This window comes from Nostoc sp. (genome assembly GCF_036917415.1).
Taxonomy (GTDB): domain Bacteria; phylum Cyanobacteriota; class Cyanobacteriia; order Cyanobacteriales; family Nostocaceae; genus Nostoc.
Window position 1 is genome coordinate 1 of sequence record NZ_JBALDJ010000070.1, and the last position, 57,671, is coordinate 57,671.

Below are 57,671 nucleotides of genomic sequence, written 5' to 3' on the forward strand. Positions count from 1 at the left end.
CTGCTAGTTACGGTTCATCTAGTTCTGCTGCTGGCTAAATATGCCTTAGTTCTACAGTGTACTACAGTGCATTTTAGATAGAAAAATTGCTGAAACTTCCGACAACAAACAAGTTGACCTTACTAATTCTTAGGAAAGTAAAATCATGATTATCAACGATCTCTCTCATGTAGAAACCGTTCTTGAAAATGAGAATGTTCAAGGTGGAATAGCTTTTGCAGATGCTAATTCAACAGCATACGCTTTTGGTAAAAACATCGCTATTACCAGCATTGCCACTAGCACCGTTGCTGTTTCCAAGAAATACAGCCTATCTGCTAGTTACGGTTCATCTAGTTCTGCTGCTGGCTAAATATGCCTTAGTTCTACAGTGTACTACAGTGCATTTTAGATAGAAAAATTGCTGAAAGTTCTCAAAAACTTTCAGCAATACATTCGTTTTTCAAAGAGAGCTTTTTTATGGAACAATTAAGAATTTCCGATCTCAGTTTTTGTGAAGATGAAGTTTCTGATCTTAGTCAAGTACAAGGGGGAGTTGCATCTGCTTACGCACGTAGTTATTCTACTGCTAATAAGAGCAGTTATAAAGTAGGCAAATACACTATTGAAGCTACTCTTGAAGGCGCTCTTGCTGGTGCTCTTGCTGGCGTTATTACTGATGGTGATAAGGCTATTGCATCTGCCAACACATCGGCAACAGTTTCCTAAAGTCGGCATAACCAGATTGTAAGAAGTTTTTATGGAGATTTTCCATAAAAGCTTGTTAGAAATATTTATATACCTCTATCTTATACTACATATAACAGTATAAGACAGTAGGTAAAAGCGACACTTCGGCGTTGCTCAATGACTATGCTTGTTTTTGAGTTCAAAGCTTATGGAAGTTAGCCCAGATAGCAGCAGTAAGTGATGCAATTATAACTGCAAAATTGATTCGTAATAGCTGTATTTAACTATGGATGGATGTTAAAAATACAGCTAAAAACGATTTGCATGAATATTGAATTGATTATGCTGTATTTGCGGCTAAATTTCCTTTTGTTATGAACTTAACTCAATGGCAAGACTTACCAGTGGAAAACAAGCATGGTCTTCTATCTCTTGGTTTTTTGACAACTCAACTGTAAAAGGGGTACTCCGGGTTTAAAACGACATCCACAGTATCTTGGTATCAGTTCTGTACCTGATTTGAGTATTTTGGGAAAGTTTTTTGAAAGTCACGGTTGCGTTAAACCCGTAATATACAAGCCAGAAATGCTCATAGTTGCGGTGAAATTGTCAAGATTACACTATCCACTAGAATAGACGTTTGTAAGTGTGATTGTGTAATTGATAGAGACGAAAACGCAGCTAGAAAGTGCGATTCATTCAGTCGAAACCAAATAATCGGGTGATGACTGGCTTGTACAGGGTAATCGATGAGGATTAAGTTAGCACTTTAATCCCTTGGAGATGACAAATTCCTTTTTATAGCTATTTATTTGCATTTCTTTAATGCTTGTCTATCAGGGTGCAAAATCACAAAATAATTTGCATACCTAATGACTTGGGGTTTCCATAAATGCCATTTCCCCTTAATTTTTATTTTTCAGGGAAGACGCTTTTTATAGCGGTTCTCGTTTATGTGAGTTACACCCGTAGTGGCATGGCTTGCCATGCCCTTACACTTTGTGATATAAAGTTGTGTACCGCATCTGAATGGGAACCGCTATATTATGGTTTCTAGACCGTGCAGAGCAACATTAGCCAAAAGTACAGAGAATAGAGTAGTTTTGGTCTGGCTTATCAGTCTCTTTTACCCAGTTCACTTTTACGATGGATTAATGTGATTTTGCTTTCGCTATCCATCACCTGAACTTTCCTCAGTGCAAACATACTAAACAGACCTTAAATCCTTATTAACCAACAACGCAGCCGAAGAAGCTCTTTTACGCTTGCGCATCGAGGCAGCACCAAACACAGTGCAACTAAACAGCGAACCTAGAATTGTTGAGGGTTCTGGGACAGTATAGACGCTCACCTGATTAATTTTAGATTCTATTAAAGTTAAACGAGTTGACTTATCGAAAGTACGGGAATATTTACCCTTAAAGCTAGTCAAAGCATATTCCTGTGTTCCGCCAAAAGATTTATCAATAGAAGTCTGACTTGAATCAAAAGTTATGCTACTACTCGGTTCAAATACAAAAGCATCATTGTTACCTATAGTTGATAAATTTCCAGAAATCTTGAAAGAGTCCAAAAGCTCACGAGTCTCGCTGTCGTATAACTCATATAAGAACTCTCCACGAGCATTTGCACGTTCAGTGGATGCATCATCAATGGATGTTTTAAGGTTAAATAAGCCACTGAAATCAAAAGAAAACTCTTTGTCTACTATAAAATCATAACCAATAATCGCAGCCAAGCTTTCCGCCGACCCTGTATAGCCATCACCCTGACCTTGAGCTTGGCTGAAGGACAAATTGGAGGCAGAGTTGTTTGCATTGACATTAAATTTAGCTTCAGCATTAGCATCAGCAGTTACTTGACCACCTGTGCTAATTGTGTTAGTCAAAGTATCAGTCAAAGTCCTAACATCTAAAGGGCTGCTACTAAAGTTGTTGATGTTGAATTTTGACTCAGAATATGCAATGGTAGCAGCTTGGCTCGGTAAGGTTGCCAATATCGAAGTAGCGATCGCTGGAGCAGCTAGTGTCAAAAAACGCTTTACAACTTTGGTGTATTGTTTCATACGATTACTCATTTTTACTTTTATAATGCTAGGATTGTAAATTTTTCATGCTTACTGACTCCTTGCTAATGAGCAGGAGTAAAATATAAGCAAGCATGAGGGACAGCTTGGGAAATTCTCAAGCTAGTTTTGTCTTATACAGAAGAAATCTTCTATGATAAAAACGAATGTTTATTTACCGTTTCTGCACCGTTAATTCAGTAATAACCGCATCAGTAATTTAGTCATGAATTTTGGGCAGTCGATAATTAGTTACATACTTATACTAACTAGGATCTATTTGTTTCTTGTAAAGTTTGAGTGAAACGGAGAGTTTTTTTATTGGTATTTACGTAAGGATTCTGGTAGGGAGGAGTTGACATAAGTGACGTTGTTGCCAAAGCATCCTTTGATGAGCAAGGAAGTGACTGTAAAATCAAACAACGATCGCCTGTACCAATTGTCGAAGTGAAAATTGGTGGCAATAGGATTCGGTTAAGCGACCCTTAATTCACCGCGATTTTACGCAAAGCTGTACTAAGAATCATGAACAGCTAACGGCAACAACAAGCGACTGACTACCCGATTATCTGGTAACTGATAGAAATTCAACTCTCCTCCTAGTTCTTGCATGAGGTTTTGGCAGATCGCCAGATGTAAAGCTGGTGGTTGGTCGAGGTTGGAAGGAGTAAGCACGTCTTTAGGTGTATTTTGATGTAGTTCTGTTAATAACTGTGGTTCGATCGCACCGTTATATGTAATCGATAATTCTAGGGATGTCTGATGTTCAGCCCCTCCACTTGGAGAAGAATGCTTTGTATCTAAGGGTTTTGACGCATCTAAACGGCGACACCAAATATCAATTCTGCTACCGGTTTGAGAACGGTTACAGGCAGTAACCAATAATTCGTGGATAACTAATTCAATTTTGACAATATCACCAGCGATCGCCATTGCAGATTGAGCGCTAGAGGTAGGAACGCCTCTAACTAATGAAGAATTCTTGGGCGCTTCTTGCTCGTCAATTGGTTGTCCCAAACCATGTACCCCAATCCACAGCTTGTGTTGTTTAAGTAAATTTTCGATCCGTTCGAGCGATCGCTTTAGTAAACTGGCTATGGGCATAGTTTCCCAACTAATATGTAGCTGCCAGTGTTCAAGTTTTAGCATTCCACTCATGGAGGTGGCTGTATGGTCTAACTGTCGCAGCAATAGTTGGTAGCGCATCTGAGTCAATTCATTAGCAGGAATGCCCAAATCGTGTATTTGTTTAAGAGAGTGCGCCGTTATTCTTTGAATTTCCTCTAAACGACGATGTTTGTACCAGTTGAGTTGTCGTAATTCTTCGGTTGTGGATTCTAAAAGTCGGGTAATTTGCTTTTCACGACGCCACCAGGCTAATTGAGAAATCAGAGTTGCTGTTGCACTCAGGTTTTGTTCTGACCAGCGACGCTCTTGATAGTCTACAAGCAACACTACACCAGTGGTTTCATAATCAGCAGTTGTACGTAATGCCATTAGTAAAATTTGACTTTTGTCTGGAACATTCAACCATTTCCGGGTTTCTGGAGGTAAATTATCTACCTTCAAAGTCAGGTAACTCTCTGTAGCAAGTGCCCACTGAATTAAGGCTTCAGCCTGGATAGAAATAGATGCATCAGAAAAAATCCCAAATTGGCTATTATCAATCACTCCAGGGATAATTTTTGCCCAACTTTCACTAGGTGCCCAGGATAGCATTAGCGCTAAGGGACAACCCAAAATTGATGCTATTTGTTCGAGTGCTGTACCTTCTAAATGCTTTTTTTCGACCCCAATGCTGTTCTGGGATTGTGTCAGGATGCGTAAGCATTGCTCAAATACCTGGGAAGTTTTTTGCTGCTGGGTGGTGCGGTTATGTAATTGCCACTGACGAACAATTACACCAATCTGTTGACTGACCGCCCACAGCAATTCCTTTTCTAGAGTTGTCCAAGAACGATGGCTTTCATGAGTAATCACCAAAAGTGCTGCTGGTATATGCTCATGAGTGCATTTACAAACAAGTAGCGATCGCACATTATTCTCTAACAACGAGGGTCGCCAGTTAAAAAAGCGTAAATCTTCATCTAAGTTCTCAATTTCTACCGCTTGAGTTGAACTTTGCAAAAGCTGCCCATCTAATTCTTTGAGAGTATGCAGGGTAAATGTCAACGGTCGACGATTATGGGGCTGACTTTGGTAAGTAAATTGATAATTATTCTGCTCAGAGTCATACTGCAACAGTAAAAAGCGGGTTGCACCTAATCGAGCTAAAACTCTTTTAGCACAACTATGTAAAGTTACCTGAAGGTCATGTTCGCTATAGATAGCTTGAGCAACTTGGCTAGTCAGTTGGGCATCCTCTTGAATCTGTTTAATAGTGCTTTCCATGCTTTCGGTAGGTGTAACTAGGGAGATTAAACCAGCAACACCCTGGACGAAATTTTTGTCTGTGTCCGTCCAGATGCGGGGTTCATTGCTTTCTACCGCCAGAAAACCGACTAAGTTCTTTTGCCAGATAATCGGAGCTGCTAGGAGCGATCGCACCTTCAAGCGTTCCAGCAATTTTGCCGTAAAATGGCTTTTTAAAGAACTGCGGGCATCACCAATCGAGACTATTTGGTTAACTGCCAAAGCATAATAAAAATCGCTCAACTCCTGTACAGTCATTCCCGCTGCTTGCTGACTGGTAGAATTGCGATCCATTTTGACCAGCTGATTGCTCATCCGACACCAAAAGTAGCGCCCTTCCCGCTCAAACCAGTAAACATTTGTCCGGTTCGGGGAGACAAATTTATGAGTTGCTTGCACCGCTGCTTCAAGTCTTTGATTCAGGTTACTGAGGGTGCGTAAATTTTCTAGCAATTCTAATAATGGCTCGTCGGTTCGCCTGGTTTGCTTTTGCTGTTTATGCATCTCATTTTGATAAAGCACTGCCCCTAGTTCACCTAAAACCATCATCAAACGTGCTTTTGTTTCACCTGTCAGTAGGTAGCCCCAGCGTTCTGAACCCAATAACAGCAAGCCCAAGCAACGGTCTTTGTAGCGAATTGGTAAAATAATCGTTCCTTGGATGTGGAATTTTTCGGCAATTTTTCGCCATTCGGCGGCGCGGATTTCAGTTTGCAAATCAGCTACGCCTAAAGGATGCTGTTCAATTACTACTTGTTCTAATAAATCCCCAGGACTGAGAACAACTCTTTGGCGTAAAAAGCTCATGTCGCGATCGGGTGTGATGCCCCCTTTTCCGAATAATATGTGATTCAGGCGATCGTAAAGAGCAATCCAAATCAGTTTGTAGTCAAATTCTTTGAGATAAGAAATAGTAGTTTCAATCAGAACGTCAACATCATCTTCTTCTCTGAGGCTCTGGAGGACGCGCCCCAAAGAGAGGATCTGCTGTTCGGCGGCTATAGGTTTTTGCGGCTGCCCCATCTGATTTATTGGTTAACATAACTTGTAATATATAAGATGCCCAGAAAAGCACCCTGAGTAATATTGCCACAGGTGTTTGCTAAAACTTGTAAGTAACAGGTTCGTTAAAGTTAGATTATGGAGTGCTAGGGAAATGGGCGAAACTCCTTCTGATGCTCAAGAGGAGCAGAGACAAATCTCCGAGGAAAAGCGAGAGTCTGCTGAAGATACCAGGCTCTCGCAAGAGATCGAGCGAGAGTCTGCTGAAAATACCAGGCTCTCACAAGAGGAGCAACGACAGCTTGCTGAAGAAATGAGAAATTCTGCCGAACAAACCCGGCTGCTTGCTGAAGAAATCAGAAATTTTGCTGAAGAAATGCGGCAGATTGCTGAACAAGTGCGGCTATCTAAAGAAGAACTCCGGCAAGCTAAAGAGGAAGCACGGCAAGTTAAAGAGGAACTCCGTCAAGCTAAAGAGGAACTCCGGCAAGCTAAAGAGGAAATGCGGCAGTTTACCGAATTCGCGTAGTTTTAAGGATTGAAATGGATATTTATCAACTTGCGATTCGTCCGCTTTTGTTCAATGTGGTAAAAACCGATTCAGAGTGGTTACACCAGCAGACGATTCGCAGTTTTAATTGGCTATCGCAAACCCCTGCTAGTTGGATAAACCAACGCTTAAAGCAGTCTTTATGTCTGTACGATTCTCGCCTAGAACAAAATTTGTTTGGGCTAAACTTTCCAAATCCCGTAGGATTAGCAGCTGGCTTTGACAAGGATGGAGTCGCTGCTAGCATTTGGTCTAACCTGGGTTTTGGCTTTGCAGAACTAGGAACTGTAACTTTTCACGCACAGCCAGGAAATCCCCGTCCTCGTTTGTTTCGCCTCCCGTTGGATAAAGCTGCTCTCAATCGGATGGGCTTTAATAACAGTGGTGCAGCAGCAATGGCGGCACGTTTGGCACAAGAAAAGCATGAGTTTACCCGATCGATACCTATAGGGATAAATTTGGGAAAATCTAAGGTAACTCCTCTAGAAGCAGCTGCACAGGATTATCTCGATAGTTTTCGTTTACTCAAAGATTTGGGAGACTATTTTGTTGTTAATGTCTCTTCTCCCAATACACCAGGGTTGCGATCGCTCCAAGATGCTTCTATGCTCAGTGCCATCTTAGATTTATTACAACAAGAAAATACTACATACAAACCAATTTTTGTCAAGATAGCCCCAGATTTATCATGGGAAGCGATCGCTGACATCATAACTCTTGCTAAAACCTACCAACTAGCGGGAATTATCGCCACTAACACCACCATCCGCCGTGATGGACTGAAAACCCAAGTGATTGACCAAACTGGCAAATCACCCCAGGATGAAGCTGGCGGAATTAGTGGTAAACCATTACGCGATCGCTCCACTGAGGTAATTCGGTTTATTTGGCAGCAAACTCAAGGACAAATCCCAATTATTGGTGTTGGTGGCATCTTTTCTCCTGAAGATGCTTGGGAGAAAATTACTGCTGGTGCTAGCTTGATCCAGGTTTATACAGGCTGGATTTACGAAGGGCCAATGATGGTACGCCGAATTCTAGCTGGTTTACTTTCCAAGCTAGAACAAAGCGGATTAAATTCCATCAACGAAGCTGTGGGTTTACAAACAAAAATTCCAAAATTCTAATTTTGAATTTTGAATTTTGAATTTTGAATTGTTATCCTTCTTCCACTGGGAAAAACTCTTTAGTTTTTTCCGAGTATGACCAGGCAATACCATCAGGGTCTTTGCTACGACTCCACTCAGGAAACTCTGGATCGTTTCGCCGTTTATAAACCGTGCTGGAATAGACATTTAGCCGTTTAGCAAGTTCAGATTGAATGAGAGAGCCAAAAATTAACTGTTTTTCCAGCGATAGTTTAGCTTCCTGATGGGTTTGCTGTGGGAGTGATTCGGTTTCTGGTTCTTCCTCCTCTGTGGTTGGTGGTGGTGCTAGGAGCGATCGCGCTGTTTTAGTAACTGGTTGAGCCGGAAGTTCTTTAACAGGCTCACTACTATCAAGAATATTGCCAAGAATGCTGGCAGTTATAAAGTAATAAGACTGCCCTGCCTCTTCAGAGTTGACTATACTGGCACCAAATTCCGAGGCTTTACTATCCAAGTAGCGTTTTGCCGTTGTTCCAGGAAAATTGCCCCTGATTGCCAAGTCCATTGGCGTCAGTCTGCCCTGATTTTCACGAACCAATTGATGAAAAATTGGGTTAACTCGCACAGTCCACTGTTGCCATTGATATTCCTGCCAAAGCTTGAAGCCTATTACCAGCACAATTACCGCCAGTAAAATTCTCCAAGTGGTAACTAGGAAAATAATCAAAAACGAGATGGGCAAAAGTAGAACGAGAAAAGCCTTACCGTTACTTTCTATGGATTTCTCACTCATGCCGATTTTTGCCAAGTGAATTTTGGGAAATAATATTATTATATTGGCAAAAATTGAGACACTTTTTTGTATCTTTTGGCAAAGTCGCGGCAAATTTGTCGGCAAAATCTTTACTCAGTAGGTGTTATAGGTTTATCAACCTTCTACTTATCTAATATTGGTCTGCGATCGCGCAGAAGTTTTTTGCCAGAGAAAATAAGAGGGTTTTGATGAGAGCGATCGCCATACATCTCGGATAATCTGCTCCCGAAATTCTGAGCGACGGTTTATTTGTACTCCTCAGACTTTTCTTTCCAAAGCAATAATTCTAAATTGGTTTGTCAGACCCTTGACAATTGATACTACAGATACTACAATAATAATACAAGTCAACTTTCGTCAGGGAGTAAGCTTTCATCAGTAGCGGATAGCTCAAATGGCAGAGCGCCCACCTTGCCCCGAAGGGCCGACGTATTGAGGGTTATCGCATATAACTAAAACACCTCGATCCAACTTCTGGAAATGTAGGTAAAAATCCTACTTCGTTACAACAAATTTAATGCTGAGTTTTGAATTTATATGTGGTGGGTAGCTCAGTGGATAGAGCGCCTAAATATCCTTATTCACACCTCGCCTGAAAAGGCCGACGAATTGAGGGTTATCGCCTGCCAAGCGGGAGGTCGCGGGTTCAATTCCCGCTCCACTACACCAAATCTAGTACTGAATTTTAAATTTTAAATTTTTAATTTTTAATTTTCACGTGGCGGGTAGCTCAGAGGTAGAGCGCTAAACATCCTTGTTCACCCCTTGCCTGCAAAGGCCGACGAATTAGGGTTATCGATTAGGGTTCGAGAGGTCGCAGGTTCGAGTCCTGCTCCGCCACCCAAAACTTAATTTTGAATTGTCATCTGGTGGGTAGCTCAATCTGGCAGAGCAATGAACGGGTTAATTCCCATAGTCCTTAGTTCAGAAACTTGCCTGCAAAGGCCGACGAATCGAGGGTTATCGTTAATTCATCGGTTGCAGGTATCCTACAGGAAGCAAGCTACAAATCCTGTTCCACCAGAGTAAATTTTGTGTTTTTAATTTTCATGTGGCAGATAGCTCAGTTGGTAGAGCGCCGAAAAACATCCTTGTTCACACCTTGCCTGAGAAGGCCGACGAATTAGGGTTATCGCCTCTTAAGCCGGATGTCGCGGGTTCAAATCCTGCTCTGCCACCTTTCATTTTTGCCCGCAAGGGCCGGGAGATGAAGCGATGAATTACAATTTTTTCACTAAAAAGAAAACAACTACACCTCAAAATCAACCTATCCCCGGACGAGAAGCAGAAATGGTTCAGGGACGTTCCGGCGGCTGGATGTTTGATGCTGGTATTTGGAAAATGCTGCGCCGTTGTCTTTTGGTTGGCACAGCAAAAAGCACTTACTATGCTGGTAAACAGGAATTAACTGAGGATTTTGTGACAGTTGTCAGACAAGCTGTTGCCGAAAATGCTGGCCGTGTAGCGGAAGAAATTTTGTATGCTAGCGATGGACGCGCCATCAATAACAGTGCGCCTATATTAGCTTTGGTATTGCTCTCTATGGGTGAAGCACCAGAAGCAAAACAGGCGTTTGGTGAAATTTTCCCGCAAGTTGTCCGCACTGGTAGCCACTTCTACGAATGGCTGAACTACACCAAATCTCTGCGGGGATTTGGCAAAGTCGTGCAAGAAGCTGGTAAAACTTGGCTCTCAAGGGAAGATGTCAAGGGTTTAGCTTATCAACTGTTGAAATATCAACAGCGTCAAGGCTTCTCCCACCGGGATGCATTGCGGTTGTTCCATGTCAAACCGCCTACAGAAAATCACCGTCAACTATTTGAGTGGGTAGTTAGAGGCTGGGAAGAATTGCCAGCAGATATCCCCTCAGAGGCATTGGCGCAGATTTGGTGGTATGAGTGGCTGAAGCGGAATCCTACCCAAACTCATGAAGCTATTTCCCAAGGACGCTTAACCCACGAAATGGCTGCACCAGTGGGCAAAATGGACAAGCTTGCTTGGCAGCTACTATTTCAGGAAATGCCAATAGGTGCAATGCTGCGTAACTTGGGTTCTTTAACTGAACTAGGTGTGTTGCGAACAGATGAAAGTGCCAACTTGCAGCGAGTAGAAGCAGTTCTTAACAACAAAGAACATCTGCGTAAAGGTCGCATCCATCCAATTGATGTTTTGAAAGCACTCAAAACTTATAAATCTGGTGGAACATTAGGACGCAGTAAGAAAACTTGGAACACAGTTTCTCGGATTGTAGACATTTTAGAAAAGGCGGTTGAACTGTCTTTTGATGTTGTGCAACCCACAGGTAAAGTGTTCATGCACGCCGTAGACGTTTCTGGTTCTATGGGTAGTATGGTTGCAGATATGGGACTGACTTGCTGTGAAATTGCCACCACAATGGCACTGGTGACAGCAAAAGCAGAGAAAAACTACATGATTCGCGGCTTTGCTACGGAATTTCGTGAATTGGGTATCACTGCCAAAGATAGTTTTAGTTCGGCGGTTCGCAAAGCTAGCAACCAAAACTTCGGTGGAACGGATGCGTCTGTAGCTTATGACTGGATGATTAAGAATAAGTTCAAAGCTGATGTAGTCTGCTTTTGGACTGACTCGGAAAGCTGGGCTGGGTATAAGCATCCAAGTCAAGCGCTGAAGGAGTACCGCAAAAAGGTAAATCCTAACGTCAACGCGGTGTATGTCACCTTGACACCTTACCAAATTACTTTGGTAGATCCTGAAGATTCGCTGTCTTGGGATTTGGCAGGGTTCGACCCAGGTACGCCTCGGATCATCCAGATGCTGGCTACGGGTGAATTGTAGATATTGCTGAAGGGTAAAAGATGAACACTTTATCCTTCATGCTTCATGGCGGGTTATCCCTGTTCGCAACTTGCCTTTCGGGGCCGAAGAATTTAGGGTTATCGGTTACGTCTCCACCATTGTGGAGATTAGCGGGTTCAATCCCCGCACCCGCCTTTGTTTTTGATTTTTACCTCACGCAAAGAAGAAGGCGATTTAATTTTTGAATGGTCGTTTTTCTATTTCAGCGATGGGTAGCAGTAGGGTATCTTCGATGTGCGATCGCCAGAAGCGATCGCACTTTTTTACAAGCACAACACAAAAATTGGATTGCCGATCAATTATGCAACTACCGAATGATTAATGAAACAATTGCCCCAAGAAATTGATAATTGGTTTCCAAAAGATACCAGTTAATACATAAGGAGCATATTGTAAGAGAGGTAAGCTCGGCTTAATTGAAGACTTTAGCGGTAAATTTTCTAACAAAAAAGGCACTATACAGGTGAGTCCATACGCAGTTGCTAAGGCAGTAGTGAATTTAGGAGTCTGACCTGGTATAGGACTATAATAAATACCCAATAAAATGCAACAAATCATCAAAAATTGCTCCCATAAAAACCATGATTGCGGCGACAAAAAATAAATTAACCTCGGAAAGCTTTTATCAATTTTTTGTCGCATTCCCAGCAGTACTGCCCAAGTCGCTGCCCCAACAATGCCATCATTCTTCAATCCATAAATTCTTTGAAAGCGTTTCACCGCTCTTTCTGTTGCACTGTCAAAATAGCTAGTAGGTTCTTTTTTCAAAAAGCCTTCATCATAAAGGATAATTTGCAGTTCCTTAACCGCATTCCTTAATTCTGGGGACTTAATTTTCTGACTCCGAGAAAGTTTTGGGTACAAAAGGCAAGCCCATGTTAGCGGACCAACCACTCCATCTGTTAAAAGATTATTTCTTTTTTGAAATTCTTTTACTGCCTCGTCTGTCTCTAAGTCAAATTTACCAGTAATCTCTGCAAGTAAACCTTGAGTTTTTAATCGCTCTTGCAATTCGTTGATTGATTCTTGTACAGACTTTGGTGTAAACTCACGGTAAAGTGTCGGAAGTTTATTAAAGACACAAACTTGTTTTTCTTCAGGAAAATAAAGTCTAGCTTGTTTTAGACCAAGCAAAATACTTACAGTTTGAATTAGTTTATTCATTCAGTACTCCTTTGTTGTCAGAAGTGAAAGCGATAATTCAGCCAGAGTTTTTGGTTGTCAGGATAGATATTGCATTTGTACGCAGCCTGTTACCAACAACAATGAACTTAGTAATTAGACTACTAAATTGTTGCTTTGCAAGTTAATTAAAAAAGTTAAAGCTTTGGTATAAAAATGTTAAATACGATTTGGTCTAAGTTTTGTCCTGTAAGCTAATTAAAAACGTTAAAACTTTGGTATGAAAATGTTAAATACGATATTAATATTGAAGTTTTTCAGTTAAAATGTTGCTAATACAAAATTTAATGAAAGACTAATAGGGTGATATTTATGTCAGATGAGCCAGAAGGTGGGAATCTGTCTAAAGCCTGGTATCAAAAGGTTTTACACGACTGGGATATAGATCGTTTACTGACTGACTTGGAGTCTAAAATTCAAGAGCGATATAGGCAAAATTTTAAGAAAGACCTGTTACTTGGGTTGCTATGTGGGTATAGCTTGACGAAGATAAGTCAGGACTTGTACAGAGAAAACGCTAGTGTGAGAGTGGGATTGAGCAATATCTATCGAGATATTGAAACTTTGACAGGAGAACCAAACAACAGCGTTAAGTCAAGTAACCTTATTTGCATTCTAGAGAGACATGGATATCGCAGAGGTATTGCTGCATCTAGTATCGAAAGCACCTCTATCCCCCACAATCTGCCATCACCAACCTACACAGAATTTATTGGGCGCGAAGCAGATATGAAAAAGTTACTGGAACGGCTTTTGCCAGAGCATGGCGCTCACATGATTACGGTGCATGGCATTGGTGGCGTAGGCAAAACAGCACTAGTGTTAGCAGCTGCTTACGTATGTTTAGAAGCTAGTAACGAAAACAGTTCTGATGCACCTAAATTTGATGCAATTATTTTCACTTCAGCCAAACAACAAGAACTTATTCCCGATATGATTTTGCAACGGCAGCAAGGACAGCGTAACCTGCGCGAGATTTTTCGGGTGATTGCCAATGCCTTAAACGACTCTACAATTATTCAATCTCCTCCCAATGACCAATTTGAGCGTGTACGCCAATGTCTTTCTAAACAGCGAACGCTTCTAATTGTGGACAATATGGAGACTATAGAGGATAGGGATGAGGTTATAGAATTTCTATACAATTTGCCCATTTGCGTCAAAGTAGTAATTACTACCCGCGAACGAATTGCCCTGCTGCCAATCAGTCTGCGAAACTTGCCCCTGAATGATGGTTTGCAGTTAATTCAGCAACAAGCTGAAGAGAAAGGTATAACTATCCAAGATGAAGACTCTAGCTTGCTCTACGATCGCACTGGAGGAATCCCTCTCGCTATTGTCTACGCACTCGGTCAAGTCTCCAGTGGCTACTCTTTGAACTTCGTATTGGAGCAGTTAGCCTCCGCTACAGGCGATGTGGCTCGTTTTTGCTTTGAGCAATCAGTGCAAGGTATGAAGGGACAGCTACCACACAAGTTACTCATGTCACTGGCGATTTTTCCTGACGCTCCTATCCAAGCTGCTGTGGCTGAAGTTGCTGGACTGACATCCGATCCTGATTCTGTCAGTAATGGCTTGGTACGTTTACAGCAACTCTCGTTAGTGAATCTGAACCCAGAGACTAAGCGGTACGAGATGCTCTCTCTGACTCGTGAGTATGCTTTAGCACAATTAGCTGCTTACCCAGATTTTGAGAGGGAAGCACGGATGCGTTGGGTGAGATGGTATCTAGATTTTGCCTACAGTTACGGCGGAGAAGATTGGGAAAAATGGATACATTACAACAGGTTAAAGGAAGAGGAAGGAAATCTACGGGCAGTACTTTATTGGTGTAAAAACCAAGACCACTATGCAGAAGTTAGGGATTTGTGGTTGCTTTTGAACCACTACGCCAATCTCTATGCTTATTGGGACGATCGCCTCGATTGGTTGCAATGGCTGATAGAACAATCAGAACGACGTGGTGAATGGTCATCTTTAGTGAAATTCATGATCCGCAAAACCTGGCTGCTAATTCGGGAGTGTTCACCCCAAAGTCTCACACAAGCAGACGAAATATTGCAGCGGGCATGGGTTTTACGCGACCATACAGATTCATGGGTTCAAGCTGACTTAGCCGAAAGTATGGCTAGACTGCGAATCAGACAGAATAATTATACAGATGCACGCCACTGGCTAATAGTAGAAGAAAAATTGGTGATTGAGGCGAATCTAGACGAGCGACAGCACATCCGCTATTTTATTCCCGTTCTTTATCATCGGGCTGAAATCTTTTATTCAGAAGGTGAATATTTTTTAACCAAAAAACTATTTCAAGATGTGATGAAAAGTGCAGAAAAAATTAATTGGCATCGCGTGATTAATTCTGCTCAAAATTGGCTTGCTGATATTGCAATTGAACAAGGCGATCGCGATGAAGCTCAAAAGTTATTAATTAAAGGCATAACTGTCGCCGAAAGCAGCAATAATAAACGGCGTCTAGCTCGTTATCAACGTTCTCTAGCCCGCTGGGAGAAAAAGTGGGGAAGTGTCCAGAAAGCCTGCCAATTATCAACTCAGGCTATTAATGGTTTTGAGCAATTGGGAATGACAAGGGATGCACAGGAGATGCAAACTTTACTTGATTGCCCATAATTATCTACAAACAATGTATTTCCAGTTGTTTTCTAGTATGGCTGCTGCCCAAATTAAGCAATGGGTTACACCTTGTCGCCAGAGATCGCACTTCTAAGTACTGCCTAGACAAGATGCGTTATTTGTCAAAAAAATGTAATATAAGTTAGTAATAATTGGGCGATCGCTGTTCCTTTTCGATCTAATACTATTAATGCGGCAATCTGCTACATATCAGCCTAGTTTCATCCCAAATTGTCCACCCAAAGACAGTAGATGAAGTTTTGTCTGACTAACTATAAGGGATGAAATAGCTCTGCTTTCCAAACAGTAAAAAAGGAACAGATTTTTATGACATTTGATTACGACCTGTTTGTCATTGGTGCTGGGCCTGGGGGATTGGCAGCAGCTAAAAAAGCAGCTAGTTATGGTGTACGTGTCGCTGTCGCCGAAGAAGAAACCATTGGTGGAACCTGTGTAAATCGCGGCTGCGTTCCGAAAAAGCTAATTGTCTACGCTGCTGACTTCGCCCTGCAAAATCAAATAGCGCACAGTTATGGGTGGAGTGACTGTCAAACATACTTTGACTGGACATTATTTATTAAGTCAGTACATCAGCATATTGACAGCGTTAACCAATCCTATTTTCAGCAATTGCAAAAAGCTGGAATTGAATTAATATCTCAACGTGCCACTTTCATCGATGCCCATACTATCAATGTTGATGGACGCAAAGTTACAGCCGACAAAATTTTAATTGCTGTGGGAGGACAACCCCTTAAGCCCAAAATCCCAGGTATAGAATACGCCATCACATCCCGCGAGATGTTTCAGCTACCCTATCTGCCAAAACGTTTAGCAATTATTGGCGGCGGCTACATTGGCGTAGAATTTTCTAGCATGATGCACGCTTTCGGTTGTGAGGTAACGATAATTGAAAAAGATGAGATGATTTTATCGGGGTTTGATGATGACATTCGCTCTGCTGTACAACAGGGTTTGATTAAACGCAAAATTAAGTTGTTCACCAACAGCACTGTTCAAGAAATCAAATACTCAGATGAGAGTTTGTTGTTGACTATTACTGGTGAGAGCCAAGAAATAATTACAGCAGATACCATCTTAGTTGCCACAGGTTATGCTCCAAATACCAAGAATATGGGTTTGGAAAATGCCCATGTTGAACTTGGCGAACATGGTGCAATCAAAGTAGATGAATACAGCCGCACCAGCCAAGAAAATATTTTTGCTGTGGGTGATTGCACCAGTCGGGTGCAATTGACTCCAGTGGCTAAGGCAGAAGGTATTGCCTTTGCTGATACAGTTTTTGGCAACAAGGCGCAAAAACTAAATTATGATTATGTGCCCACTGCTGTTTTTTGCCGTCCAGAAGCGGCTAGTGTGGGGATGACGGAGGCGAAAGCACGGGAAAAATTTGGTGAATCTGTACAATCCTACTGCACCGAGTTCCAACCACTCTTGTATCAGCTAATCGAACAGGATGAGCCAACCACTATAAAGTTAGTACTAAATAGTGATTCTGGGCAAGTTTTGGGCGCTCATATGGTGGGTGAACACGCAGCAGATATCATTCAAAGCCTCGGCGTGGCAATTCGCAAAGGCATTACTAAGGAAGATTTTGATCAAACCATAGGCATTCATCCCACGACAGGAGAAGAATTTCTGTCGTTAAATTAAAATCATCTGCAAGGGCTGAGTGAAAAAGGCACAAACAGAAAAGGGAGCAGGGGTATGGAGGAAAATCCTTCTTCTCATCTCCCCATTTTTGTGCCCAATTATACTTTTGCAACTCCAAAAATTAAATTATCCCAGGACTTATATCATGTCCGGTTAAAGACTTATCAAGGAAGGCAGGAGGCAGATAGCGCAGCGTTAGCGAGTCCGCGACGCCTTGGGAGCAGGGGTTTAAGACCTCACCGTTTATACGGCGCAAACAAAAAGGGAGCCAGTCTGATGGACGGGAACGCCTGCATAAAAGAACTGGCGTGAGGAGTCTGAATCCTCTCCCAATTGTTCCTTCAGCATAGCTGCCTCCTGCCTCCTGCCTCCTTCAATAAGTTATTCGACCGCCGACTTCATTTGTACAGACGCGATTTTTAATTGTCAAGTATATTTGCTGATTACTTTATCAAAAAGCCTTATTGTTTTAGAAAAATACCTATTTACTTTCTCAAAATACTTAAATGCTTTCTCAAAATGACCTTTGACTTACTCAAACCCCAGTTTGCTTTCTCATTTTGGTGTTTTCCGCAAGCAAAATGACCTTTGACTTACTCAAACCCCAGTTTGCTTTCTCATTTTGGTGTTTTCCGCAAGCAAAATGACCTTTGACTTACTCAAACCCCAGTTTGCTTTCTCATTTTGGTGTTTTCCGCAAGCAAAACGACCTTTGACTTACTCAAACCCCAGTTTGCTTTCTCATTTTGGTGTTTTCCGCAAGCAAAACGACCTTTGACTTACTCAAAATGCTTGAATGCTTTCTCATAGTTAATTTTTGAAGTTCCACTCTAGAAATGTTCTAACTAAGTCGGTGCAATAAAACCAAACTGTGTGAAGAAAAGTAAATAAGCCTTAAACTCTTTCTCCCCCCTGCCCCCTGCTCCCTGCCCCCTGCTCCCTGCCCCCTGCTCCCTGCTCCCTGCCCCCTGCTCCCTGCTCCCTGCAAGAACTGCGGTCTAAATGATAAGTCTTTGACCGGACATGATATAAGTCCTATATCCAAATTCTTGTATCCAATACAACTATCAGATTTTGCTTCCCCTACTCAAGAACAGCTTCCACAGCGATTGGATATTTTTTTATTTGGAAGTCTCTTGTCCTTCTGAGTAAGATTTTGTGGGAGTGCTTAATTCATCTAAAGTATTCATTAATAAGTCATCTTCTGGGATATAGTGTCTGTGTTGGGAATTTACCAAATCGTCAAGAGCTTGAACAGCTTTAAGAGCTTCAAGATCCTTAAGAGCCTCTGATGCAGACTGATATCGCTCTTTGAAGTCAGCCAGCACCATTTTACTAAGAATCTGAGCTAGGGAATGACTCACCTGAGTGCGTAGTTTACCGCCGTAGGCATCGCTCCATTTGATCTCCCCATTAGCATCTCTATTTAGCTCACGGGGTGCTATACCAGTTAAGGCTTTAATCCCAACCATGCCAACTGCATAGATATCACTACTGTAGTGCGGACGCCCAAAACATTGTTCGCTTGGTGCGTAACCCTGAGTACCAATACCAATGGTGAAAGGGGTTGACTCATGACGATCGAGCTGTTTGATGCCGACTTCCTTGACGGCTCCAAAGTCAATCAACACCAGTTTTCCGTCTGAGTGTCGCCGGATGATATTACTGGGTTTAATATCCCGATGAATCACGTGGTTTTCATGGACAAATGTTAATGTTTGCAATAAGTCCCTGATAATTTTGATCGCGGCAATTTCTTCAATTGCTCTACCTACTAAAAGTTCTTGATTTAAAGGATGACCAATTATCTGTTCTTGGACTAAATAAAATTCTTCGTCTTCTTCAAAATAGGCCAAAAGTTGAGGAATTTGAGCGTGCGTTCCCAATTTTTCTAGTGTTTGTGCCTCTGAGTTAAAGAAACGTCTGGCAAGTTGCAATCCTTCTGGTTTGGTGTTGGCTGGTTTTAGTTGTTTAACAACACATCGCGGATTTCCAGGACGTTGGGTATCTTCGGCAATGTAGGTTTCACTAAATCCACCGCAACCGAGAACTTTGACAATTTTGTATCGTCTAGCCAAAACTTTCCCTGATAAGGCTAAATCTCGTTGCTGGATTAGGTGTTGAAAGTCATCTTGTTGGCTGATAATCTCTTGGACAACGGGGGAAGTTTTATACTTCTGAAAAATGTCTACTAATTGGCGTTTTCTGATGCTTTCTCTGATGACTGAGGTTGCTAAATAGCAAATTCCGGTCATTGCGATCGCCATCATTGGTACACTAGTGGGAAAAATTAATTGACCATAGACAAATAACCCATAACTAATTCCTCCCCAAACACCAGACAGGGCGAGGCTATAGAAAAATCTATGGATGCTACGCTTGCGTCTGCTAATCATCAAGGCTGAACTGCCCACTAGCATTAGCACAAACAAACCCTGCAATGGTGGACTCTTAATTCCTGGGGCGATCGCTTTCCCTGACATCAAAGTTGCGATCGCATTGGCGTGAATTTCCACGCCCGACATCGGTTCAGTGCTATTACTACCAGCGACTGGATAATAATCATTATGTAACTGATCTGTTGCACCAATCAGCACGATCTTGTCTTTGAACACCTTTCCCTGCTGCAAATAGCTGTTCCAGTTTTCCGGATCGAGTACGTGCCAAAAAGGTTTTTGCTCAAATGTACCCGCAGGTCCCCAAAAATAAATGCGATCGCCTTTTGGTTGAGGATAATTTACTTGTGCTGCCCTCAGCGCTGCTTCATCAAAAGAGAGTCGCTTTTTGCTAAATAGATTATCTTCACCTAAGAACTTGGGAAACTCACTCGCTAATCGATGAACTTTTCCATCTACTTCTAAAGGAAAATTAACTGAGCCAATGGATACTGACCCTGTACGAAACATTTGTTGTGGGTCTGTTAGTTGCGTAAAAGAGCCTTGGTGCGTCTGGGAATTTTCGTAGACGGCTGCTAAGGTAACTTTTTTGCCATATTTTTGCAATACTGCCTGAAATTGGCGATCGTCTGTAACTCCATAGCTGCTTGCTGTATCAAAAACTACGTCTAATGCGACAGCGCGGGCACCTGCTTCGATTAATTTTGTGATTACCTGGGAGTATGCAGCCCGTTTATAAGGATAAGATTTTAGTGTTTCTAAGTAGGCATACTGTTTCGGATCTGTTTTATAGTACTGTTCGGGAACCGATATTGACTGATCGTCTATTGCTAAAATTACAATGTCTTCTGGAGGTGCGATCGGCCCGCGCAGTTGAAAAAAGCCAGAAAGCACCTGATTTTCCATCAATTGAACCAATTCCCCACCAGAAGCGCTCAATAGTGCGCCTCCAATTGCCCAAGTACCTGCCAGTAGATGACCTAAGCGAACCATCCACCGGGAGTGGCGAGCAGATGCTGTCGAAGTCACTTTTGTTGGTTTACTTGACAGTCCTTTGGCAGTAGAGACATAGTTTTTAGTTAAGGTAGATGTAGGTTCTTCTGCCATATCGGGTTACTGATTGATTTAAGTCCAACACTTTTATTTATTCAGACCACGTTTTAGTGTAAGCATATTGAAATAAGACTTAAATGATAATCTTATACATTTGTAAAGTATCTTCTATTTATCAACAAACTTTTATTGGCAGAGCCAGCCCCCAAGAAATTCTTACTCAACCACTACTTAATTTATTCTTTTTCTGTTGAATGAGTTACAAGTAGTGATTGTCTCATAGATTGGAGCCGGATATACTCTACCTGTGCATTTGGTTGTGGCAAGATTTTACCCTCACCTAACCAACATACACGTTACTAACTGGGTGCTATACCAGAAGCACTCCCAAGGCTGTCTTCTGTCTTTGGTGCAATGTTGGTAATCTCCACAAACGGTGTCCTGATACTGACAGCTTTACCGAAAGATAGGCATTAATTTATATCTTACCTTAAGCCGATGTTATACCTGTTTAGGAGTAAACTTTAGTGTTATGCAGCGATGAATGCTGTTACTGGGTCAATTTTATGGGTAGATTTTGATCGCCAGGAGGCTCTTGCAGTGCTGAAGGTGAATCAGGTTAACACCCAGGATCTCAACTCCAATATTGCAGGCGTTTTTATGTCTTGAAAGAGGTAGGATAAAAGCTATAGATAAAGAACTACGTTATAGATATTAGCAAACAAGGCATTTGAAAATTGCTATAATCTATTGTTCCATCTAAATTCATATATATTATTAGGTGTAAATTTGTATGGGTTCTCCAATGAATCGTCTGTCTATTTTTGTAGATGGAAACAATATGTTCTATGCTCAACAAAAAAATGGCTGGTTTTTTGACCCGCGGCGAGTCTTAGAATACTTCAAACATGAGCAATCAGAAACAACATTAATTAATGCCTTCTGGTACACTGGCTTAAAAGATCCACAAGACCAGCGAGGTTTCAGAGACGCTCTAATTAGTCTAGGATATACAGTACGAACTAAAATTCTGAAAGAATATTATGATGACACCTCAGGTCGTTACTCGCAAAAAGCGAATTTAGATATTGAAATTGTTGTAGATATGTTTAATACAGTAGACCAGTATGACCGAGTAGTATTATTCAGTGGTGATGGAGATTTTGAAAGAGCAATCGAACTATTACGCTCAAAAAATACACATATTACGGTAGTATCAACAGAAGGAATGATTGCTAGAGAACTACGCAATGCTACTGATAGATATATAGATTTAAATGATATCAGAGATCAAATAGAAAAAACTGAAGGTTAGTAGCTTTAACAATTATTTACAAAAATCAAAACTAGAGTTGAAGATATATTAAGCCACAAGTAAACACTAAACATTAAACAACAAACGGCAAATGACAAACAAAACAGATCGAATCATCATTTTTGATACAACATTGCGAGATGGAGAGCAGTGTCCGGGAGCGACTTTGAATATAGACGAAAAGCTAGTTATTGCCAAGCAATTAGCGCGTCTGGGTGTAGATGTAATTGAAGCAGGCTTTGCCTTTGCCAGTCCGGGAGATTTTGAAGCAGTCAAGAAGATTGCTCAAATTGTCGGCACAGAAAATGGCCCGGTAGTTTGTAGTTTGGCAAGAGCGATTAAAGCAGACATTGAAGCGGCTGCTGAAGCATTAAAACCAGCAGTTAATGCCAGAATTCACACATTCATTTCAACTTCTGATATTCATTTAGAGTATCAGTTGCGGAAGTCACGGGCAGAAGTGTTAGCGATCGCTGAAGAAATGGTAGCTTATGCCAAGTCCTTCATGACAGATATAGAATTTTCGCCGATGGATGCGGCCCGTACCGATCCAGAATTTTTGTACCAAGTGTTAGAGCGAACGATCGCAGCTGGTGCAACAACAGTTAACATTCCCGATACTGTGGGTTACACAACTCCTAGCGAATTTGGAGCCATAATTAAAGGCATTATCGAAAATGTCCCCAACATCGACCAAGCGATTATTTCTGTTCACGGACACAATGATTTAGGCTTGGCAGTTGCTAACTTCTTAGAAGCCGTCAAAAATGGCGCACGGCAACTAGAATGTACAATCAATGGCATTGGCGAACGCGCTGGAAATGCATCACTAGAAGAATTGGTAATGGCGTTGCACGTGCGGCGGCAATATTTTAACCCTTATCTCGGCAGACCAGAAAATTCTCAAGAATCCCTGACAAATATCGACACCCGACAAATTTATAAAACCTCACGCTTAGTTTCCAATTTGACGGGAATGTTGGTACAACCAAATAAAGCGATCGTTGGGGCGAATGCCTTTGCCCATGAGTCTGGAATTCACCAAGATGGTGTATTAAAGAACAAGCTAACTTACGAAATTATGGATGCCCAATTGATTGGCTTAACAGACAATCAAATAGTTTTGGGCAAACATTCAGGTAGAAATGCTTTCCGTACTCGGTTGAAAGAATTGGGCTTTGAACTGTCAGATACTGAATTAAATAAAGCCTTCGTCAGATTCAAAGAAGTAGCAGATAAAAAGAAAGAAATTTCTGATTGGGATTTGGAAGCGATCGTTAATGATGAAATCCAACAAGCACCCGATTTGTTCCGGGTAGAGTTGGTGCAAGTTTCCTGTGGTAGCAACGCCCGTCCCACCGCTACAGTTACCCTGCGTACCCCAGACGGTGAAGAATTAACCGATGCTGCGATCGGTACTGGCCCAGTGGATGCAGTTTACAAAGCCATCAACCGTGTGGTGAATGTACCCAATCAGTTAATTGAGTTTTCTGTGCAGTCAGTAACAGCCGGTATTGATGCCATTGGCGAAGTGACGATTCGTTTACGTTATGAATCTAAAGTGTTTTCTGGTCATGCAGCGAACACAGATATCATCGTGGCATCCGCGCAAGCTTATGTAAATGCATTGAATAGGTTGTATGCATCTTTGCAAACTCAAGAAAAACCACAGGAAGTAACTGCACAGAAAGTCTGAGATCGGATCTGTCAAACTGTCTGTTTTTAGCTGATGCTAACAAACTCCTCTCCAACTTTGGGGAGGAGTTATTTGTGAGTTCCAAAAATTTGTTGGAAATTATGCTTACAGAAAAACATATTACTATCAGAGAAGCCACCACCAAAGAAGATTTACTGATTGCAAAGCACTCTTACCAAATGTGGCTAGATATTGGTGTTCAAGAGAGTAATATTCACTTGGAGTGGCAGAATATTACCCTCAAATTCATAGAAGAGGCGCGTCGAGATTTGTTTTACAAAGCTTTTGTAGCAGAGGTTGATAATACAGTTGTAGGTTCTGTAAATTGTCAGCTGTTTGCAGGCTTGTACCAAATGTTTTCAAAGATGAATACCGCAAATTTGGATATATTTGGGGCGTTTATGTTGAACAATCTTACCGCAGACAAGGAATTGCCAAATTCTTAACTAATAGAGCAATTGAATATTTAAAAGCGATCGGCTGCACGCGAGTAGTTCTTAACGCCTCGCCATTGGGTAAACCAGTTTACTCCAGTCTCGGTTTCTTTGAAGGTAATGCAATGCAATTAGATTTGATTTAACAAAACAGAATTCAGAAATGAATTCTATGTAATTAGCGGATGAATAAACCTAAATCCGATAGGATAAGTTTATAGTTCAAGAAGCATCCCTGTTTGCTCATATTCGGATTTGTACAACAAGTCAAGTTTATTGAGTTCATTATGAATATTTTTTACTTTTTTAGATTTTTCTATTTACTTGTATGCATAAAACTTTATTCTGAGAAACGATGTTTATAACCAGTTAGCTTGTATGAGTAGCGAAAAAACTACAGAATTGCCACTCTGGGTACAAGATAGAGATATAGTCATTACTCATGATGAAGAAGTACAGTGGCGAGAAGGAAAACGCCCGGATTATTCATACACCAATGAATTTCTTCATCAAGAGAGTAAATTTCAGCATCCAGAAGGTTCTTTAGAAGCGATCGCCCAAAACTTAGTCCGCACTTTTGAGATGGAAGCTTCTAATAAATCTAATCCTCAACAGTGGCTTTCGATTGTTACTGATAAGTTTAAGATGAGTACCAATGGCGGACAACAATTCACTGCTGAAGATGTTGCAACTGAAGGTACTTATAACCTGTTTTTGGGTGAAACTGAGCAATACAGCTCTGAAACAGAAACCTTTGAATCTTCATTTCAAGTTTTTCATAAAGCCTTTCCCAATGGCTTCCTTTGGGAATTAACAGAAGTACTTTCGGGGCCGCCTAATGTTACCTTTAAGTGGCGACATTGGGGAACATTTAATGGTTCCTATAAGGACTATATACCCACAGGTGAAACAATAGAAATCGTCGGAGTTAGTATTGCTCGCGTCACTGATGATTTGAAGATTGAGTCTTTAGAGCATTATTTTGATAATAATGTCTTTCTTGAGAAATTAACGGCAGGTGGTTGTCCTTTCCATTCCCAAAATCAGAACGATCGCTAATTTTGATTTAGATGTGTAGGTTGGGTTAAACGAAGTGAAAGCCGACAAATACAAGACTTTGAGGTGTTGGGTTTCGTCCCTCAACCCAACCTACATCTGTAGCAATCATTTTTTGAATTGTTATAAAATCAGAACGATTGCTAATTTTCATTTAGTTATAGTCATCGAGTAGTACGCTCGATTGGCGCTCTTAGTAAATAGCAGTAAGCGCCGATCGAGCGATTATAATCATCGAAAATCTGCAATTGAAGACTTATTATTAAGGCTGATCGGGGGATGGAGATAAATTTTAATAAATTGAAAAATGCCGTTCATGGTATTACTGTTTGCACAGTAGTCGCTGGTGTATTGACTGAAGGTGTAAAACCAGCCAGTTTACTCGACTTCTGGGGTACAAAGTCCCTTTCTTTGCTACCTTGAACCTCAGATAAGTAGCAATCTCGCACTGCTAACAACAAGCCTTTGATGGCATCTGGTGCGCCTGTTTTAACTAAATCGTCTGCCTTTTTGAAAAAATGCGATCGCCATTTGCCATCGTTATTGCCATACAATTCTATTAAATACCAACCTGCAAGATACTCAGCTAAAGGGTCGAGACAGAAACGGATTCTGTCTTTGGCAGAACCGATAGTTTGAATCAGGTGCAGGCGTTTTTCTAGATAATTGAGGTGTGCTTCGGGGTCATCAATACCCAAATTTGCTAATGCAGCAACTGCATCTACACGCTTGGCGGTTGCTGGTTGATAACTTTGCTGCAAGCATTCCCAGGCGATGGTTTTGGCAATTTGATGAACAGTGCGGTCATCAAATTGATCGTCTGTAACATCACGATTGAGTTCATTGATATAACCCAGCATCAAATTAGGAATATTCTCTGGTAGTGCAGAAATATTAGATGCAACTTCTTTACTGGTGATTAACTGTTCAGCATAAAGTTTAGCCAGCAAGACAGTGATATTATTTTGACCAACCATCAGAGAAAGACGGTTACAAGCGTCAAAAAATTCCTGGTCAGTAAAGCGATCGCGTTTACCTCGCTGCATGAGATAAGCTTCCATAAAGGACGATAGTTTATTAGCCTCAATCCGCAAAGGTTTAATTATCGTCTTATTAACCCGCCCCAGCTTTTCCTCAATTCGGGAAGTAATCACCAACGCATTCACCGGAAACTCTGGCGACTCCGGCTCAATTGCTTCTCGTGTAGTGGCATTCATTTCTGAAAACCGATCTACAATTACTAGAATGCGTTTTTTTCTTAACAAACGTAACAGTAATTCTTGACAAATTGGCTCTGGTTCATCAATTAAAGCTTGCAACTGTCCTCTGATGGCTTCTAAAAGCGGCGACTTACCTTCAGTTACCCGAAATTCTTCTTCTAAAAGCACTGGTAACATCAAATGTTTGCAGAGTTGTTGGTCTTCATCCTCAGCCATTGCCCACCCAGCTATTCGACACGCTAAACTGGTTTTACCTATACCCCCTTCCCCACCAATTACTAAACAACTACGCTGTTTCTCGAAAGTTGAGTGCAAATTCTCATTCATCAGTTGGGGAACTGTTGTACCATCCAGAACAACGGGAATGGGAATATAACAAGCGCGACTGCTAACTGTATCCTTTTTGGGAAATTGTTCGCGGGCTGCTTTGATATATTTAGCTACCCACGCATCTAATACTCTGGGATGGTAATGAAACCAGCCAACAAATAGCACATATCGCAGAGGTACATTAACGCTGATAAATGGCAGAGAAAAATCTGTGTAGGGTTTGAGGGCGTTGTTAATTTTCAACAACCATAAAGGGGCTACCCGCAAGAGAATTAACCAAATAGAAGGCAATAAGATAATGTAAGCGGCAATTCCCAAGAGTAATTTATGCTTAAATAGCGATTCCAGAACTCTATCAAAGAGGCGAGTTTCTTTTTCTGCTTTCAGGGCATTGAGAGGGCGACGTATCAGCTTAATGTCCGTCTCTGTGAATTTATCTTTGTATTTTTGTATAGTTGTTAATACCTGCTCAAAGTCTGAGATGACTTTCTGCAACTTGGAGGTAGGTAAAGCATTTGCTTTATCCTGAAAGCCTGCCGCTATTCCTCCTAAACCTTTGATAGCACCTAAACGCACGTAAAACTGGTTATCATTCAACAGGGCAATTAAATTCGGGACAGAAGATACTGCTTCTGTACCCATTGCACCCAGAGCGTAGGCAGAATTGTAACGTACAGTGGGGTTACGATCTTTTAAGGCAGCAGTTAATACTGGGACAGCTACTTTTGCTTCTACACCAATTTTTCTGAGTGCAGAAGGAACATAAATGCGAACGAATTGCTCCTTGTCTTGTAATGCTGCCATCAACGATGGAACTGCTGCTTTGGCTGCTGTACCAATATTTCCTAAAGCTAAGGTGGCGTACAAACGGACTTGTCCATCCTCATCCTGCAATGCCGCACTTAAGGCTGGAACGGCTGGTGCTGCTTCTGCACCCAAATCTCCTAAAACCGAAGCGGCGTGCCAGCGAAGATTAATATCCTGATTTTTCAAAGCCTCAATCAGAGACGGCACTGCTGGCGAACCGATATTAACTAATGCATCTGCTGCAAGGCTTCTGATGTGGGCATCGTTATCTATCAGCTTCTCAATCAGAGGAGCAATTTTGCTGTCAGTAGTGATTTGCGCCCAACTATTGCTTGTGCATAGTAGGAACAGTGTCAGGCATAAGACAACCACCTTGAGCGCACTAAGTAATACTTGTCTGGTATGCTTTGTCATTGAATCGGATTGAATCACCCGATGAACAACTCCAGTCAGAGAAACTATACCTAGATTGTAATCTAACTGTCAATGCGGGTTAGCGATGTCTACGACGGGCTACGCCTACGCACTGGTTTGCCCCCGCTTTGCTCAAGCTTGATTAGCATTGGCATTTAAACGCATCATAATTTTTTCCGGTTCTGTCAAATTTTTAAATCCATAACGGCGATAAAGTCCATGAGCATCTTTTGTGCCTAACAACCACCTTTGAACGTCTTGCAATTCTGGATATTCTAAAATGTATTCTACAAACCATTTTCCTAAACCCTGTCCTCGATAAGGCTCCAAAATAAAAACATCTTTTAACAACGCAGAAGTTGCATAATCAGTGATGACTCTCGCAAAGCCAACTTGTTGATTACCTTCATAAAGTCCAAAACATAAAGAATTGTTTATTGACTTTTCTACAGTGGCTAATGGGATGTTTTCAGCCCAATAAGAAGTTTGTAAAAAATCATGAACCATTTGAATATCTAATTTAGATTTATCGGTGTTGATGTAAAATCGATGTTTTAATTCTTCATTCATCTCGCTATATCTTTTATTTAATAGGTTGAAAAATTATAATTCATTCTTGGGGTCAGTGGTTTGTAGTGTCAAATGATGAAATTACTGAACCATTAGCTGGATAACAGAGGCTATATTCAGCATTCAATGATATGGGTGTATCTACCATTGATTATGAATCAGCCTACAACAAAATCTTGGCAAGAAGTCCGCGCTGCTTTTCAACAAATCTGGGGTTATGAAGATTTCCGTCCACCACAAGGAGAAATTGTCAGCAGTTTATTGGCACAGAAAGATGCGCTGATTATTATGCCCACAGGTGGCGGGAAGTCGATTTGTTTTCAACTTCCTGCACTGCTACAAACAGGATTAACTTTGGTAGTTTCCCCTTTGGTGGCGTTGATGGAAAATCAAGTTCAGGAACTACGAGAAAGCCACCAAAAAGCAGCACTTTTGCATAGTGAATTACCTTCATCTCAACGCCGTGCAACTCTGCAAGCTTTAGAACGTCAACATCTAAGATTACTGTACTTGTCACCAGAAACTTTATTAAGTGTGCCAGTGTGGGAAAGATTATGTCACCCACAATTGCAAATTAATGGTTTGATTTTAGATGAAGCTCATTGTTTAGTACAGTGGGGTGATACTTTTCGCCCAGCTTATCGCAGATTAGGGGCGGTGCGTCCGGCATTGCTCAAATCAAAACCACCAGGAACAAAAATCAGCATCGCCGCTTTTACTGCTACTGCTGACCCCTCAGCCCAAAAAATTATTCAAACAGTTTTACAATTACAGCAACCAGAGATTTTCCGCTTGAATCCCTACCGTCCGAATTTGCATCCCAGCGTTCGCATTGCTTGGACACCACGGGGTAGGAAACAACAATTATTAAAGTTTATTCAAAATAGACCGCAACAATCGGGATTAGTTTATGTTCGCACTCGGAGAGATAGCGAAGATTTAGCCCAATGGTTAGCAGAGATGGGTTTTGCTACAGCTAGTTATCATGCGGGATTAGGTGCAACCGAACGCCGTGCAGTAGAAGCAAGCTGGTTAAGTGGTAAAATACCTTTTGTGGTTTGTACCTGTGCGTTTGGTATGGGGATTAATAAATCAGATGTTCGCTGGGTTGCCCACTTTCACGCGCCACATTTGTTATCTGAATATGTGCAAGAAATAGGTCGCGCTGGAAGGGATGGGAAACCAGCAGAAGCATTAACATTGGTGAGTGAACCTACGGGGTGGTTAGATTCAGGGGATAAGCAAAGACAGGAGTTTTTTCAACAACAAATGCGATCGCAACAACAAATAGCGCAGCAACTTGTGAAAAAATTACCAAAACAGGGAGAAGTGAATGCAGTAACCCGACAATTTCCCGAAGGTGCGATCGCCTTAGCTTTACTCCACAGTAATGGTCAGTTAAACTGGCTTGATCCTTTTCATTACACCATTGGGCAAAAAGCCAGAAATCAGCCACCAACTCAATTACACGCCGCCAAACAAATGCATCAATATCTGACAACTAAGCAGTGTCGTTGGCAGTTTTTATTAAATGCCTTTGGTTTTGACAAAGAAGCAGCTAACTTGCGTTGCGGACATTGCGATAATTGTCGTCAATAGGTCACGCCAAGGACTAGTCCCCAATCCGCTTGGGTTAACGATTGTTTGTACTTGGCGCTTTAGCGAAGACAGCGCCAACTACGAACCTATCAAATCTATTCAAAAACCACAAAATTGTTGTTGGTTAATGACAATCCTGCTGATAGTTGTGCAAATTTTACCTGAGTAAACCCAGATGCACTACCATCTTGGTCAAAGAACAATGCACCTGTAGCGCTGTTGTAGATAAATCGCTCTTTGCTAGTAGTTGCAGATGTTCCGATTGTAAACTGACTTGCTGAAAGTGAACCTATTGATAACTCACCACCGCCAAAACCATAAGTCCATATCTGAATCAACTCACTATTAACGTTGAAGTCATAAAGACTATCAACATCTCCGTTGTAACCATATAAAACAAAGGTATCAGTACCAGCTCCTCCATAGATGGTGTCATTACCTAAACCACTTGTGAGGGTATCATTGCCATTGCTCCCCACAATCTTGTCATCGTATGCTGTACCTGAGATATTTAATCCTTCGATATTCTTGTAATTAACCCGATATCTGCCTGCGGTAATTGAGCCAGTGTTACTAGTAGCATTGAATGTCGAAGTGATACCCCCTGTAGCCAATGTGTAATCGATTCTCAACAAATCGTTACCCTTACCGCCATCTACGGTTTGAGTCACTAAATTAGAGGGGGCATTATCTGGGGATATGAGACTTAGATAGAAGGAATCATTGCCATCGCCCCCAAACAGGAAATCATTGCCTATTGAAATGTTATCAGCATACAATTTATCGTCACCAGCGCCTCCATTGAGCGTATTATCGCCTGAAGAGAGCATATCATAATAGTAGGTGGCATTATCAGTGCTGGACAGAATATCATTGCCATCACCACCAGAGAGTAGGTTATTACCTGATGAAAAGTCAGCATACAATTTATCATCACCAGCGCCACCATTGAGTGTATTATCGCCTGAGGAGATAAAACTATACATTCTATATACATAAGAACCAGAGGTGGTAAGAAAATCGTTGCCATCGCCCCCAGAGAGTAAGTTATTGCCTTCTGAACCCTGAGCATTCAAGGTATCTTCACCAGTGCCACCGTTGAGGGTGTTATCGCCTGAAGAGTTAAAAAAATAGTATCCGGTGTTATCAGTAACGTCAGAGGCGTAAAGAGAATCATTCCCATCGCCCCCAAAAAGTAAGTTGTTGCCTTTTGAAGCTCCAGCATTTAAGGTATCGTCACCAGTGCCACCATCAAGGGTGTTATTGCCTGTTGAAAATTCAACATTGCCCGTTGAATTTTCAACAATATTCAAGTAATCGTTACCAATACCACCAACCAGGGAGTTATTGCCCATATCACCCTTCAGGGTGTCATTCCCCGCACCACCAAGGAGAGTATCATTCCCCGCACCACCTCTCAAAATGTCGTTGCCACTCAAGCCGTCAATGATGTCATCGCCCCCCTGAGCATTGATAACATCATTTGAGTTGTCAAAGCCGTTAACATTATTGTTCAGGTCGTTAAGGAAAGTGACTGTGTTCTTATTGAAGATAGTGCTTTGAGTGGAGTTGGCATTGAAAACATCAAAGCTGTCCGTGATGCTAGTCTGCCCATCAAACAGGAAATTGCCCAAATTTACAGTGGCTCCTGTAGATTTACTGAGGTTATCCAGATTTTCCAGCGCCAAGTTTTGCAGGATGACTAAGGGCTCACCAAAACTTAGTCCATAAAAATAATCGACCACCCCTTCAAAGTTGATTTCCAGATTGTTGCCATTCTGGGTCAGCAGCAAATTTTGGGCAGTGAAGCCAGCACCTTGGAATTTTAGGGTATCCACTTCGGCAATGACTGCTGTCGAGGGATTTATGCCTTTACCTATGCCACCAAAATCGGTGATAATACAATTGCGGTCGTACATGTTGTAAAAAAATTCATCCTTGCCGCCTCCACCAGTCAAAGTGTCGTGTCCATAGGAATCTCTGATGATATCGTCACCAGCTTTACCATTAATGGTGTCGTCCGAGTTGCTGCCTATTAGGGTATCATTACCGTTGGTTCCAATGATATTTGCCATAGATTTTTACCTACGTAAATTATTTTTTTCAGTAACTTTCAGTTCTCAAACTGCTGTTTGTGCTGTTTTCGGGCACAAAAAACTCGCCGAAATTTGACGTTTTCGGCATACTTTATCCGTCACTCTTGAGGAGCAGAATATTTCTCGAAGATTCACCCTTTGAATAGCTTTGACGTAACACTTTTCTAACCATCTCAAACTATCTAAGCCTTAAGCGCTGTACAAATTAATGAGGGTGTGAATTAACGATAATCGGTTATTTCAGGCTAAATTAATCATCTTTGTTCAATATAAATCAGTGAACAAGCATCAAAAAATCTGACAATTGAATGCCTAAAACTTACACTTGATATTTAATTTATTGCCAGCGTCTAAGTCCTGCTAGAAGAGAAAATAATCAACTGTTGATCGGCAAAGAGATTTTTATACTCTCTTGGGGGCAATTCTGCATAGATGTCTAGCTTTAAAATAGAGAATATTTTAATAACCCAACACTGACCATATACTACCGTATTTACTTAGATATTTTTGCTTCAAGATACATTTTTGTATATTCTTCATATTATTTACCAATAAATTTACGTAAAAATATTTTGTTTGTGTACTATTAATGTTTAAGTTGTCCCTGTTCCCGAAGGCTATTAGAGATTGGTATAACGTTTGTAAACCAAGAAACCCGCGATCACCTACGGTGGGCGGTTACGCCATCGCAGACATTACTGCTTCTGGCTCCAAAGCGCAAAGCAATCAAACCTGAATCTATCATAACCTCTAAAAAAGGGAGAGCTAAACTGCTAAAAAAGTATATATAGCAAGTATTTCAGCAATTACAAAAGACTCATTCACGAGTTTTGCTTATCGCCGATTTTAATACCAATTCTCTAAATTAAAGCAACAAATATCTTGTGTTTTACTTCTTCAACTGCCGCAGATCAAGAACAGCCTGCCTCAACAGATAAATTTCCTTAACTCAACTGTATTGCCCTATCCTCTATTTTCCAGCTAGGTTCATCCAATAGGATGAATTGTCATTTTCACGACCAAGTAACAATAGGGTAGTCAAGTAGAGGATAAAAATATGTCATCTGCTCAAGCACCCTCCCTACCACTGTTGATTCCGCGCGAAATCCTGTTTGGGAATCCCGAAAAAACTAACCCACAACTCTCCCCTGATGGCAAGTACTTGGCATATATCGCCCCTGATGAGAAAAATGTCTTGCAAGTATGGTTGCGAACTATAGGACAAGAAGACGACAAAATACTAACTGCTGACAAAAAGCGTGGTATCCGCATTTTCTTCTGGACTTATAACGCCGACCAGTTGATTTATATGCAAGACTCGGATGGCGACGAGAACTTTCACCTCCACTTGGTTAATATTCACTCCCAGATTGTGCGTGACTTAACGCCATTCCAGGGTGTGAAGGCCGAACTTGTGGAACTAGAACCCAAATTTCCAGATGAAGCGCTGGTAGCGTTGAACTTGAACAATCCTCAAAAGTTTGACGTTTACCGCATCAACCTCAAAAATGGTGCGGTAGAGTTCGACACTGATAACCCCGGTAACATTATCAGTTGGACATCTAACGCCCAGTTACAAATACGTGCAGCAACAGCTAGTACACCCGATGGTGGGTACGATTTATTGTTGCAGAAAGCCGATAAACAGTGGGAAATTCTTCGCCATTGGGGGGCAGAGGAGGAAGGAAATTCTGTAAGTTTCTCAGATGATGGCAAAACCCTTTATATTCAAGGGAATCATGATGCTAACGCCAAACGTCTCTTAGCTGTTGACTTAGAAACCCGTAAAGAAACTGTGATTGCTGAAGATGAACAGTATGATGTCGTGGGGATAATTATTCATCCACTGACGCGAGTTATTCAAGCAGTTTCTTTCTACAAAGATAAACAAGAATGGCAGGTAATTGATCGCAGTATCGCCGCAGATTTTGAGGAAATCGCCAAGGTGCGTTCTGGAGAATTCTCTATAATTAGCCGCGACTTGGAAGATAAAACTTGGGCTTTAGCTTATAGAACTGACAATGGCCCAGTTTATTACTATGCCTACAACCGAGAGTCCAAAACTAGCACTTTCCTTTTTAGCAACCAACCCAAACTGGAAACGTTGCAGTTAGCTTCAATGCAACCGATTTCCTACGAAGCGCGGGATGGCTTAACTATCCACAGTTACTTAACAACTCCTGTGGGAATACCGACGCAGAATCTCCCAACAGTCCTGCTGGTTCATGGCGGCCCTTGGGCGCGGGATACTTGGGGTTTTTCTCCCACAGCGCAATGGCTAGCTAACCGAGGTTATGCCGTGTTGCAAGTGAACTTTCGCGGTTCCACTGGCTATGGTAAAGCATTTTTGAATGCTGGAAATCGGGAATGGGGTGGCACAATGCACGATGACTTGATTGACAGCGTGAACTGGCTGGTAGAAAAAGGCATTTCTGATCCGCAAAAGATTGCGATTATGGGCGGTTCTTATGGAGGTTACGCCACCCTAGCGGGGTTGACTTTTACACCCGAAATCTTTGCTGCTGGCGTGGATATTGTCGGGCCAAGTAACCTGATTACCCTGATAGAAACTATACCGCCCTATTGGGAACCGATCAAAGCAATGATTTATCATCGCATTGGCAACTTGGAGACAGAAGAGGAGTTTCTCAAATCGCGATCGCCTTTATTTTTCGCTGACCGAATTCAAAAACCTTTACTCATCGGTCAAGGTGCAAACGATCCACGGGTGAAACAATCAGAAAGCGATCAAATTGTCAACGCAATGCAACAAGCTGGTTTACCAGTGCAATATGTACTTTACAGTGATGAAGGACATGGTTTTGCCAGACCAGAAAATCGCTTGCACTTTTTTGCGATCGCAGAGGAGTTTCTCGCCAAATACTTAGGTGGTAAATTTGAATCTTTGGCAGATATCCCCGGTCATTCAGGAATAGTTAAATAAAGTCTCACGCATGGTGGTTAGTGTAATTCACCAACCACCTTAATATTTTTAATTACAGATGGATGTATTTATGATAAATCATCACGGAAAATTTGAGTTATTGATTTTTCCTCCAAGACATTTTGTGGGATTAATTTACACAAATCACTTTTATCTCTAAGATGTAAAGAGGAACAATCTGGAATGCTTGGGAATAAAACAGTGTTGAATATTAAGAAAAATCCGATAAAGCACCTAAAATATGTTAGCTTATGGGTAAAGTATGAAAATATATTATTTTAATAGTGATTATAAATTCATTTTTCAACAGATGATATTAGATTGATTAATTTAGATTTTTTAAAATTAGTGTAACCAAGGATAGATTTTGTACTAGCATTCAATATTTCTGAATTTAATCAGATGCATAAAATAGCAATGCTTTTTAGTTCCTTGAATGGTATCTAAATTTATTAAATTTTTTATTTGAGAAAATATCCTTCTAAAAGTCACAAAATAAATCATGACTAAAGTCACAGTTGAAGCATACACAAGATAAAAAATAGTTGTTAAATTAGTAATGCTTTGCAGTAATTGCACAGTTAAAAGGTTCGATTGATATCGGGGCTTGTGACTAAATTTCTTTACTCTTTCAGCAACGTCGTTTTTTATGTGTAGATTAATTGGCTACCTTGGTAATCCCATCCGATTAGATGAGTTGCTGTATAAACCAGAGCATTCACTTTACAAACAAAGTTACAGTCCCTTGGAATTAAAATCAGGAGTAGTTTGTGCAGACGGGGTAGGTATAGGCTGGTACGACGAAGTGGGTAAACCCTTCATTTACCGGAACACAATCCCGCTTTGGAACGATCCGAATCTGGAAGAGTTGAGCACCTATGTACAATCTAGTTCTACTGTAGGCTATGCCCGATTAGCTGGGATAGGTGAATCGCTCGACATTAGCAACTGTCAGCCATTTCGCAGTGGGAAACTGTTGTTTGTGCATAATGGCGAAATCTCAAACTTTCAACAGACTCTCTATAGACCAATACGTGAGAGCCTCTCTGATTCCATATACCACCTGATTAAAGGCATGACTGACTCAGAACACATCTTCGCCCTGCTAGTGCAAATGTGGCAGTCTTCTCCAGACAGTACATTGTTTGATGCCTTACGTGCGACACTTCAAAAATTGACTGAATTGGCATCACAATATGATACCAGCTTTAGTGCCAATATAATTGTCAGTGATGGTCAAGCAGTTGCAGCAGTTCGCTACGCTTACCGCACACAAGCCCCTACTCTTTATTGGTCAAGTGATTCTCTCAAGCACCCAAACCAGGTTATTGTTGCCTCTGAGCCTTTATCCAACGAAAATTGGACTGCTTTTGGTGAGCAAAGTACGCTATTTGCTCAAGTCCAGTCATTACAGCCAACATTTAGCCTGTTGGAGAAATTTACTTAATTGGGGTTTAGATAAGCATTGCTCAAAAGTTGAAATTTAGCTTTTCGCTCTAAAGGTGGTGCGATCGTAGACTTGCATTGCTGTTACTTGTGCGAAAAGGCAACAGCAATGCAAGTCAAACAGACAACATAAATTATCCGTCTTTCAGATATTAGCAGCAATTTCAGAACGCCGCCGTTCTGCTAACCGATGACGTATCAGATCAATTAGTGCTTGTTGTTCATCTACTGATAAATTTTCGATGCTTTCTAGAACTGGATCTAACCTGGAGAATGAGGTCATTATTTATTGTTACCTTGGTTGCAGTACATTAACTATTACGTATGCCTAAAATTGTTGCAAAAACCGTAAATCACTAGCATACAAGCGACGAATATCATCGATTTGATGTAACACCATTGCAAAGCGTTCTACACCAAAACCGGCAGCAAACCCTGTATAAACTTCTGGGTCATAACCCACAGACTTAAGTACATTTGGATCGACCATACCGCAGCCCATCACTTCCAGCCAGCGCCCATTCCATTGCAAATCCACCTCAGCCGAGGGTTCGGTAAAGGGGAAATAACTGGCGCGGAAGCGAATTGGTAAATCGCCAAATATTGCCTGCAAAAATACTTTAATAGTGCCTTTGAGGTCTGTAAAAGTTAGTCCCTCGTCAATGGCTAAAAGTTCTATTTGATGGAAAACTGCTGAGTGAGTCGCGTCTACATTATCTCGCCGATAAACTCGCCCTGGAGCCACAACCCGAATCGGTGGTTCTTCTCTTTCCATGTAACGAATTTGCACCGAAGATGTATGAGTCCGCAGAAGATTACCATCTGGCAGGTAAAAGGTATCCTGCATATCACGGGCGGGATGGTCAGGCGGAGTGTTGAGAGCCTCGAAATTATAGTAATCTGTTTCCATTTCTGGCCCTTGAGCCACAGTGTAGCCCATACCAACAAAGATATCCAGTGCCCGGTCGATAATGCCGTTGAGGGGATGAATGCGACCTTGAGGGCTATAAATTCCCGGCATAGTTACATCCAGAGTTTCCGCCTCTAGCAAAGCTTGAATTTGCGCGGATTCTAAGGCGGTGCGTTGCTGGTCTAGACTAGTTTGCAGGGATTCTTTGACTGTATTGGCGATCGCTCCAATTTTTGGTCGTTCCTCTGCGCTCATCTGCCCCATACTTCGCAACAGTGCCCCCAGTTCCCCTTTCTTACCCAGATAGTTAACTCTGAGTTCCTCCAGACGTTCTAAGGTATCAGCGGCTGCGATCGCTTTTTCTCCTTCTTGCCGCAGTGCTAAAAGTTGAGCTTCTAAATTGCTAGTCATTAGTTATTAGTCATTGGTCATTAGTCATTAGTCTATAGTCAAAAGCTGTGAACTGCTCGATAAATAAACTTATAGTCATATCATTAACATCAGCTAAAGGTGAGGGTTGAAACCAAACCTCTGTTTATTAATTAGAGATGATTGGGCTAGGGCGCGTAAATCCAGCTAACATCTCACTTAACCAGACTTGGGGATTGAGCAACTTGTCTTAAAGGTAGGTAAAGTCCTCCACAGTATTTAGTGAGTATAAATGTTTTTTTGCTGCTTGTGACCTCAGACATTGACAAATGGCTAATAACAAATAACTAATAACTAATGACCAATGACTAATGACTATGAAATTACTAATTAGCAACGATGATGGCATTTCTGCCTTAGGGATTCGTACCCTAGCCAACTATTTGGCAGAGGCTGGTCATGATGTGAGTGTAGTTTGTCCAGATCGAGAGCGATCGGCAACTGGACACGGGTTAACTTTACACCAACCCATTCGCGCCGAAATTGTTGAAGAGATTTTTCATCCTGCTGTCAAAGCTTGGGCTTGTGATGGTACGCCTTCAGATTGCGTCAAATTGGCGCTGTGGGCTTTATTGGAAACTCCCCCAGATTTGGTTCTCTCTGGTATTAATCAAGGTGCGAATTTGGGAACTGAAATTCTGTATTCTGGCACTGTTTCTGCGGCAATGGAAGGTCTAATTGAAGGCATTCCCAGCATAGCACTGAGTCTTATGAGTCACACATCTAAAGACTTTCAACCTGCTGCTAAGTTTGCCACAGTTCTCGTAGACCAGTTGGCCCAAAAACCGCTGCCAGATTTAATGTTGCTCAATGTCAACATTCCTGCGGTCAAATGGGAAGAAATTGCCGGAGTTACTCTCACCCGTCAAGGAATACGGCGTTACATTGATGTGTTTAATAAACGAGTCGATCCTCGTGGAAAAACGTACTACTGGTTAACCGGAGAGGTAATTGAGGATGTGGAACCTCCAAACGGATTAAATCTGCTTCAAAATGTACCGACAGACGTGCAGGTTGTACGTAAAAACTACATCAGTATTACTCCGTTACAATACAATCTTACTTACGCAACTGGATTAGATAAATTATCGGAGTGGGAATTCAATTTTCCTGGAATCATTTGATTTATCAAGACAAAAATGGGGTTATTCAAATACATCACGAAAAATGTAGGCTATAACGTAGGGGCACTCTTGAAATAACCGATACACATTCACCCCAAAACCTAGAAAATTATAACTGACGTCTTTTATTCACATTTACACAATCAGCCAGAAACAGGATATGCTGTTTTACCAAGAAATCTTCCCTCTAGCAAAATCGGTGAGACAGCATAAACTTCGACAAAATAAGTGACAATTCTTTCATTTATCGCCCGCTCAGTCCAGCAAGCAATACCCATGTCTAGGATAGAGAATCAGTTTACCGTACAATTTTGGGGGGTTCGTGGCAGTATCCCCAGCCCAGGGCCACACACTGTTCGTTACGGCGGTAATACCCCTTGCATATCAATGCAAGCGGGCGATAAACGCTTAGTTTTCGATGCTGGCACGGGACTGCATGTTTTGGGGCAATCTCTGTTGCGCCAAATGCCGTTAGAAGCTCACATATTTTTTACCCACTCTCACTGGGATCACATGCAAGGTTTTCCCTTCTTTACTCCAGGGTTTGTAAAGGGGAATGACTTTCATATTTACGGCGCGATCGCACCTGATGGTTCTACTATAGAACAGCGCCTCAACGATCAAATGTTGCACCCGAACTTTCCCGTACCCTTGCAAATTATGCAAGCCAATTTAAATTTCTACGACATTCGACCGGGGCAACCAATCCACATTGATGACCTTACCGTAGAAACAGCACCTTTAAACCATCCAGGTGAAGCTGTAGGATACCGTGTCAATTGGCGTGGTGGTGCAGCTACTTACATCACTGATACCGAACATTTTCCCGATCGACTCGATGACAATGTGCTGTGGCTAGCTCGTAATGCCGACATTCTGGTTTACGATTCTACCTACACAGATGAGGAATACCACTCACCAAAATCCCCGAAAATTGGCTGGGGACATTCTACCTGGCAAGAAGCGGTAAAAGTGGCACAAGCTGCTAACGTCAAAACTCTGGTGATTTACCACCACGACCCGGCGCACGATGACGATTTTTTGGATTGTGTAGGCAAAGAAGCCGCTGCAAAATTTCCTGGTGCTATTATGGCACGGGAAGGATTGGTACTTCAGGTTCCGACCTCAGTTGTCTTATCAGAATCTTTTCCTGTTAGCAAATTTTCTACCTAAAGATTGCGATCGGAGGAATTGGAGATTTTAGATTAGATTGGTGATCAGAGGCTTTCAGCGCGAGAGCGTCCCTGTTGGCTGTACGGTGAGACAGCGCTGCCCAGAGTTGTCAAAGCGCCGACCACAGGATTGGGGCGACAACAGGAGGACACACTAGTCATTGGTCATTGGTCATTGGTCACTTGTACTGAGCTTGTCCTGAGCGTAGCCGTTGGCGCAGCCTCTCGTAGAGAAGGGAGAAGCCGTTGGCGCAGCCTCTCGTAGAGAAGTATTGGTCATTGGTCATTGGTTATTTACAAATGACAAATGACAAAGGACAAAGGACAAATGACAAAGGACAAAGGACAAATTGGTACTACAAAAGCTGTCCTCCTTAAGGCGGTTTACCATAGGGTAGCTTCCTGCTGATAGCTAAAATAAACCTAAAATCTCAGAATTCACGTGCTAAATTTGTCTAAAAATGGGTGTTCTGTGCGGGTTGCTTTTTCGAGCGAAGGGCTACTAACGCCGACTGCTGTTGCCCTTGGCAAGTTTGATGGTGTTCATCTTGGTCATCAAAGGGTAATTCAACCAGTCTTGCACGCTGGTGGTCATTTGTCAGTAGCTAGTAGTCCGCAGTCAAAGGAAAATCAACTGACAAATCAAGAATATACCTACTCAACAGTTGTTACCTTTGACCCCCATCCACAGGAGTTCTTTACGGGGCAACCCCGGACTTTGTTAACGCCACTGGATGAAAAAGTCCAACAATTGCGATCGCTTGGGGTAGAACAACTGGTACTACTACCCTTTGATAAAGAATTGTCTGCGTTGACCCCAGAAGAATTTGTCGAAAAAATTCTCGTGCAACAACTGCGATGCCAGCGAATTAGCATCGGGCAGGATTTTTGTTTTGGCGAAAAGCGCAGTGGTACTGCTCAAGATTTGCAATTACTCGCCGCCAAGCACAATATTCCCGTTACCATCGTTCCCTTACAAACTTATACAGGTGATTCGTCCACCCAAACCAATTGCGTCAGTACTACTCCGACTCAAGATGCCCGCATTAGCACTTCATTGATCCGCCAAACCCTTGAGCAGGGAGACATTGAAAACGCAAATCTATTACTAGGACGCCCCTATACTCTCCTTGGTGATGTCGTTCAAGGTCAACAATTGGGCAGAACAATTGGCTTTCCCACTGCTAACCTCCAACTACCAAAAGAAAAGTTTTTGCCCCGCCAAGGAGTTTACGCTGTCCGCGTTTTCACTCTTGATGAAACATCAGATATCGCTCCTAGTGAGAACTTGGGCGTTATGAATATCGGTAATCGTCCAACTGTAAACGGTACTTATTCATCTGCGGAAGTACATTTATTTGATTGGTCAGGTGATTTGTATGGCAAAAAACTGGTTGTGCAGCTAGTTAAATTTTTGCGCCCCGAACAAAAATTTTCTTCTCTCGAAGCCTTGAAAACACAAATTCAACTTGACTGCGTTGTTGCTAGAGAAGTTTTGAGTGCTGGAGCGTAAAGTTAAAAGTTAGGAGTTAGGAGTTAGGAGTTAGGAGTGGGAACAATGTATTTAGGCATTAGGCATTGGGCATTGAGGATTGGGCATTGGTTATTAATTTTTCTCCCTGACTCCTTTACTCCCTCATCTCCCCCTGCCCCCTGCTCCCCACCCACTCCCCACAACGCATGAGAGAAAAAATTGACGCTTTAACACAAAATCTGGCTCTTACCATCGTTGGCAAAGCTGAGGCAATACGCTTAGTGCTAGTCGCCTTGTTAGGTGGTGGTCATGCTCTTTTAGAAGATGTTCCTGGTGTTGGGAAAACCCTGCTTGCTAAATCCCTAGCTCGTTCACTGGATGGCAAGTTTCAACGGCTACAATGCACTCCCGATTTACTGCCAACTGATATTACTGGCACCAACATCTGGAATCCAAAAAGCGGCGAATTTAGTTTTCTTCCTGGGCCAGTTTTTACCAATGTGCTATTAGCTGACGAAATTAATCGCGCTACACCCCGCACTCAGTCAGCTTTACTGGAAGTTATGGAGGAACATCAGGTAACAGTCGATGGTGTCTCTCGTGCAGTTCCCCAGCCTTTCTTTGTCATTGCCACTCAAAACCCTATCGAGTATCAAGGTACTTTTCCCCTGCCGGAAGCACAAATGGATCGGTTTATGTTGTCGCTGAGTTTGGGCTATCCTTCTGAAGCAGAAGAACTCCTAATGCTGCAAAATCTCCAAAATGGTGTCAAAGTTGCTAATTTGCAGCCTTGTATTACCTTGGCAGAAGTACAGGAATTGCGTTACCTCTGCTCTCAAGTAAAAGTGGCAACTTCCTTGCAACAGTACATCCTGGAATTGGTGCGGGCAACACGCCAAGATGAGGAAATCGCTCTTGGTGTCAGTCCGCGTGGCACATTAGCATTACAACGGGCTGCCCAAGCGCTAGCTTTTTTATTAGGGCGTGATTATGCTATTCCCGATGATGTAAAATTTCTCGTCCCTCATGTTCTTTGCCATCGCCTTATTCCTAGAGGAGGACGCAATTCAAGGACTGTTGTTGAGCGATTATTGCGATCGGTTTCTATTCCTTAATAACGCTCTTCCACATTTAACTTGCATATATTGGGTGCGAAACGCCCACCTCACAAGAAATGTACAATTGCTAGAGTTTGGGCGTGTTAGGATATCCTACAAAATTAGGTAGACAATAAATGAAAGCGATCGAAGTTACCGGCAGGATTGATTCTCAAGGAAACCTAGTTTTAGATGAGCCGATTCAGGGAAACACTTATCCTCATCAGGTTCGGGTAATTGTGTTGGTTCCAGAACAAGCAGAAGTAGAAGAGCTTGACCCTGATGATACACCTGTTGAGGAGATTAAAGCTAGTTTGAGGAGAGCTTTACAGCAAGCAAAATCTGGTCAAACTAGACCAATCAGTGAGCTATGGGACAGGATTGATGCAGAGTGATAATGCAGTTTGAATTCGATTTTCCGATGAGTTTGAGCAAGAACTTTGCAGACTATCAAAAAGATTTCGCAACATTCGCTCTGATGTTCAACCAATTATTGAGCAATTACAACAGGGGAACATTGTTGGCGATCGCATTGCGGGCATTGGTGAGGAGTATGTTGTTTATAAGGTGAGAGTTCGTAACAGTAGTATCCAAAAAGGTAAGAGTGCTGGATACCGATTTATTTATCAAGTTGAGTCACCTACAAGTATTTTGCTACTAACGATTTATTCCAAATCTGACCGAGAAGATATTGGTGCAAATGAAATCCGAGATATTGTGGCTGATTTTTCTAGTGAGTCAGGTTAAAACTACTAGAACATTTTTCCTTGCATAGTCAGTGGTGCGCTGAATAGATATTTATATTACTGTTATCGATATCAAAAATGTGTTGCTTGCCAAAACTACTTACGCAAAATTTGAAACACTGCCAATACTGCGTAAGTCTTATGATTAGCACAAGCGCCACTTTTAAATATTTGGGAATGTGAGGAATGTCAATTTTTGTTAAGCGCAAAATCCGCGATGCCTACGGCGGGCTACGCCAACGCCAAGCACTACAGCCAAGCGCCGAACGTGAATTCAAACGCCAATTTTTCGGTTTACTTCTGGTAATTGTAACGTGGAGTTTAGCTATGGGCTGGCTTCTAGCCTTGGCAACTAACGCCCAAAGTGCGACTCCTCCCGCTGAAATTGGCACTGTTGACGTAGTACCTGCACAATACCAACTGGGGCAAGAACTGTATTTAGAAAACTGCTCCAGATGTCACATTGCCATACCACCAGCCGTTTTACCTACCCAAACTTGGAAAAATATCCTGCAAGACTCGCAGCACTACGGCGCACAACTCCAGCCTTTAATCGATCCGCCACGCATCTTGGTGTGGAAATATCTTTCGACTTTCTCCCGTGTGCAGCTAGATGACGAAGAAACACCATATCGCGTCAACAACTCGCGTTATTTCAAAGCTTTGCATCCAGGAGTTGAGTTACCACGTCCCGTACAAGTTGGCAGCTGTGTCAGCTGTCATCCCAGTGCTAATGATTACAATTTCCGCCGTCTGACATCAGAGTGGAAGAATTAAAATTGGGGACTGGGGACTGGGGACTGGGGACTGGCGGACAAGGAAGATGAAGAAGACCCAAAGAAACGATCAAATACTATTTCCCTGTCAGAGTGTCCCCGTTTCCTCTTTTCCATGCCTAGTAGCCAATCCCCAATCCCCAATCTCCAATCCCCAATCCCCATCTAGGGGCAAAATGATACTATGAAGAAAGAGTAAATATAAGATAAGAGTTAAAACCAATCAGTTTATTAAATGATTGGCTAGTTTTTATCCTGCTTTTGAGGTAATTCTCATTTCACACCCATCCACGACCAAGACGTTTGGGCTGGGTTAAATGTTTATAATCAATGCCGACCCTTTAATTCCCATCCCCTTTGATTCAGTTCTATAACCTGCCATGCTAAAACTTTTGTTGGGCGACCCCAACGCTCGTAAGCTTAAAAAATACCAACCTTCTGTTACTGAAATTAACCTTTTAGAGGAAGAAATTAAGGTTCTTTCCGATGATGAGTTAAAAGGTAAAACCGTCGAATTTAAACAACGGCTCGCTAAAGGCGAAACCCTAAATGACATATTGCCAGAAGCTTACGCCGTTGTTCGGGAAGCAGGACGGCGAGTCTTAGGCTTGCGGCACTTTGATGTCCAACTCCTTGGCGGTATCATTTTACATGTAGGGCAAATTGCCGAGATGAAAACCGGCGAAGGTAAAACACTAGTCGCCACCTTGCCGAGTTATTTAAATGCCCTTACTGGTAAAGGTGTACACGTCGTTACCGTCAATGATTACCTGGCTCGTCGGGACGCAGAATGGATGGGACAGGTGCATCGGTTCTTGGGGTTGAGTGTGGGGCTAATTCAGTCAAGCATGACTCCCAGCGAACGTCAGAAAAACTACGATTGCGATATCACTTATGTCACCAACAGTGAAGTCGGCTTCGACTACCTGCGGGATAACATGGCGACATCAATGGTAGATGTGGTGCAACGCCCGTTCAATTATTGCGTGATTGACGAGGTAGACTCGATTTTAATTGATGAGGCGCGGACACCGCTAATTATTTCCGGGCAGGTGGAAAGACCGACAGAAAAATATCTGCAAGCTGCTGAAATAGCATTCACACTTAAAAAAGACGAGCATTATGATGTGGATGAAAAAGCTCGTAACGTGCTTTTGACAGATGAAGGGTTTGCGGAATCAGAAAATCTTTTGGGAGTCACAGATTTATTTGACCCAGAAGATCCTTGGGCGCACTTCATTTTCAATGCAATTAAAGCCAAAGAACTTTTCCTCAAAGATGTAAATTACATCGTCCGCAATGGGGAAGTGGTAATTGTGGATGAATTTACTGGTCGAGTACTACCCGGACGGCGTTGGAGTGATGGACTACATCAGGCGATTGAAGCCAAAGAACACGTAGAAATTCAGCCAGAAACTCAAACTCTAGCGACAATTACTTATCAAAATCTCTTCTTGCTGTATCCAAAACTGGGCGGAATGACAGGAACAGCAAAAACGGAAGAACCGGAATTTGAAAAAATTTACAAATTGGAAGTTGCGGTAATTCCCACCAACCGCGATCGCAGACGCGAAGATTTGTCTGATATGGTCTTTAAGACAGAAGCAGGCAAGTGGGGGGCGATCGCTAGAGAATGTGCCGAAATGCACGAACTCGGTAGACCTGTATTAGTGGGAACCACTAGTGTAGAAAAATCCGAACTTCTCAGTCGGCTATTGAAGCAACTGGAGATTCCCCACGAATTACTCAACGCCCGGCCAGAGAACGTCGAGCGGGAGGCGGAAATCGTCGCCCAAGCAGGACGCAAAGGTGCTGTTACCATTGCTACTAACATGGCTGGTAGAGGTACAGACATCATCCTGGGTGGTAACTCCGAATATATGGCACGTCTAAAGCTGCGGGAATACTTTATGCCCCGGATCGTCATGCCAGAAGATGAAGATGCATTTGGCGTACAAAGAGCAGCCGGATTGCCTACAGGACATGGCGGTGGTCAAGGCTTTGTCCCTGGTAAGAAAGTCAAAACTTGGCGGGCTTCGCCAGAAATTTTCCCCACCCAGTTGACAAAAGAAACAGAAAAACTGCTCAAAGATGCAGTAGAAATTGCAGTGCGCGAGTATGGCGATCGCAGTTTACCGGAATTGGAAGCCGAAGACAAGGTAGCTGTGGCAGCAGAAAAAGCTCCCATCGACGACCCTGTGATTCAGAAATTGCGAGAAGCATACAACCGGGTTAAGCAGGAATACGAACAATTTACTACCCGCGAACATAATGAGGTAGTAGAAATTGGTGGTTTGCACGTCATTGGTACAGAACGCCACGAATCGCGGCGGATTGATAACCAGTTGCGCGGACGTGCAGGAAGACAAGGCGACCCTGGAACCACGAGATTCTTCCTCAGTTTAGAGGATAACCTACTACGGATTTTTGGTGGCGATCGCGTTGCTGGGTTAATGAATGCTTTCCAAGTGGAAGAAGATATGCCCATCGAATCTGGGATGCTTACCCGCAGTTTGGAAGGCGCACAGAAAAAAGTTGAAACCTACTACTACGACATTCGCAAACAGGTATTTGAGTATGACGAGGTGATGAATAATCAACGTCGTGCTATTTATGCTGAACGCCGCCGAGTGCTAGAAGGTCAAGATTTGAAAGAACAGGTGATTAAATACGCTGAAAAAACGATGGATGACATCGTTGACTTCTACATCAACGTAGACTTACCCTCGGAAGAGTGGGAGCTAGAAAAGTTGGTTGAGAAAGTCAAAGAATTCGTCTATCTGCTAGCAGATTTGCAGCCAAATCAATTAGAAGATATGACAGTCGCTGAGATTAAAGCCTTCCTTCATGAACAGGTGCGAATTGCTTACGATCTCAAAGAAGCGCAGATTGACCAAGTTCAACCCGGACTGATGCGCCAAGCTGAACGTTTCTTTATCTTGCAACGCATTGATACTCTGTGGCGGGAACACTTGCAACAAATGGATGCCTTGCGCGAATCAGTGGGATTACGTGGTTACGGTCAAAAAGACCCACTGATTGAGTATAAGAGTGAGGGTTACGAACTCTTCTTGGATATGATGGTCAACATCCGTCGAGATGTGGTGTATTCGTTGTTCATGTTCCAGCCGCAGCCTCAGCAGATGATGCAGGCAGAATCAGAGATGGTGTAGGTAAGGAATATCTGATACAGAGACGCAGAGGCGCAGAGGCGTTTTTGCGTCTTTGTGTTTTCAGGCATCTCTCAAAATTATTTTGTTTTCAGGAGTTTGCTGAAATGGGTAAGCTGATACTACCAAATCTTCAGGGTAAGCAAATGGGGCAAGTAATAGTTACCCTCACTGTCACGAATCGAATTGATCGAGTTTTGGCTCAACGAGGCTTTATTTCTTCGGGGGAAGTTCGCTCTTATACTTTGGATGATGTTTTAGTTGATACGGGCGCAACTTTGCTATGTTTACCTACTAACATTATTAGTCAATTAGGTTTAGTCCAAGGTGGAGAAGCCCAGGTAGAGACTGCTGCTGGAGTGAAGCAGGGGCGAATTTTCCGAGATGTTGAACTTAGTATTGCAGAGCGTCAAGGAACCTTTGATTGTCTGGAACTCACAGAAGTACCATATCCCCTTTTGGGTGTAACACCAATGGAAGTTTTAGGGTTAAAACCAGACCTTAAAAATCGGAAGCTGCGGATTTTACCGATGAATTCTGAGCAAACTTATCTGAGTGTATTGTAAGCGATCGTATGTTTTATGCTGAAAGCAGGTACTTAGTTTAGGACTTAAGTGCATTATTTATGTTTGCGAGAATCACAGACTCTACTAATGGAAATATAGTCACAATTGTTGATTGGCAAGTAGTGACACACGAAAATGGTCAAATTATAGAATAGATTCATCGACAGGAACGGCAATATTTACCTTGAACGTCCTCACAGCAAAGTAATTGACGTTATCGAGCTTATAAACAAACTCAAGATCGGAACTGAAAGTTTCTACCAGATGCAAGGAATTGGTATATCGATTAGTCGAACTGAGTAAACTAATTTAGTCTACTTTTATCATTAGGCAGGCAGAGATAAGCTAGCCTATAAAGTAGCTGATATAATTTTAATAGCAGTCAAGAGGTCTGACTTTTTCAGATCGCGGAAGCTAGGTCTTCCCTTGACTGATTTTTATTGTCTAAAAATATAGAACAGCCATGTATTTGCTGTATGCAGATGAGTCTGGCACAACGCACGACTCAAACCAACAATATTTTGTACTGGCTGGATTTTGTGTATTCGAGCGTCAAGGATACTGGATTTCTGATCAGCTTGACCAAATTGCTGCTAAATTTGATCCCGCTGATCCGGTATCAGTTGAATTGCACGGTAGTCCAATGCTGAGTGGTAGAGGGAAGTGGAGGAGCTATCCTAAGAGTGATAGAGAGAAAGCTATTGAAGATATTTTACAGGTTTTCCTACAGTCACACCCAAGTAACCGACTATTCGCAAGCGTGATCAAGAAGATTGTAGTATCACCAAATGACCCTGTTGAAGTTGCATTTGAACAACTGGCTAGTAGGTTTGATAGGTATTTGATCAGGCTGCACAAAAATGATAATACACAAAGAGGCATCATAATTTTCGATAAATCCACTTACGAGACAACAATTCAATCTTTAGCAACTGACTTTAGAACTATTGGATACAGTTGGGGTGTTATCAGAAACTTTTCGGAAGTGCCTTTATTTTTAGACTCAAAAGCTTCGAGACTAATTCAACTTGCTGATATACTCGCTTACGCAATTTTTAGACATTTTGAAAAGGGAGATAGCAGGTTTTTCTCTATCATTCAGTCTAGATTTGATTCTGAAGGCGGTATAGTTCATGGATTACATATACAGCAATAAAATTATATTTGTTTAACACCACACTCTAATACAACTTTCTGAAGTTGAACAAGATACGATCGCTTCTACTTGGCGTAGTTTTGGGGTTGTCTGTGGTGCGATCGCTTATCTTTTGCGATCATTAAATAATTTAAAAAATTGTCTATAGAGCAATCTCATCTCACAAAACGTTTATATAGGGTCGTGCTATGCTATTGGGGTGTCTAATGAAGAGAGTCATGACTGCTCCAGTTGAAAAATTGTTAAGCACCTTTGATCGTCTGCCAGAGTCAGAGAGACTGGAAATAGCTCTGGAGATTTTGAAAAGGGTCAGACATTTGGATTTTCCATATTTGTCAAATGAAGATTTGATTTGGAATGCAGAAGAACTTTTTTTGGAGTTAGATCGGCAAGAAGCTTCTGCTGAATAGCCCTAATAGTGGAGAAGTTTGGCTTGTCGATCTTGGCTACACAGCAAAAGTCAGACCATGCTTAATTATCAGTATTCCTGCCCTAGAGCAAGATCGAGCGCTAACAACCCTAATTCCTCATACAACTAGCTTACGCGGTTCAAGATTTGAGGTGTTAACAATACTCATTTGACCCCATAAAATATGTAAGCGTGTATGGGAATACTAAATTTAGCGCTTAAGATTTTGTAATATGATTAGTATTCCTGGATATTGCCTTAGCGAAGAACTTTATGATGGTTCGAGAACTCTGGTTTATCGAGCTTTTCGAGAGACTGACTCATTATCTGTAGTCATCAAACTGCTGAAAAATCCTTATCCCAGCTTTAGCGAACTAGTACAATTTCGCAATCAATACACCATCGCCAAAAATCTCAACTATCCTCTAATCATCCAAACCTACAGCCTAGAACCGTTCAAAAATGGCTATATGTTAGTGATGGAAGACTTTGGGGGCATTTCCCTCAAGGATTATTTCGCCAACAATAGTAATATTGTGTCTCTGGATGAATTTTTACAAATTGCGATCGCTCTGGGCAATACCTTAGATATTCTCTACCGCCATCGCATTATTCATAAAGATATCAAACCTGCCAATATTCTGATTAATCCTGATACCAAGCAAGTTAAACTAATCGATTTTAGTATCGCTTCATTACTCAATAAAGAAAACCAAGAAATAAAAAGTCCCAATGTATTAGAAGGAACCCTCGCCTATATTTCCCCCGAACAAACTGGAAGGATGAACCGAGGGATAGATTACCGTAGTGATTTCTATTCTTTGGGTGTGACTTTTTATGAATTACTGACGGGAGAGTTACCCTTTATCTCTGATGAGCCGATGGAGTTGGTGCATTGTCATATTGCCAAACAACCAGATAAATTCAAAATTCAAGTTGCGCTAGAAGCGCACCAAAGGTGCGACTCAAAATTCAAAAATGGAGAACTAATTCCCCAAGTTATCTGTGACATCGTGATGAAACTGATGGCAAAAAATGCCGAAGACAGATATCAGAGTGCTTTGGGATTAAAGCACGATTTAGAAACTTGTTTGTATCAACTCAAAGAAACTGGCAAAATTACCTATTTTGAAATTGGTCAGAGGGATATTTGCGATCGCTTTCTAATTCCCGAAAAACTCTATGGTCGAGAAATCGAGGTTGAGCAATTATTGGCTGCATTTGAGCAAGTTTCTCAAGGTGACAGCGAAGTGATGCTTGTTGCTGGTTTTTCTGGTATTGGCAAAACTGCGATCGTCAATGAAGTTCACAAGCCAATCGTTCAGCGACGGGGCTATTTTATCAAAGGCAAATTTGACCAGTTTAATCGCAGCATTCCTTTTTCGGCATTTGTACAAACGTTCCGCGATTTAATAGGGCAATTGTTGAGTGAAAGTGATGCTCAATTGTCAAGTTGGAAAAATCAAATTTTACAGGCTGTAGGGGAGAATGGACAAGTCATCATTGATGTAATCCCCGAATTAGAACGCATCATTGGAGTGCAACCATCTGCACCAGAACTATCGGGTATCGCCGCCCAAAATCGGTTTAATTTACTATTTCAAAAGTTTATTCAAGTTTTTACCCAGCCGGAACATCCCTTGGTGATGTTTTTGGATGATTTGCAGTGGGCGGATTCTGCTTCGTTGAATCTGATCCAACTGCTGATGGTGGAGTCAAAAACAGGCTATCTGCTGATGATTGGTGCTTACCGGGATAATGAGGTCTTTGCAGCACATCCATTGATGCTGACTTTAGATGCGATCGCCAAAACCGGGACAAAGGTAAATACTATCACCTTGAAGCCCTTAAGCCAAAACAGTCTCAATCAGTTGGTAGCCGATAGCCTCAACTGTGCGATCGCCTTGGCGCAACCCTTAACTCAATTGGTGTATCAAAAAACCCAGGGTAATCCCTTTTTTGCTACCCAGTTTCTCAAGGCACTGCATGAAGACAGACTGATTACTTTTGATACCCAAGCTAGACATTGGCAATGTGACATTGTGCAGGTGCGGGAAGCAGCACTGACAGATGATGTAGTGGAATTTATGGCTGCTCAGTTACAAAAATTACCAGAAACCACTCAAAATATTCTCAAATTGGCAGCTTGTATTGGCAATGAATTTGATTTAAATACATTGGCGATCGCTTTTGAACAAACACCCACAGAAACAGCAGCCTGTTTGTGGAATGCTTTACAGTCGGGTTTAATAATTCCTCAAACTGAAATTTATAAGTTTTTTGTTGGTGCAGCAGATCAACAGATGACTTCACCAACTTCAGAAATGATTAAATATAAATTTTTGCACGATCGCGTGCAACAAGCTGCTTATTCTTTAATTCCCCAAGCCAAGAAACAGAAAACCCATTTACAGATTGGTCAACTTTTGCTGAAAAGTATACCTGAAATAGAACGGGAATCGAAAATTTTTGAGATTGTTGGTCAATTAAATCGGGGGTACACACTACTAAATAATCAAATAGAGCGAGATGAATTAGCTTATTTAAATTTCATAGCAGGCTCTCGTTCTAAAGAAGCTACTGCCTACAAAGCGGCAATTGAATATTTGACTCTTGGTATTGAGTTACTTGATGGCGATCGCTGCTGGCAGAGTCAATATAACCTCACATTAGCACTCTTTGAAGCACTAGCAGAGGCTTGCTACATGGGTGGAGAATTTGAGCAGATGAAAACTTGGGCAGAATTAGTTTTGCAACACACCCATACCTGCTTAGAACAGGTAAAAATTTATGAAGTTAAAATCCAAGCCTGTATAGCTCAAAATCAGCTTTTACAAGGTATTTCTGTGGCTTTACAGATTTTGCAAAAACTGGGTGTGGATGTACCAGAAAATCCCACCCAAGATGATTTTATGCAGGGCTTACAAGAAACGCAAACCATCCTCGCCAATCGTCAGCCCTCTGAATTAGTTGACTTGCCATTGATGACGGATAATTATTACCTGGCAGCATTACGAATTTTATCAGGTATGTTTGGACTCGCCTATAATGGCTGTCCGGCAATGTTTCCCTTAATAGTATTTAAACAAGTTAACTTATCTGTTCTCTACGGTAATGCTAAGTTCTCGGCATGTGCTTATGCAAGCTACGGTTTAATTCTCTCTGCTTTTCTTGGAAAGATAGAGGAGGGATACGAATTTGGACAATTGGCGATCGCTTTGTTAAATCGACTGAATGCCAAGTCACTCAAAGCTAAAACATTTTCTATTTTTAATACTTTTATTAAACATCACAAAGAGCCTCTCAAAAATACCTTACAGCCTCTTTTAGAAGGGTATGCTGCTGGTCTGGAAATGGGTGATATCGAGTGGGCAGTCTGGTGTGCTTTCCCATATACACTTTATCTTTATATGACAGGTTGTGAACTCACAGAAGTTCTGGCAGAAATGGAAACTTACGGGAACGCAATTCTCCATTTTAAGCAAATGACCCAATATAATCACTTTGTTTCGTACCACCAAAGTGTTTTAAATCTCCTTGGTAAATCTGATATTCCATTTCAACTGCAAGGGTGCATCTATGATGAAACAATTATGCTACCTCAGCATCAGCAAGCAAACGATCGCCCTGCGGTTTATCACCTGCATATCAACAAAGTGATGCTTTGCTATTTGTTTGCAGAATACGAGCAGAGTTTGGCTGCGGTTAGTATCTGTGAAGAATATTTAGACGGAGTACCAGGTCTGTATATTATCCCCTTATTGTATTTTTATGATGCCTTAGCCAGACTAGCTTTGTATCCTCATGCAACATCATTACAGCAGTCAGCACTGCTTGAGCGTGTTGACAACAACCTAGCTAAGATACAGCAATGTGCATCTTATGCATCCATAAACTATCTGCATAAATATGATTTGATTAGCGCCGAGCGGTGTCATGCTTTAAACCAAAAATTAGAAGCAATTGAACTTTACGATCGCGCTATTTCTCTTGCTAAAGAAAACGGCTATATCCAAGAAGCAGCATTAGCCAATGAACTAGCAGCGAAATTTTATTTAGATTGGGGTAAAGAGAAAGTTGCCGCAGGCTATATGCAAGAAGCTTACTACTGCTATACCAAATGGGGAGCATTAGCAAAAGTCACCCATTTAGAACAAAACTATCCTCAACTACTAGCGGCGATTCTCCAAACTCCTAGCCTGGTGATTACCAATCAGGGAACCATCGCCCCAACCTCGATCAGAAGTTCCACTAACGTCAACAACAACCAGAATTTCTGGCTAGATTTTCCGGCGGTAATGAAAGCAGCACAAGCCATCTCGCAAGAAATTGAGTTAGAAAAACTCTTAGCCACTTTAATGCAGATTGCGATCGCTTTGGCGGGAGCGCAAATCGGTCGTTTAATTCTGTGCCAAGACGAACAATGGTTAGTAGTTGCTCAAGCCGATTCAAAGCAAACACAAAGGTTAGAAATTCCCCTAGATCGATGTCAGGAGATTCCCCAAAGTTTGATTTATGCGGTAGCGCGGACGCAACAGAAGGCTGTGTTTGAAAACTTGAGCAATTGGACACAATTTGCAGGCGATCGCTATATTATTACCCACCAGCCCAAATCTGTGTTATGTACCCCAATTAGCCAACAAGGAAAACTAATTGGCATCCTGTATTTAGAAAATAACTTAACCGTGGGCGCATTTACGAGCGATCGCCTGCAAGTCATTCAACTCCTTACTGCCCAAGCAGCTATTTCCTTAAAAAATGCTCAGTTGTATTGCCAATTAGAGGAATATTCTCATAGTTTGGAGCAAAAAGTCTCCGAACGCACCCAAGAACTAACACAAAAAGCAACTCAGCTAGAATCAACCTTGGAAGAACTGCAACTGACTCAATTCCAACTAATTCAATCAGAAAAAATGTCAAGCTTGGGACAATTGGTTGCTGGAATCGCCCACGAAATTAATAACCCTGTCAATTTTATTCACGCGAATCTTAGCCATGTGAAAGAATATATGCAAGATTTATTGAACTTGGTCAATCTCTATCAGCAGTCCCATATCAACCAGGTGAAAATTAAAGAATTATTAAATGAAATCGATTTAGAGTTTATTCAGTCAGACTTCCCTAAAACGCTCCAATCGATGCAAGTGGGGACTGAACGTATCGGTCAAATTGTGTTATCTCTGCGAACTTTCTCACGTATAGATGAAGCTGAATTTAAAGAAGTTGATATCCACGCAGGTATTGATAGTACAATCATGCTCTTACAACATCGCCTCCAAGAAAAACCAGAGCGTCCGGCAATTAAGATTATTCAAGATTATGGCGAATTACCTATAATCGAATGTTATGCCGGACAATTAAATCAAGTATTTATGAATATTTTGACAAATGCAATTGATGCTATCGAAGAGAAAAATATTCAACAGAATTTTGAGCCAATAGAAGCGAATTTGCAGCAAATAAAAATTCGGACTTCAGTTATTGATACTAACTGGATCGAAATTGCGATCGCTGACAATGGTATAGGTATGACTTCCCAAGTGCAACAAAAAATATTTAACCCATTTTTTACCACTAAATCTGTTGGTAAAGGGACGGGAATGGGTATGTCGATTAGTTATCAAATTATTACAGAAAAACACCGTGGCAAATTAAAGTGTGTTTCCATCCCTAATCAAGGGACTGAGTTTGTGCTGCAAATCCCTATTCGTCAATCATTAGTAAACTAAAAAGTTTTTCTGAAAGAGCGATGCCTACAGCGGTCACTGAGCTTTGCCGTACCACTTCGTGGAAGCAAGCTACGCGCAGCGTCTCGTAGAGAAGTGCGGGCTTATGATTTCTTTGAATACGACCCTTACGGCATTGGCATGATTCAATGCCAGTCAATCGTTTTAATTTTATTAGACCAATACCTTGGATGACTCCATGCTCATTGCCACTATATTGCAGTTTAGTTGTCTCTATTTCTAGAGAATATCGTTTATCAATTACTGTATCATCAAATACTAAATATGCATTATCGCTTGCTTTGGGATAATATGTTTAACATTATCCCAAAGCAAGCGTAGTATTAGCTTTTCATTCTGGAGATAGCGGTTAATTTTATCATGGCTAATCTGCTCGCTTCTGCTCTGCCAAATTTGTCAGAGTATAATTAATTTGACTGCTTAGTAAGTATTGGCAATAGTTAAGTTTAGTAAATCTCATTGCTAAACCACTTTTTTTTGATGCACCGTTTATTAATTTTCTCAGAAAATTTTCCAGTCAACTTTACACAATAGATTAGTATTACTAATGAAGCTTGAGCCGATCGCTGAAATGCTTTCTTAGAATACTAATGTACTACTACATAGCGATCGTCCTGTACCAGTTGCTTCAGTTATCCTAATACGCACGTACTAAAATTTAGCGATCGCCTGTGCCAGTTGCGTAAGTCCTGTTCAAGTCACGACTTCGTTATAGCAGGAAAAAATTGCGATTGCAGATGAAGCAATCGGTTAATTTTAGGGAAGACTGAGTTTACGTCCTTATTTTCCCTATTTTTCTGTGCTAATTATGAGTGAGCAACCGAATTCAATGCCTCCCCTGCGCCGAAGTCTCACTTCACAAGAAACCTGGGGGTTTGGATTTAGCGGTTTGCTTTTATGGTTAGGGACGGCTCCTGCTATGCATGCCGCACTAGGTCCGCAGGCGCTCTGCGTGTGGTTGCCTGGAACCATCATTGGCATACTGCTCAACCTGCAAGTTAAGCGGTTAGGGACATATTTCCCAGAGGTCGCTGGAGGCACCCCAAACTATATGACCCGCTTGCTCCAGCGATTGCCAAACTTGGCTCGCTATGGGGCGATTGGCTACCTGCTCGGCTGGGTTTCTGTTCCGTCCATGGATGCGATTATTCTGACCGATTTAATCAAGGCAAATCTGACTCCACTGGGCATTACCTGTCCAGAGACTCTACTCAGAATCGGGTTTACAGTTCTGCCCTTTATCGTTGCCTTTAGTGGAACTCGCACATTAGGCATTTTGCACTCTTTCTTTGTATTTCCGGCGATCGGGTTTCTTCTCACCTTTTGTCTCCAAGGCATTGGTTGGTTGAGTTTTGCCCCCACTAGCCCTGGGGTGCTGCCCGATCTGGGAGCAGGCATTTCCCTGATCGATTGGATGAAATGGTTCTTTATCGCCGTCTATGCGGTTTATGGTTGCGAGACGACATCTTCATTTGTGGCAGATAGCCTCCAACCCAGCGTTACCCTACGATGTTTGCAGGTGACTGCTGGATTGATTCCGATTGTCTATCTCGGTGGATCATGGGTTTTAATGCGGTTAGCCACAGCCCCCGGATTAGGTGATAGCGCCTATCTCAATCTAGTGGCAGCAGCCCAACCCTTCTGGGGCGCATTCGCCCCCGCTCTTGTCACCTTTCTAATTACGTCAGGGTGTCTCCTTAGCTCTGCGACCGCTGCTTCTAACTGTCCCCGGATTTTGTATCAGTTAGCTAAAGATGGCTACTTACCGCCCGTATTTGCCGTGTTGTCTCGCCGGGGAGTGTTTGAACCCAGTTTAATTTGTACCCTCGGGCTGAGTCTAATTTGCTTGGGGTGGGGCGATGTAGAACGGGTTGTGATGGTGACGGGCACCGGCTATCTGACTTCGATGATGGCAATTCACTTAGGTGAGTGGGTCAGTCGGCGGCGACCAGCAGCCCGATGGCCCTGGTGGTCGCTCGGTTTCTTTGGCATTGAAGCGATTGTTTTGGTAGTGGGCGGATTGGCATGGGGCTGGCAGGACTTAGCCATTGGATTGCTCCTGCCTGGGCTGGTGAGCATAGCAGGCACTCAATTACCGCGCTTGAACGTCTCCCTGTTCCATCCCGATGGGTGGATGCAACGGTATCACCAGCAACCCCATACCATCAAAACAGATTGGTTGGCATTTCAGGTGACGATCTTAATTGGCTTAGTGTGCAGTGCGGTGAGTATTGGCTGGTGGGTGAGGGCGGGTTTAGATCGGGTGGGTGTGGGGCAACATGTCGCGTTGTTTAGCATTTTGTTAGTGACGGTTGCCTTCGTGGGAGTGGCGATCGCCTGTTGGACTAGTCTGCCCCAAATTGCCGCCATTACTGAAGCCCGAGAACAGGTCGAACGCACACTGTTGGATTTGCAACAAGCGCAAACGCAACTCGTGCAGGCAGAAAAAATGTCAGCATTGGGTAATTTAGTTGCTGGGGTTGCTCACGAGATGAATAATCCTTTGGGCTTTATTTCTGCTACTCTCCAACAAGCTAAACCCACGATTGCTGATATTATTGAACACCTGAAACTCTATCAAGAAAGTT

41 protein-coding genes, 3 tRNA genes and 4 pseudogenes (1 of these 48 running past the window's edge) are annotated in these 57,671 nt (G+C 42.0%); 35 read left to right on the plus strand and 13 right to left on the minus strand.

What is annotated here, in order from left to right; translation table 11 throughout:
• Positions 1–145 precede the first annotated feature (145 nt).
• Together V7K41_RS13500 and V7K41_RS13505 are read left to right on the plus strand one after the other, a co-directional pair.
• On the plus strand, positions 146–352 hold the full coding sequence (locus V7K41_RS13500) for a hypothetical protein (protein WP_334848844.1): 207 nt from the start codon (positions 146–148) through the stop codon (positions 350–352).
• 107 nt (positions 353–459) lie between these two features.
• Positions 460–708 (plus strand): hypothetical protein, encoded by a 249-nt coding sequence (locus V7K41_RS13505; RefSeq protein ID WP_334848845.1) that lies wholly within the window; start codon positions 460–462, stop codon positions 706–708.
• Between the two features lie 1,168 nt (positions 709–1,876).
• On the opposite strand, the gene V7K41_RS13510 is transcribed toward V7K41_RS13505, so the two are convergent.
• Together V7K41_RS13510 and V7K41_RS13515 are read right to left on the minus strand one after the other, a co-directional pair.
• Positions 1,877–2,734: a PEP-CTERM sorting domain-containing protein gene (locus tag V7K41_RS13510; RefSeq protein ID WP_334848847.1), complete on the minus strand. Its 858-nt coding sequence runs from the start codon at positions 2,732–2,734 to the stop codon at positions 1,877–1,879.
• Between the two features lie 516 nt (positions 2,735–3,250).
• The gene (locus tag V7K41_RS13515) at positions 3,251–6,169 is read right to left on the minus strand and encodes a GAF domain-containing protein (RefSeq protein ID WP_334848849.1); all 2,919 of its coding nucleotides are present in this window, start codon (positions 6,167–6,169) and stop codon (positions 3,251–3,253) included.
• 133 nt (positions 6,170–6,302) lie between these two features.
• Between V7K41_RS13515 and V7K41_RS13520 the strand changes: the two genes are divergently transcribed.
• Positions 6,303–6,677, plus strand: coding sequence for a hypothetical protein (locus V7K41_RS13520; protein ID WP_334848851.1), 375 nt, complete (start codon positions 6,303–6,305; stop codon positions 6,675–6,677).
• Positions 6,678–6,691: 14 nt separating this feature from the next.
• A complete protein-coding gene (locus tag V7K41_RS13525; RefSeq protein WP_334848852.1) occupies positions 6,692–7,825 on the plus strand; it encodes a quinone-dependent dihydroorotate dehydrogenase in 1,134 nt (377 codons plus the stop codon).
• A 31-nt stretch (positions 7,826–7,856) separates the two neighbouring features.
• On the opposite strand, the gene V7K41_RS13530 is transcribed toward V7K41_RS13525, so the two are convergent.
• Positions 7,857–8,579, minus strand: a complete 723-nt coding sequence (locus V7K41_RS13530) for a hypothetical protein (protein WP_334848854.1) — start codon at positions 8,577–8,579, stop codon at positions 7,857–7,859.
• A 560-nt stretch (positions 8,580–9,139) separates the two neighbouring features.
• Here V7K41_RS13530 and V7K41_RS13535 point away from each other — a divergent pair.
• The 4 genes from V7K41_RS13535 to V7K41_RS13550 all read left to right on the plus strand — a co-directional run bounded on the left by V7K41_RS13535 (position 9,140) and on the right by V7K41_RS13550 (position 11,417).
• A tRNA-OTHER gene (locus V7K41_RS13535) sits at positions 9,140–9,269 on the plus strand.
• Positions 9,270–9,319: 50 nt separating this feature from the next.
• Positions 9,320–9,444: transfer RNA gene (locus tag V7K41_RS13540), tRNA-OTHER, on the plus strand.
• A gap of 208 nt (positions 9,445–9,652) precedes the next feature.
• Positions 9,653–9,778 (plus strand) — tRNA-OTHER (locus tag V7K41_RS13545).
• A 37-nt stretch (positions 9,779–9,815) separates the two neighbouring features.
• Complete coding sequence (locus tag V7K41_RS13550; protein ID WP_334848856.1) at positions 9,816–11,417, plus strand: TROVE domain-containing protein; 1,602 nt, start codon at positions 9,816–9,818, stop codon at positions 11,415–11,417.
• Between the two features lie 339 nt (positions 11,418–11,756).
• Here V7K41_RS13550 and V7K41_RS13555 read toward each other — a convergent pair whose 3' ends face one another.
• Positions 11,757–12,602, minus strand: a complete 846-nt coding sequence (locus tag V7K41_RS13555; RefSeq protein WP_334848858.1) for a peptidoglycan-binding domain-containing protein — start codon at positions 12,600–12,602, stop codon at positions 11,757–11,759.
• A gap of 330 nt (positions 12,603–12,932) precedes the next feature.
• Here V7K41_RS13555 and V7K41_RS13560 point away from each other — a divergent pair, with 330 nt between their 5' ends.
• Together V7K41_RS13560 and gorA are read left to right on the plus strand one after the other, a co-directional pair.
• The gene (locus V7K41_RS13560) at positions 12,933–15,254 is read left to right on the plus strand and encodes an NB-ARC domain-containing protein (RefSeq protein WP_334848860.1); all 2,322 of its coding nucleotides are present in this window, start codon (positions 12,933–12,935) and stop codon (positions 15,252–15,254) included.
• A 330-nt stretch (positions 15,255–15,584) separates the two neighbouring features.
• Positions 15,585–16,931, plus strand: a complete 1,347-nt coding sequence (gene gorA, locus V7K41_RS13565; RefSeq protein WP_334848862.1) for a glutathione-disulfide reductase — start codon at positions 15,585–15,587, stop codon at positions 16,929–16,931.
• A gap of 1,121 nt (positions 16,932–18,052) precedes the next feature.
• Here the strand turns inward: gorA and V7K41_RS13570 are convergent.
• Positions 18,053–20,434 carry a CHASE2 domain-containing serine/threonine-protein kinase gene (locus tag V7K41_RS13570; protein ID WP_334848864.1) on the minus strand — a complete coding sequence of 794 codons (2,382 nt, stop codon included), beginning with the start codon at positions 20,432–20,434 and terminating at the stop codon, positions 18,053–18,055.
• A 486-nt stretch (positions 20,435–20,920) separates the two neighbouring features.
• Between V7K41_RS13570 and V7K41_RS13575 the strand changes: the two genes are divergently transcribed.
• The 6 genes from V7K41_RS13575 (at position 20,921) to V7K41_RS13600 (ending at position 24,884) form a co-directional block, all read left to right on the plus strand.
• Positions 20,921–21,049 (plus strand): hypothetical protein, encoded by a 129-nt coding sequence (locus V7K41_RS13575; protein ID WP_334848867.1) that lies wholly within the window; start codon positions 20,921–20,923, stop codon positions 21,047–21,049.
• A gap of 124 nt (positions 21,050–21,173) precedes the next feature.
• Positions 21,174–21,695: a LabA-like NYN domain-containing protein gene (locus V7K41_RS13580; protein ID WP_041565194.1), complete on the plus strand. Its 522-nt coding sequence runs from the start codon at positions 21,174–21,176 to the stop codon at positions 21,693–21,695.
• 91 nt (positions 21,696–21,786) lie between these two features.
• Positions 21,787–23,391, plus strand: a complete 1,605-nt coding sequence (locus V7K41_RS13585) for a 2-isopropylmalate synthase (RefSeq protein ID WP_334848868.1) — start codon at positions 21,787–21,789, stop codon at positions 23,389–23,391.
• Positions 23,392–23,465: 74 nt separating this feature from the next.
• The gene (locus tag V7K41_RS13590) at positions 23,466–23,837 is read left to right on the plus strand and encodes a hypothetical protein (RefSeq protein WP_334848939.1); all 372 of its coding nucleotides are present in this window, start codon (positions 23,466–23,468) and stop codon (positions 23,835–23,837) included.
• Positions 23,780–23,971, plus strand: a complete 192-nt coding sequence (locus tag V7K41_RS13595) for a GNAT family N-acetyltransferase (protein WP_334848928.1) — start codon at positions 23,780–23,782, stop codon at positions 23,969–23,971. The genes V7K41_RS13590 and V7K41_RS13595 overlap by 58 nt, the downstream gene beginning before the upstream one ends.
• 232 nt (positions 23,972–24,203) lie before the next feature.
• The gene (locus V7K41_RS13600; protein ID WP_334848870.1) at positions 24,204–24,884 is read left to right on the plus strand and encodes a SnoaL-like polyketide cyclase; all 681 of its coding nucleotides are present in this window, start codon (positions 24,204–24,206) and stop codon (positions 24,882–24,884) included.
• Between the two features lie 25 nt (positions 24,885–24,909).
• On the opposite strand, the gene V7K41_RS13605 is transcribed toward V7K41_RS13600, so the two are convergent.
• The 3 genes from V7K41_RS13605 to V7K41_RS13615 form a co-directional block, all read right to left on the minus strand.
• Positions 24,910–25,035: a hypothetical protein gene (locus tag V7K41_RS13605; RefSeq protein WP_334848872.1), complete on the minus strand. Its 126-nt coding sequence runs from the start codon at positions 25,033–25,035 to the stop codon at positions 24,910–24,912.
• 160 nt (positions 25,036–25,195) lie between these two features.
• On the minus strand, positions 25,196–27,652 hold the full coding sequence (locus V7K41_RS13610) for a HEAT repeat domain-containing protein (RefSeq protein ID WP_334848874.1): 2,457 nt from the start codon (positions 27,650–27,652) through the stop codon (positions 25,196–25,198).
• 132 nt (positions 27,653–27,784) lie between these two features.
• Positions 27,785–28,222: a GNAT family N-acetyltransferase gene (locus tag V7K41_RS13615; protein WP_334848876.1), complete on the minus strand. Its 438-nt coding sequence runs from the start codon at positions 28,220–28,222 to the stop codon at positions 27,785–27,787.
• 153 nt (positions 28,223–28,375) lie between these two features.
• On the opposite strand from V7K41_RS13615, the gene V7K41_RS13620 reads away from it, so the two are divergent.
• Positions 28,376–29,821: a RecQ family ATP-dependent DNA helicase gene (locus tag V7K41_RS13620; protein WP_334848878.1), complete on the plus strand. Its 1,446-nt coding sequence runs from the start codon at positions 28,376–28,378 to the stop codon at positions 29,819–29,821.
• A gap of 95 nt (positions 29,822–29,916) precedes the next feature.
• Here V7K41_RS13620 and V7K41_RS13625 read toward each other — a convergent pair.
• Positions 29,917–31,896: pseudogene (locus V7K41_RS13625) on the minus strand (calcium-binding protein); the annotation flags it as partial.
• Positions 31,897–32,506: 610 nt separating this feature from the next.
• On the opposite strand from V7K41_RS13625, the gene V7K41_RS13630 reads away from it, so the two are divergent.
• The 3 genes from V7K41_RS13630 to egtC all read left to right on the plus strand — a co-directional run bounded on the left by V7K41_RS13630 (position 32,507) and on the right by egtC (position 36,308).
• On the plus strand, positions 32,507–32,653 hold the full coding sequence (locus tag V7K41_RS13630; protein WP_334848881.1) for a hypothetical protein: 147 nt from the start codon (positions 32,507–32,509) through the stop codon (positions 32,651–32,653).
• A 321-nt stretch (positions 32,654–32,974) separates the two neighbouring features.
• Positions 32,975–34,861, plus strand: coding sequence for a S9 family peptidase (locus V7K41_RS13635; RefSeq protein WP_334848882.1), 1,887 nt, complete (start codon positions 32,975–32,977; stop codon positions 34,859–34,861).
• Between the two features lie 649 nt (positions 34,862–35,510).
• Entirely contained in the window at positions 35,511–36,308 is a 798-nt protein-coding gene (egtC, locus tag V7K41_RS13640; protein ID WP_334848884.1) for an ergothioneine biosynthesis protein EgtC, read from the plus strand.
• Positions 36,309–36,452: 144 nt separating this feature from the next.
• Here egtC and V7K41_RS13645 read toward each other — a convergent pair whose 3' ends face one another.
• Together V7K41_RS13645 and pheS are read right to left on the minus strand one after the other, a co-directional pair.
• Positions 36,453–36,590 (minus strand): hypothetical protein, encoded by a 138-nt coding sequence (locus V7K41_RS13645; protein ID WP_334848886.1) that lies wholly within the window; start codon positions 36,588–36,590, stop codon positions 36,453–36,455.
• A 45-nt stretch (positions 36,591–36,635) separates the two neighbouring features.
• Positions 36,636–37,628, minus strand: coding sequence for a phenylalanine--tRNA ligase subunit alpha (gene pheS / locus V7K41_RS13650; protein WP_334848888.1), 993 nt, complete (start codon positions 37,626–37,628; stop codon positions 36,636–36,638).
• Positions 37,629–37,963: 335 nt separating this feature from the next.
• Between pheS and surE the strand changes: the two genes are divergently transcribed.
• Positions 37,964–38,770: a 5'/3'-nucleotidase SurE gene (gene surE, locus V7K41_RS13655; protein ID WP_334848929.1), complete on the plus strand. Its 807-nt coding sequence runs from the start codon at positions 37,964–37,966 to the stop codon at positions 38,768–38,770.
• Positions 38,771–38,913: 143 nt separating this feature from the next.
• Here the strand turns inward: surE and V7K41_RS13660 are convergent, their stop codons facing one another.
• Positions 38,914–39,048, minus strand: coding sequence for a hypothetical protein (locus tag V7K41_RS13660; RefSeq protein ID WP_334848890.1), 135 nt, complete (start codon positions 39,046–39,048; stop codon positions 38,914–38,916).
• Here V7K41_RS13660 and V7K41_RS13665 point away from each other — a divergent pair.
• From V7K41_RS13665 to V7K41_RS13720, 12 genes are all read left to right on the plus strand, one after another.
• Positions 39,047–39,943 carry an MBL fold metallo-hydrolase gene (locus V7K41_RS13665; RefSeq protein WP_334848892.1) on the plus strand — a complete coding sequence of 299 codons (897 nt, stop codon included), beginning with the start codon at positions 39,047–39,049 and terminating at the stop codon, positions 39,941–39,943. The genes V7K41_RS13660 and V7K41_RS13665 overlap by 2 nt on opposite strands.
• Before the next feature lie 441 nt (positions 39,944–40,384).
• On the plus strand, positions 40,385–41,455 hold the full coding sequence (locus tag V7K41_RS13670) for a bifunctional riboflavin kinase/FAD synthetase (RefSeq protein ID WP_334848894.1): 1,071 nt from the start codon (positions 40,385–40,387) through the stop codon (positions 41,453–41,455).
• A gap of 167 nt (positions 41,456–41,622) precedes the next feature.
• Complete coding sequence (locus tag V7K41_RS13675; protein ID WP_334848895.1) at positions 41,623–42,531, plus strand: AAA family ATPase; 909 nt, start codon at positions 41,623–41,625, stop codon at positions 42,529–42,531.
• Positions 42,532–42,650: 119 nt separating this feature from the next.
• On the plus strand, positions 42,651–42,908 hold the full coding sequence (locus V7K41_RS13680) for a type II toxin-antitoxin system RelN family antitoxin (protein WP_334848897.1): 258 nt from the start codon (positions 42,651–42,653) through the stop codon (positions 42,906–42,908).
• Positions 42,909–42,921: 13 nt separating this feature from the next.
• Positions 42,922–43,260 (plus strand): type II toxin-antitoxin system RelE/ParE family toxin, encoded by a 339-nt coding sequence (locus V7K41_RS13685; protein WP_334848931.1) that lies wholly within the window; start codon positions 42,922–42,924, stop codon positions 43,258–43,260.
• Positions 43,261–43,445: 185 nt separating this feature from the next.
• Positions 43,446–44,036 carry a cytochrome C gene (locus tag V7K41_RS13690; protein WP_334848898.1) on the plus strand — a complete coding sequence of 197 codons (591 nt, stop codon included), beginning with the start codon at positions 43,446–43,448 and terminating at the stop codon, positions 44,034–44,036.
• Positions 44,037–44,415: 379 nt separating this feature from the next.
• A complete protein-coding gene (gene secA / locus V7K41_RS13695; protein WP_334848900.1) occupies positions 44,416–47,208 on the plus strand; it encodes a preprotein translocase subunit SecA in 2,793 nt (930 codons plus the stop codon).
• Between the two features lie 104 nt (positions 47,209–47,312).
• Positions 47,313–47,771, plus strand: coding sequence for an aspartyl protease family protein (locus V7K41_RS13700; protein ID WP_334848902.1), 459 nt, complete (start codon positions 47,313–47,315; stop codon positions 47,769–47,771).
• Between the two features lie 463 nt (positions 47,772–48,234).
• A complete protein-coding gene (locus V7K41_RS13705) occupies positions 48,235–48,927 on the plus strand; it encodes a DUF3800 domain-containing protein (RefSeq protein WP_334848903.1) in 693 nt (230 codons plus the stop codon).
• Between the two features lie 218 nt (positions 48,928–49,145).
• Positions 49,146–49,337 (plus strand): hypothetical protein, encoded by a 192-nt coding sequence (locus V7K41_RS13710; RefSeq protein WP_334848904.1) that lies wholly within the window; start codon positions 49,146–49,148, stop codon positions 49,335–49,337.
• Positions 49,330–49,509, plus strand: a complete 180-nt coding sequence (locus V7K41_RS13715) for a type II toxin-antitoxin system PemK/MazF family toxin (protein WP_334848933.1) — start codon at positions 49,330–49,332, stop codon at positions 49,507–49,509. The genes V7K41_RS13710 and V7K41_RS13715 overlap by 8 nt, the downstream gene beginning before the upstream one ends.
• Positions 49,510–49,569: 60 nt before the next feature.
• Positions 49,570–55,065 carry a trifunctional serine/threonine-protein kinase/ATP-binding protein/sensor histidine kinase gene (locus V7K41_RS13720; RefSeq protein ID WP_334848906.1) on the plus strand — a complete coding sequence of 1,832 codons (5,496 nt, stop codon included), beginning with the start codon at positions 49,570–49,572 and terminating at the stop codon, positions 55,063–55,065.
• Between the two features lie 169 nt (positions 55,066–55,234).
• Here V7K41_RS13720 and V7K41_RS32865 read toward each other — a convergent pair.
• Positions 55,235–55,543: pseudogene (locus V7K41_RS32865) on the minus strand (IS701 family transposase); the annotation flags it as partial.
• Between the two features lie 369 nt (positions 55,544–55,912).
• Between V7K41_RS32865 and V7K41_RS13730 the strand changes: the two are divergent.
• A pseudogene (locus V7K41_RS13730) lies at positions 55,913–56,920 on the plus strand (PAS domain-containing sensor histidine kinase); the annotation flags it as partial.
• Between the two features lie 564 nt (positions 56,921–57,484).
• Positions 57,485–57,671, plus strand: a pseudogene (locus tag V7K41_RS13735) (sensor histidine kinase) (its annotated part continues 677 nt past the right edge of the window); the annotation flags it as partial.

Coding starts and splice junctions, on each gene's coding strand:
- V7K41_RS13500 (WP_334848844.1), top strand. CDS start 146: ATGATTATCAACGATCTCTCTCATGTAGAAACCGTTCTTGAAAATGAG.
- V7K41_RS13505 (WP_334848845.1), top strand. CDS start 460: ATGGAACAATTAAGAATTTCCGATCTCAGTTTTTGTGAAGATGAAGTT.
- V7K41_RS13510 (WP_334848847.1), bottom strand. CDS start 2,734: ATGAAACAATACACCAAAGTTGTAAAGCGTTTTTTGACACTAGCTGCT.
- V7K41_RS13515 (WP_334848849.1), bottom strand. CDS start 6,169: ATGGGGCAGCCGCAAAAACCTATAGCCGCCGAACAGCAGATCCTCTCT.
- V7K41_RS13520 (WP_334848851.1), top strand. CDS start 6,303: ATGGGCGAAACTCCTTCTGATGCTCAAGAGGAGCAGAGACAAATCTCC.
- V7K41_RS13525 (WP_334848852.1), top strand. CDS start 6,692: ATGGATATTTATCAACTTGCGATTCGTCCGCTTTTGTTCAATGTGGTA.
- V7K41_RS13530 (WP_334848854.1), bottom strand. CDS start 8,579: ATGAGTGAGAAATCCATAGAAAGTAACGGTAAGGCTTTTCTCGTTCTA.
- V7K41_RS13550 (WP_334848856.1), top strand. CDS start 9,816: ATGAATTACAATTTTTTCACTAAAAAGAAAACAACTACACCTCAAAAT.
- V7K41_RS13555 (WP_334848858.1), bottom strand. CDS start 12,602: ATGAATAAACTAATTCAAACTGTAAGTATTTTGCTTGGTCTAAAACAA.
- V7K41_RS13560 (WP_334848860.1), top strand. CDS start 12,933: ATGTCAGATGAGCCAGAAGGTGGGAATCTGTCTAAAGCCTGGTATCAA.
- gorA (WP_334848862.1), top strand. CDS start 15,585: ATGACATTTGATTACGACCTGTTTGTCATTGGTGCTGGGCCTGGGGGA.
- V7K41_RS13570 (WP_334848864.1), bottom strand. CDS start 20,434: ATGGCAGAAGAACCTACATCTACCTTAACTAAAAACTATGTCTCTACT.
- V7K41_RS13575 (WP_334848867.1), top strand. CDS start 20,921: ATGAATGCTGTTACTGGGTCAATTTTATGGGTAGATTTTGATCGCCAG.
- V7K41_RS13580 (WP_041565194.1), top strand. CDS start 21,174: ATGGGTTCTCCAATGAATCGTCTGTCTATTTTTGTAGATGGAAACAAT.
- V7K41_RS13585 (WP_334848868.1), top strand. CDS start 21,787: ATGACAAACAAAACAGATCGAATCATCATTTTTGATACAACATTGCGA.
- V7K41_RS13600 (WP_334848870.1), top strand. CDS start 24,204: ATGAGTAGCGAAAAAACTACAGAATTGCCACTCTGGGTACAAGATAGA.
- V7K41_RS13605 (WP_334848872.1), bottom strand. CDS start 25,035: ATGAAAATTAGCAATCGTTCTGATTTTATAACAATTCAAAAAATGATT.
- V7K41_RS13610 (WP_334848874.1), bottom strand. CDS start 27,652: ATGACAAAGCATACCAGACAAGTATTACTTAGTGCGCTCAAGGTGGTT.
- V7K41_RS13615 (WP_334848876.1), bottom strand. CDS start 28,222: ATGAATGAAGAATTAAAACATCGATTTTACATCAACACCGATAAATCT.
- V7K41_RS13620 (WP_334848878.1), top strand. CDS start 28,376: ATGAATCAGCCTACAACAAAATCTTGGCAAGAAGTCCGCGCTGCTTTT.
- V7K41_RS13630 (WP_334848881.1), top strand. CDS start 32,507: ATGTTTAAGTTGTCCCTGTTCCCGAAGGCTATTAGAGATTGGTATAAC.
- V7K41_RS13635 (WP_334848882.1), top strand. CDS start 32,975: ATGTCATCTGCTCAAGCACCCTCCCTACCACTGTTGATTCCGCGCGAA.
- egtC (WP_334848884.1), top strand. CDS start 35,511: ATGTGTAGATTAATTGGCTACCTTGGTAATCCCATCCGATTAGATGAG.
- V7K41_RS13645 (WP_334848886.1), bottom strand. CDS start 36,590: ATGACCTCATTCTCCAGGTTAGATCCAGTTCTAGAAAGCATCGAAAAT.
- pheS (WP_334848888.1), bottom strand. CDS start 37,628: ATGACTAGCAATTTAGAAGCTCAACTTTTAGCACTGCGGCAAGAAGGA.
- surE (WP_334848929.1), top strand. CDS start 37,964: ATGAAATTACTAATTAGCAACGATGATGGCATTTCTGCCTTAGGGATT.
- V7K41_RS13665 (WP_334848892.1), top strand. CDS start 39,047: ATGTCTAGGATAGAGAATCAGTTTACCGTACAATTTTGGGGGGTTCGT.
- V7K41_RS13660 (WP_334848890.1), bottom strand. CDS start 39,048: ATGGGTATTGCTTGCTGGACTGAGCGGGCGATAAATGAAAGAATTGTC.
- V7K41_RS13675 (WP_334848895.1), top strand. CDS start 41,623: ATGAGAGAAAAAATTGACGCTTTAACACAAAATCTGGCTCTTACCATC.
- V7K41_RS13680 (WP_334848897.1), top strand. CDS start 42,651: ATGAAAGCGATCGAAGTTACCGGCAGGATTGATTCTCAAGGAAACCTA.
- V7K41_RS13690 (WP_334848898.1), top strand. CDS start 43,446: ATGTCAATTTTTGTTAAGCGCAAAATCCGCGATGCCTACGGCGGGCTA.
- secA (WP_334848900.1), top strand. CDS start 44,416: ATGCTAAAACTTTTGTTGGGCGACCCCAACGCTCGTAAGCTTAAAAAA.
- V7K41_RS13700 (WP_334848902.1), top strand. CDS start 47,313: ATGGGTAAGCTGATACTACCAAATCTTCAGGGTAAGCAAATGGGGCAA.
- V7K41_RS13705 (WP_334848903.1), top strand. CDS start 48,235: ATGTATTTGCTGTATGCAGATGAGTCTGGCACAACGCACGACTCAAAC.
- V7K41_RS13710 (WP_334848904.1), top strand. CDS start 49,146: ATGACTGCTCCAGTTGAAAAATTGTTAAGCACCTTTGATCGTCTGCCA.
- V7K41_RS13720 (WP_334848906.1), top strand. CDS start 49,570: ATGATTAGTATTCCTGGATATTGCCTTAGCGAAGAACTTTATGATGGT.